Annotated in this window: 54 protein-coding genes (1 of these 54 running past the window's edge); 29 read left to right on the top strand and 25 right to left on the bottom strand. The window is 70.2% G+C overall.

Annotation, left to right across the window (positions count from 1 at the left end):
- From purL to PKE84_RS03440, 9 genes are all read right to left on the bottom strand, one after another.
- A protein-coding gene (gene purL, locus PKE84_RS03480; protein WP_507762989.1) for a phosphoribosylformylglycinamidine synthase subunit PurL crosses the window boundary here: on the bottom strand, positions 1-862 show its 5' portion. It extends 1466 nt beyond the left edge of the window; only the first 862 of its 2328 coding nucleotides appear in the window; its start codon is at positions 860-862; the stop codon falls past the left edge of the window.
- Positions 863-1147: 285 nt separating this feature from the next.
- Positions 1148-1846: a phosphoribosylformylglycinamidine synthase subunit PurQ gene (gene purQ, locus PKE84_RS03475; RefSeq protein WP_271175819.1), complete on the bottom strand. Its 699-nt coding sequence runs from the start codon at positions 1844-1846 to the stop codon at positions 1148-1150.
- Positions 1846-2106: a phosphoribosylformylglycinamidine synthase subunit PurS gene (gene purS / locus PKE84_RS03470; RefSeq protein WP_271175818.1), complete on the bottom strand. Its 261-nt coding sequence runs from the start codon at positions 2104-2106 to the stop codon at positions 1846-1848. The genes purQ and purS overlap by 1 nt, the downstream gene beginning before the upstream one ends.
- A gap of 161 nt (positions 2107-2267) precedes the next feature.
- On the bottom strand, positions 2268-2744 hold the full coding sequence (locus PKE84_RS03465) for a PIN domain-containing protein (protein ID WP_271175817.1): 477 nt from the start codon (positions 2742-2744) through the stop codon (positions 2268-2270).
- Positions 2745-2880: 136 nt separating this feature from the next.
- A complete protein-coding gene (locus PKE84_RS03460; RefSeq protein WP_271175816.1) occupies positions 2881-3693 on the bottom strand; it encodes a PaaX family transcriptional regulator in 813 nt (270 codons plus the stop codon).
- Between the two features lie 26 nt (positions 3694-3719).
- On the bottom strand, positions 3720-4994 hold the full coding sequence (locus PKE84_RS03455; RefSeq protein WP_271175815.1) for a kynureninase: 1275 nt from the start codon (positions 4992-4994) through the stop codon (positions 3720-3722).
- Positions 4991-6073 (bottom strand): amidohydrolase family protein, encoded by a 1083-nt coding sequence (locus PKE84_RS03450; protein WP_271175814.1) that lies wholly within the window; start codon positions 6071-6073, stop codon positions 4991-4993. The genes PKE84_RS03455 and PKE84_RS03450 overlap by 4 nt, the downstream gene beginning before the upstream one ends.
- Positions 6070-6930, bottom strand: a complete 861-nt coding sequence (gene kynA, locus PKE84_RS03445; protein ID WP_271175813.1) for a tryptophan 2,3-dioxygenase — start codon at positions 6928-6930, stop codon at positions 6070-6072. Before kynA ends, PKE84_RS03450 begins: the two co-directional genes overlap by 4 nt.
- A 100-nt stretch (positions 6931-7030) precedes the next feature.
- Positions 7031-7750: an MBL fold metallo-hydrolase gene (locus PKE84_RS03440; protein WP_271175812.1), complete on the bottom strand. Its 720-nt coding sequence runs from the start codon at positions 7748-7750 to the stop codon at positions 7031-7033.
- 38 nt (positions 7751-7788) lie between these two features.
- On the opposite strand from PKE84_RS03440, the gene PKE84_RS03435 reads away from it, so the two are divergent.
- The 6 genes from PKE84_RS03435 (at position 7789) to PKE84_RS03410 (ending at position 14113) form a co-directional block, all read left to right on the top strand.
- Positions 7789-8349 carry a TetR/AcrR family transcriptional regulator gene (locus PKE84_RS03435; RefSeq protein ID WP_271175811.1) on the top strand — a complete coding sequence of 187 codons (561 nt, stop codon included), beginning with the start codon at positions 7789-7791 and terminating at the stop codon, positions 8347-8349.
- A 163-nt stretch (positions 8350-8512) separates the two neighbouring features.
- Complete coding sequence (locus tag PKE84_RS03430) at positions 8513-9460, top strand: HAD family hydrolase (protein ID WP_271175810.1); 948 nt, start codon at positions 8513-8515, stop codon at positions 9458-9460.
- A 59-nt stretch (positions 9461-9519) separates the two neighbouring features.
- Positions 9520-10629 (top strand): zinc-binding dehydrogenase, encoded by a 1110-nt coding sequence (locus PKE84_RS03425; protein ID WP_271175809.1) that lies wholly within the window; start codon positions 9520-9522, stop codon positions 10627-10629.
- A 134-nt stretch (positions 10630-10763) separates the two neighbouring features.
- On the top strand, positions 10764-11402 hold the full coding sequence (locus PKE84_RS03420) for a uracil-DNA glycosylase (RefSeq protein ID WP_271175808.1): 639 nt from the start codon (positions 10764-10766) through the stop codon (positions 11400-11402).
- 348 nt (positions 11403-11750) lie between these two features.
- Positions 11751-12332, top strand: coding sequence for a PadR family transcriptional regulator (locus tag PKE84_RS03415; protein WP_271175807.1), 582 nt, complete (start codon positions 11751-11753; stop codon positions 12330-12332).
- 14 nt (positions 12333-12346) lie between these two features.
- Positions 12347-14113 carry a DHA2 family efflux MFS transporter permease subunit gene (locus PKE84_RS03410; protein ID WP_271175806.1) on the top strand — a complete coding sequence of 589 codons (1767 nt, stop codon included), beginning with the start codon at positions 12347-12349 and terminating at the stop codon, positions 14111-14113.
- 115 nt (positions 14114-14228) lie between these two features.
- Here the strand turns inward: PKE84_RS03410 and PKE84_RS03405 are convergent, their stop codons facing one another.
- Positions 14229-15119, bottom strand: a complete 891-nt coding sequence (locus tag PKE84_RS03405; protein ID WP_271175805.1) for a VOC family protein — start codon at positions 15117-15119, stop codon at positions 14229-14231.
- A gap of 154 nt (positions 15120-15273) precedes the next feature.
- Here PKE84_RS03405 and PKE84_RS03400 point away from each other — a divergent pair, with 154 nt between their 5' ends.
- Positions 15274-16683, top strand: a complete 1410-nt coding sequence (locus tag PKE84_RS03400) for an LCP family protein (protein WP_271175804.1) — start codon at positions 15274-15276, stop codon at positions 16681-16683.
- On the opposite strand, the gene PKE84_RS03395 is transcribed toward PKE84_RS03400, so the two are convergent.
- Positions 16673-17266: a TetR/AcrR family transcriptional regulator gene (locus PKE84_RS03395; protein WP_271175803.1), complete on the bottom strand. Its 594-nt coding sequence runs from the start codon at positions 17264-17266 to the stop codon at positions 16673-16675. The two genes, PKE84_RS03400 and PKE84_RS03395, sit on opposite strands and share 11 nt — an antisense overlap.
- Positions 17267-17420: 154 nt before the next feature.
- Here PKE84_RS03395 and PKE84_RS03390 point away from each other — a divergent pair, with 154 nt between their 5' ends.
- A complete protein-coding gene (locus PKE84_RS03390; protein ID WP_271175802.1) occupies positions 17421-19331 on the top strand; it encodes a heavy metal translocating P-type ATPase in 1911 nt (636 codons plus the stop codon).
- Here the strand turns inward: PKE84_RS03390 and PKE84_RS03385 are convergent.
- Genes PKE84_RS03385 through PKE84_RS03375 form a run of 3 tightly spaced genes read right to left on the bottom strand, consistent with a single transcriptional unit; the run spans position 19295 to position 21740 of the window.
- On the bottom strand, positions 19295-20206 hold the full coding sequence (locus PKE84_RS03385; protein WP_271175801.1) for a phosphoribosylaminoimidazolesuccinocarboxamide synthase: 912 nt from the start codon (positions 20204-20206) through the stop codon (positions 19295-19297). The genes PKE84_RS03390 and PKE84_RS03385 overlap by 37 nt on opposite strands.
- 23 nt (positions 20207-20229) lie before the next feature.
- On the bottom strand, positions 20230-20985 hold the full coding sequence (locus tag PKE84_RS03380) for an SDR family NAD(P)-dependent oxidoreductase (protein ID WP_271175800.1): 756 nt from the start codon (positions 20983-20985) through the stop codon (positions 20230-20232).
- Entirely contained in the window at positions 20982-21740 is a 759-nt protein-coding gene (locus tag PKE84_RS03375; RefSeq protein WP_271175799.1) for a hypothetical protein, read from the bottom strand. The genes PKE84_RS03380 and PKE84_RS03375 overlap by 4 nt, the downstream gene beginning before the upstream one ends.
- 53 nt (positions 21741-21793) lie before the next feature.
- On the opposite strand from PKE84_RS03375, the gene PKE84_RS03370 reads away from it, so the two are divergent.
- Positions 21794-22315, top strand: a complete 522-nt coding sequence (locus PKE84_RS03370; RefSeq protein ID WP_271175798.1) for a MarR family winged helix-turn-helix transcriptional regulator — start codon at positions 21794-21796, stop codon at positions 22313-22315.
- On the opposite strand, the gene PKE84_RS03365 is transcribed toward PKE84_RS03370, so the two are convergent.
- Entirely contained in the window at positions 22284-22658 is a 375-nt protein-coding gene (locus tag PKE84_RS03365; protein WP_271175797.1) for an SHOCT domain-containing protein, read from the bottom strand. The genes PKE84_RS03370 and PKE84_RS03365 overlap by 32 nt on opposite strands.
- Positions 22659-22729: 71 nt before the next feature.
- The gene (locus PKE84_RS03360; RefSeq protein WP_271175796.1) at positions 22730-23155 is read right to left on the bottom strand and encodes a DUF6325 family protein; all 426 of its coding nucleotides are present in this window, start codon (positions 23153-23155) and stop codon (positions 22730-22732) included.
- A 208-nt stretch (positions 23156-23363) separates the two neighbouring features.
- On the opposite strand from PKE84_RS03360, the gene PKE84_RS03355 reads away from it, so the two are divergent.
- Positions 23364-24668: an FAD-binding protein gene (locus PKE84_RS03355; protein ID WP_373877108.1), complete on the top strand. Its 1305-nt coding sequence runs from the start codon at positions 23364-23366 to the stop codon at positions 24666-24668.
- A 98-nt stretch (positions 24669-24766) separates the two neighbouring features.
- Here PKE84_RS03355 and purD read toward each other — a convergent pair whose 3' ends face one another.
- On the bottom strand, positions 24767-26026 hold the full coding sequence (purD, locus tag PKE84_RS03350) for a phosphoribosylamine--glycine ligase (protein WP_271175795.1): 1260 nt from the start codon (positions 26024-26026) through the stop codon (positions 24767-24769).
- An 85-nt stretch (positions 26027-26111) separates the two neighbouring features.
- Here purD and PKE84_RS03345 point away from each other — a divergent pair, with 85 nt between their 5' ends.
- From PKE84_RS03345 to PKE84_RS03300, 10 genes are all read left to right on the top strand, one after another.
- Positions 26112-26480: a sterol carrier family protein gene (locus PKE84_RS03345; protein ID WP_271175794.1), complete on the top strand. Its 369-nt coding sequence runs from the start codon at positions 26112-26114 to the stop codon at positions 26478-26480.
- Between the two features lie 101 nt (positions 26481-26581).
- Positions 26582-26965, top strand: a complete 384-nt coding sequence (locus PKE84_RS03340; protein WP_271175793.1) for a hypothetical protein — start codon at positions 26582-26584, stop codon at positions 26963-26965.
- A gap of 26 nt (positions 26966-26991) precedes the next feature.
- The gene (gene purF / locus PKE84_RS03335) at positions 26992-28575 is read left to right on the top strand and encodes an amidophosphoribosyltransferase (protein WP_271175792.1); all 1584 of its coding nucleotides are present in this window, start codon (positions 26992-26994) and stop codon (positions 28573-28575) included.
- A gap of 30 nt (positions 28576-28605) precedes the next feature.
- Entirely contained in the window at positions 28606-29727 is a 1122-nt protein-coding gene (gene purM, locus PKE84_RS03330) for a phosphoribosylformylglycinamidine cyclo-ligase (protein ID WP_271175791.1), read from the top strand.
- 111 nt (positions 29728-29838) lie between these two features.
- On the top strand, positions 29839-32040 hold the full coding sequence (locus PKE84_RS03325; protein WP_271175790.1) for a TPM domain-containing protein: 2202 nt from the start codon (positions 29839-29841) through the stop codon (positions 32038-32040).
- A gap of 75 nt (positions 32041-32115) precedes the next feature.
- The gene (locus tag PKE84_RS03320; protein ID WP_271175789.1) at positions 32116-33474 is read left to right on the top strand and encodes a Calx-beta domain-containing protein; all 1359 of its coding nucleotides are present in this window, start codon (positions 32116-32118) and stop codon (positions 33472-33474) included.
- Between the two features lie 155 nt (positions 33475-33629).
- Positions 33630-34649 carry an ABC transporter ATP-binding protein gene (locus PKE84_RS03315; RefSeq protein ID WP_271175788.1) on the top strand — a complete coding sequence of 340 codons (1020 nt, stop codon included), beginning with the start codon at positions 33630-33632 and terminating at the stop codon, positions 34647-34649.
- On the top strand, positions 34646-35389 hold the full coding sequence (locus PKE84_RS03310) for an ABC transporter permease (RefSeq protein WP_271175787.1): 744 nt from the start codon (positions 34646-34648) through the stop codon (positions 35387-35389). Before PKE84_RS03315 ends, PKE84_RS03310 begins: the two co-directional genes overlap by 4 nt.
- A 59-nt stretch (positions 35390-35448) precedes the next feature.
- Positions 35449-36636, top strand: coding sequence for a sensor histidine kinase (locus tag PKE84_RS03305; RefSeq protein ID WP_271175786.1), 1188 nt, complete (start codon positions 35449-35451; stop codon positions 36634-36636).
- Complete coding sequence (locus tag PKE84_RS03300) at positions 36633-37247, top strand: response regulator transcription factor (RefSeq protein ID WP_271175785.1); 615 nt, start codon at positions 36633-36635, stop codon at positions 37245-37247. The genes PKE84_RS03305 and PKE84_RS03300 overlap by 4 nt, the downstream gene beginning before the upstream one ends.
- 10 nt (positions 37248-37257) lie before the next feature.
- Here the strand turns inward: PKE84_RS03300 and PKE84_RS03295 are convergent, their stop codons facing one another.
- Entirely contained in the window at positions 37258-37464 is a 207-nt protein-coding gene (locus PKE84_RS03295; RefSeq protein ID WP_271175784.1) for a DUF3073 domain-containing protein, read from the bottom strand.
- A gap of 146 nt (positions 37465-37610) precedes the next feature.
- On the opposite strand from PKE84_RS03295, the gene PKE84_RS03290 reads away from it, so the two are divergent.
- Entirely contained in the window at positions 37611-38684 is a 1074-nt protein-coding gene (locus PKE84_RS03290; RefSeq protein ID WP_271175783.1) for an NAD(P)-binding domain-containing protein, read from the top strand.
- Between the two features lie 40 nt (positions 38685-38724).
- Here PKE84_RS03290 and PKE84_RS03285 read toward each other — a convergent pair whose 3' ends face one another.
- Genes PKE84_RS03285 through PKE84_RS03260 form a run of 6 tightly spaced genes read right to left on the bottom strand, consistent with a single transcriptional unit; the run spans position 38725 to position 45827 of the window.
- On the bottom strand, positions 38725-39621 hold the full coding sequence (locus tag PKE84_RS03285; protein ID WP_271175782.1) for an alpha/beta fold hydrolase: 897 nt from the start codon (positions 39619-39621) through the stop codon (positions 38725-38727).
- Between the two features lie 38 nt (positions 39622-39659).
- Complete coding sequence (locus tag PKE84_RS03280) at positions 39660-41681, bottom strand: glycogen debranching N-terminal domain-containing protein (RefSeq protein WP_271175781.1); 2022 nt, start codon at positions 41679-41681, stop codon at positions 39660-39662.
- A gap of 8 nt (positions 41682-41689) precedes the next feature.
- Entirely contained in the window at positions 41690-42469 is a 780-nt protein-coding gene (locus PKE84_RS03275) for a Type 1 glutamine amidotransferase-like domain-containing protein (protein WP_271175780.1), read from the bottom strand.
- Positions 42466-43383, bottom strand: coding sequence for a carbohydrate ABC transporter permease (locus PKE84_RS03270; protein ID WP_271175779.1), 918 nt, complete (start codon positions 43381-43383; stop codon positions 42466-42468). The genes PKE84_RS03275 and PKE84_RS03270 overlap by 4 nt, the downstream gene beginning before the upstream one ends.
- The gene (locus PKE84_RS03265) at positions 43380-44558 is read right to left on the bottom strand and encodes a carbohydrate ABC transporter permease (protein ID WP_271175778.1); all 1179 of its coding nucleotides are present in this window, start codon (positions 44556-44558) and stop codon (positions 43380-43382) included. The genes PKE84_RS03270 and PKE84_RS03265 overlap by 4 nt, the downstream gene beginning before the upstream one ends.
- A gap of 18 nt (positions 44559-44576) precedes the next feature.
- Complete coding sequence (locus PKE84_RS03260) at positions 44577-45827, bottom strand: sugar ABC transporter substrate-binding protein (protein ID WP_271175862.1); 1251 nt, start codon at positions 45825-45827, stop codon at positions 44577-44579.
- 484 nt (positions 45828-46311) lie between these two features.
- On the opposite strand from PKE84_RS03260, the gene PKE84_RS03255 reads away from it, so the two are divergent.
- From PKE84_RS03255 to PKE84_RS03225, 7 genes are all read left to right on the top strand, one after another.
- A complete protein-coding gene (locus PKE84_RS03255) occupies positions 46312-47361 on the top strand; it encodes a LacI family DNA-binding transcriptional regulator (protein ID WP_271175777.1) in 1050 nt (349 codons plus the stop codon).
- A 54-nt stretch (positions 47362-47415) separates the two neighbouring features.
- Positions 47416-48012 carry an antibiotic biosynthesis monooxygenase gene (locus PKE84_RS03250; protein ID WP_271175776.1) on the top strand — a complete coding sequence of 199 codons (597 nt, stop codon included), beginning with the start codon at positions 47416-47418 and terminating at the stop codon, positions 48010-48012.
- A 340-nt stretch (positions 48013-48352) separates the two neighbouring features.
- Positions 48353-49219 carry a DUF4097 family beta strand repeat-containing protein gene (locus PKE84_RS03245; protein WP_271175775.1) on the top strand — a complete coding sequence of 289 codons (867 nt, stop codon included), beginning with the start codon at positions 48353-48355 and terminating at the stop codon, positions 49217-49219.
- Positions 49216-49848, top strand: a complete 633-nt coding sequence (locus PKE84_RS03240) for a PadR family transcriptional regulator (RefSeq protein WP_271175774.1) — start codon at positions 49216-49218, stop codon at positions 49846-49848. Before PKE84_RS03245 ends, PKE84_RS03240 begins: the two co-directional genes overlap by 4 nt.
- A 258-nt stretch (positions 49849-50106) precedes the next feature.
- A complete protein-coding gene (locus tag PKE84_RS03235) occupies positions 50107-52290 on the top strand; it encodes an APC family permease (RefSeq protein WP_271175861.1) in 2184 nt (727 codons plus the stop codon).
- A gap of 35 nt (positions 52291-52325) precedes the next feature.
- Entirely contained in the window at positions 52326-53126 is an 801-nt protein-coding gene (locus tag PKE84_RS03230; RefSeq protein WP_271175773.1) for an SDR family NAD(P)-dependent oxidoreductase, read from the top strand.
- Positions 53127-53206: 80 nt separating this feature from the next.
- Positions 53207-53965 carry a MerR family transcriptional regulator gene (locus tag PKE84_RS03225; protein ID WP_271175772.1) on the top strand — a complete coding sequence of 253 codons (759 nt, stop codon included), beginning with the start codon at positions 53207-53209 and terminating at the stop codon, positions 53963-53965.
- A 145-nt stretch (positions 53966-54110) separates the two neighbouring features.
- Here PKE84_RS03225 and yczE read toward each other — a convergent pair whose 3' ends face one another.
- Entirely contained in the window at positions 54111-55037 is a 927-nt protein-coding gene (yczE, locus tag PKE84_RS03220) for a membrane protein YczE (protein WP_271175771.1), read from the bottom strand.
- Between the two features lie 61 nt (positions 55038-55098).
- Here yczE and yczR point away from each other — a divergent pair.
- A partial coding sequence (gene yczR / locus PKE84_RS03215) for a MocR-like transcription factor YczR (RefSeq protein WP_271175770.1) occupies positions 55099-56669 on the top strand: 1571 nt, incomplete at its 3' end.

The following is a 56669-nucleotide window of genomic DNA, read 5'->3' as shown; positions in this document are numbered from 1 at the left end:
TGCCCTCGACCAGCTTGTCGCGGAACAGCTCGAGGCAGCACTCGATGAGCACCTTCTCGGCGAACGGGTCGCCGACCTGCACGGCAGGACGCTTCGTGGGCCCGCCGGCCGAGAACGTGTCGGACGCCAGGATGCTCGCGCCGCCGATGCCGTCGCCGCCGGTGCGCGCACCGAACAGCACGACCTTGTTGCCGAGGCCGGAGGCGTTCGCGAGGTGCAGGTCTTCGTGGCGGAGGACGCCGACCGAGAGGGCGTTGACCAGCGGGTTGCCCTGGTAGATCGGGTCGAAGTAGGTCTCGCCGCCGATGTTCGGCAGGCCGAGGCAGTTGCCGTAGAACGAGATGCCGGACACGACGCCGTGCACGACGCGGGCGGTGTCGGGGTTGTCGATGGCGCCGAAGCGCAGCTGGTCCATCACGGCGACGGGGCGGGCGCCCATCGAGATGATGTCGCGCACGATGCCGCCGACGCCGGTCGCAGCACCCTGGAACGGCTCGATGTAGGAGGGGTGGTTGTGCGACTCGACCTTGAAGGTCACCGCCCAGCCCTCGCCGACGTCCACGACGCCGGCGTTCTCGCCCATGCCGACCATGAGGTTCTTCTTCATGGCTGGGGTGACCTTCTGGCCGAACTGGCGCAGGTACATCTTCGACGACTTGTAGGAGCAGTGCTCCGACCACATCACCGAGTACATCGCCAGCTCGCCGCTGGTCGGGCGGCGGCCCAGGATCTCGCGGATGCTCGCGTACTCGTCGTCTTTGAGACCGAGCGCCGCGTACGGCTGCTCCCGCTCGGGCGTGGCCGCTGCGTTGGCGACGGTGTCGACGACGTGCGCGGGCGAGGTGGTGGGGGCTTCGGTCACGCTGGCACTCTCCAAGGGTTTTCGGATGCCGGGGGAGGTCTTCATTCTACCGGCGAAGCTGGCGCACCTTCTCCGGGTGGGAGGCACTGCTTGTTCGTCTGGGACGGCGCTGGTTGCTCGTCTGGGCGGCGCTGCTTGTTCATCCGGGTCGACCCTGGTCGTTCATCCGGAACCTGCTTTCGACACGCCGCGCGAGGGCGCATGGTTCCGAAGGATGGCGCCCGTGGGGCCGGGTGTTCCGGAGTTCTGAACCGACGGTCGCTGGACGAACGCGGCCACCGACTGCTACGCCGCGAGAACCGTCGCCTGCAGCACCGAGCTGAAGAACGTGAGGCCGTCGGTGCCCGAGCGCATCGCGGCGGCGGTGTCGGGGCCGAAGCCCGGTTCGACCGCGTGCTCGGGGTGCGGCATGAGGCCCACCACGTTGCCGCGATCGTTGCGCACACCGGCGATGTCGTTGAGCGAGCCGTTCGGGTTGACGCCCTCGTAGCGGAACGCCACCAGGCCCTCGCCCTCGAGGCGTGCGAGCTCGTCGGCGGAGGCGATGAAGCCGCCCTCGCCGTTCTTGAGCGGGATCACGATCTCCTGGCCCTGCTCGAAGCCGCTGGTCCAGGGGGTGTCGGTGTTCTCGACGCGCAGCGCCTGGTCGCGGCGGATGAAGTTGCCGTGGTCGTTGCGGATCAGACCGCCCGAGACGAGGTGGGCCTCGGCGAGCATCTGGAATCCGTTGCAGATGCCGAGCACGGGCATGCCCTTGCCGGCCGCGTCGATGACCTCGGTCATGATCGGGGAGAGGCTGGCGATGGCCCCGGCGCGCAGGTAGTCGCCATAGCTGAAGCCCCCGGGGAGGACGAGGGCGTCGACACCCTGGAGGTCGTGCTCGCCGTGCCAGAGGGCGACGGCTTCTGCGCCCGCGAGGCGGATGGCGCGGAGGGCGTCGCGGTCGTCGAGCGAGCCGGGGAAGGTGACGACGCCGACGCGCATCAGGCCTGCACCTCGGCGGGATAGTGGATGCCGACGACGTCTTCGATCACGGAGTTCGAGAGGATGTCGGCGGCGATCTGCTCGACGGTCGCGCGAACGGCGTCGTCGATCGGCCCGTCGACGGTCAGCTCGAAGCGCTTGCCGAGACGGACTCCGCTGAACTGGGTGTGACCGGTGCGGGCGAGGGCGCCGGCGACGGCCTTCCCCTGGGGATCGAGCAGCTCGGCCTTCGGCATGACTTCGACAACGATCGTTGGCAACGTTCACTCACCTTCACAGGGGTCGGGGATGCACTGATTCTACCGGAGAGCTGGAGGCGCGCCGTCGGGGTGCTGTGCGTTGACAGTCACCAAGCGAAATGCGAAAATCGACATACACCGCTTGGTGCATCGTCGCCAGGTCTAGGGCCTCTCCGGAGGCCCTATTTTCGTTTCCGGACGAGCGCTCTATCGAGGTCCGGGAGCCACTCCGCCGGTCGGAACAAGGGTATGCGGCCAGCCGATACCGGATTCGGCAAGTGGCTCTGGGCGAGATTGACATCGGAGCCCTTCTCCTCCGGGCGCCACACGTCAACCATCTCCGGTTCGTCGTCGCCTCGATGTCGGCGTCGGTAACGCGTGGCTCGAACCTCGAAGTGGCCGCGATGAATCTCGAGTCGATCGAGCGTGGCAAGTGCTCGCAGGTATGTTTGCTGGCGAGTGACCACCCCGGGATCATGGGGGCTGGCCTTTCCCTTCAGATTCGCAGTGAAGTATCGAACACGACAGACGTCGAAAGACGGAAACAGATTGTCGAACAGGGCGACGAGATCCAGCCAACGGTGGTCGCTGCCCCTGAGGAGACCGTTGTACAGATTGAAGCCGTCGACGTAGACGTTCATTGTCGGCCGGGCGCTCATGGCGTCAGCGTATTGGTGAGCGCAGAGCCACTACATCGTGGGTGGCTGGATTGCCCTTGCGATCGGAGTCACGTGCGCTCCAGACCGTTGTCCGGTGAGTGGGCCGATGCGGCTGCCGCGGCGACGCCGTGCGGGGTCAGAGCGCGACGCGCCTCGCGTAGGCCAGCGCCCGCGGCTCCAGGGCGGCGCGCAGCTCGGCGAAGCGGGCGGCACTGGCGGCGGCGGGCCAGTCGTCGGGGAGGGCGGCCGCCGGAAGCCCGGGGTCGAGGTACGGGATCACCCGCCACTCGTCGAGCACGCGCATCCACTGGGCGAACGCGGCCGGATCGTCGACCGGATGCGCGGCCGAGGCGAAGCGTTCCAGGAACGTCTCGTGGGCGGCCCGGATGCGGTCGAGGTCGTACCAGAGCGCCAGACCGCTGCCGAGCGGACCGCGTGCGCGGGCGTCGGCGAAGAGCACGCACTCCTGCTGCAGAGCGAGCTCGGTGAGCATCCGGTCGATCTCAGACTCGAGGTGTTGCGGGGCGATCCAGAGTCCGTCGGCCACGGTGCCGCAGCCCAGGGCGGCGAGCCGGCGGCGCAGCTGATGGCGCTGGTCGCGGCGGTGCTCCGGGATCGAGAACGAGAGGAGGCACCAGCCGTCGTCGCCGGAGGGCCGGGTGTCGAAGATCCGGCGGTCGCCGCGCTCGAGCATCGGGACCGCGGCCGGGTCGAGCGCGTACCCGGCGACCGCTCCGCGCGGCTCGCGCACGAGCACCCCGCGGGCGCACAGCCGGGTGAGGCTTGAGCGCGCCGTGCTGGCCGGCACGTCGAGGGCGTCGAGCAGGGCGACGGCACCGGATGCGGTCATCCAGCCGCCGAGCGGACGCAGAACGCTCCCGACGACGGTGCGCAGCAGCGCGGTCGAGCTGCCGGTGCGCGCCTCGAGGTCTTCGCGGCCCTCACTCATTCGTGAGGTCGCATTCGTGCGGTCGCTCACTCATTCGTGAGGTCGCCGAGGGCGTCGCGGATCGCGGCCACGCCCAGATACGTCTCCTCGAAGCTCGTGCTCAGCGGTGAGAGACCGATGCGCAGGCCGTTCGGGTCGCGGAAGTCGGGGATGACGTCGCGCTCCCACAACAGCGCGGTCACCTCGCGCATCGCCGGATGGTTCACGGTCACGTGGCCGCCGCGACGCTCCGCATCCCGCGGGCTCGCGACCGTGACGCCCAGGGGACGCAGCCAGTCGTCGGTGAGGGCGATGGCGAACTCGGTGAGCGCGATGGACTTGGCGCGCACGGCATCCATCCCGCACTCGGCGATCATCGCGACCGTGTCCTGCATCGCGAGCATCCCGACGATCGCGGGGGTGCCGCTGAGGTAGCGGCGGGCGCCCGTGGCCGGCTGGAACTCGGGACCCATCAGGAACACGTCGGCGGCGCTCATCCAGCCCTGGATCGGCTGCGTCAGCTCGCCCTGCAGGTCAGCGCGCACGTAGCCGAAGGCGGGCGAGCCAGGCCCGCCGTTGAGGTACTTGTAGGTGCAGCCGACCGCGACGTCCACGCCCCACGCGTCGAGTTCGAGAGGGACGGAGCCGACGGAATGGCAGAGATCCCAGAGCACGAGCGCGCCCGCGTCGTGGGCGATGCGCGTGATCGCGGGCACGTCGGCGAGGAAACCGGAGCGGTACGCGACGTGGCTCAGCACGACGAGCGCGGTCTCCGGGCCCACCACCTCGGCGACCTGCTCGGGCGTGACGCCGGCTTCGGTGTCGGCCTGGATCCAGCGCAGGGTCAGGCCGCGCTCGCGCGCGATGCCGTCGAGGACGTAGCGGTCGGTGGGGAAGTTGTCGGTGTCGACGACGATCTCGGTGCGGCCCGGGCGGGCGTCGACGGCCGCGCGTGCCAGCTTGTAGAGGAGCACGGTCGTCGAGTCGCCGATGAAGGTCTGGCCGTGTGCGGCGCCGAGCACGGTGTCGGCGATCGCGTCGCCGATCGTGAACGGCAGCTCCATCCACTCCTCGTCCCATCCCCGGATGAGCCGGTTCCCCCAGCCCTCGACGAGGAAGCGCTGGATGCGGTCGATACTCGCCCGGGTCGGACGGCCGAGGGAGTTGCCGTCGAGGTACGCGACGACGTCGCTTGAGCCGTCGTCGATGCCGGCGAAACGCGTGCGGTAGCCGGCGAGCGGGTCGGAGGCGTCGGCGGCGCGGGCGGCGGCCAGATGGTCCGTGAGGTCGGCGAGGTCGGTGGGGTCGGTGCGGTCGGTCATGCGTCTCCTCCGGGGATGGTGGTGATCGTCGAGGCGGTGGCGCCGCGGGCGGTGGCCAGCCAGGCGGGCAGGTCGGCCTCGTCGGCGGGCGGGGTGGTGGGCAGCCAGGCGAAGCGGGGCCCGAACGGTGCGCGAGTGAGCGGATCGGGCCCGGCGATGGTGCGTACGAGAGCGGTGCCGTCGAGGCCGGCGGCGGCGAGATCGGCGAGCTCGCGCGCGTTCACTCCGGTCGCAAGCGGACCGTTACCGAGGTCCGTGCCGTACAGGATGCGTCCGCCCGCGTCGGCGAAACGGCGCAGGTTCTCGATCGCGGTCGCGAGTTCGGTGGTTGGCCGTCCCCAGCCGTGGATGTCGAGGGTCGAGACCCAGCTCACGCCGGCGTCGACGCATCGCCGGATGATCGTGTCGTCGACCCGCTCGGTGAACGGGGTGTGGGCCAGCTGGTCGGCGCCGGCGGCGATCGCACGAGCGGTCTGCCCATCGCCCTGCGCATGGACGGTCACCGGGAGGCCGTGCGCGTGAGCCTCCTCTACAATCGCGGCGAGGGTCGCGTCGTCCACGGTTGGTCCCGACTGGGTGTTGAGCGTGACCTTGATCCGCGAGGCTCCCCACATGACCTGTTCACGAACCGCAGCCACCGCATCATCCGCGTTCCTCAGCTCGGCCGACGACCCGGGAGGTCCCCAGCCGGCATTGACCGGATACCCGCCGGGAGCGGTGAGCAGCGCCCCGGCGATCGCGACGGCCGGATGCCCGGGACCGGCGTCGAGCCACACTGCGGCGACCTCGGGGATCCAGCCGAGGTCGACGGCGTCGGTGATGCCGTTGGCGAACATCACGGCGGGATCGGTGAGTCCGAGATGCGTGTGGTGGTCGGTCAGGTGCGGGATGAGAGCGCCGCCGAGTTCGTGATCGGCGCGCCGAGCAGGGCCGGCCGGGTCGGTAGTGTCGGCCGGATCCGCTTCGGCGAGCTGGAGCATGCCGCCGCTGATCGTGAAGACGGTGCGGCCACGGAAGCCGTCGCCGTCCCACGCTGCGTCGACGCCGATGGTGCGGCCGTCGGCGGTCGCGTCCGTCATCGTGGCGCGCCGATCTCCGTTCGCACGGCGAACAGCTCGGGGAAGAACGTGAGCTCGAGCGCCTTCTGCAAGAACGAGACGCCGGTCGATCCGCCCGTGCCCGTCTTCATGCCGATCGTGCGCTGCACCGTCTTGAGGTGCCGGAACCGCCAGAGCTGGAAGTTGTCCTCCAGGTCGACGAGTTCCTCGCATGCCTCGTACTCGGCCCAGTGGTCGGCGGCGTTCTCGTAGATGTCGCGGAAGACGGGGACGAGCTCGGGGTGGAACGTGTACGCCTCGGTCACGTCGCGGTCGAGCACGCTCGGCGGGATGTCGAAGCCGGCCCGATCGAGGTAACGGAGGAACTCGTCGTAGATGCTCGGCGCCTCGAGCAGCTGGGCGAGGAGCGCCTGGGCGACCGGATCGCTCTCGAACACGCTCAGCATGCGGCGGTTCTTGTTGCCGAGCACGAACTCGACGGCCCGGTACTGGTACGACTGGAAGCCGGACGAGTTGCCGAGGAAGCCGCGGAACTCGGCGTACTCGGTCGGTGTGAGCGTGGCGAGCACCGACCACTGCTCGGTCAGCGTCTTCTGAATGTGCTTGACCCGTGCGATCCGCTTGAGTGCCGGGGCCAGTTCGTCGGCGCGGAGCAGGTCGCGCGCCGACTCCAGTTCGTGCAGCACGAGCTTGAGCCAGAGCTCGGTCGTCTGGTGCTGGATGATGAACAGCAGCTCGTCGTGATGCTCGGGGACGCTCACGGGCTTCTGAGCGCTCAGCAGGGTGGGGAGGTCGAGGTACGAACCGTACGACATCCGCTCACGGAAGTCGGTGACGATGTCGGGATCGAACGCGCGCGTGTTGTCATCGGCGGTCATGTTGCAATTCTGCGTCGATCGTCACAAAACTGCAACAGGCACAATTCGCGCCCAGGCGCGGAGTCGAGCACGTGACGCGGGTGCGGGCAGGGATCGGCCCCTAGCGCCGCTTCTCGGCCTCGCGGTACGCGGCGACGAGTGCGGGCGCACCCTGGGTCCACACCGGTCCGTGACCCGGGACCACGAAGTCGACGTCGAGTCCGGCCAGCCGCTCGAGCGAAGCGGAGGATGCGGCCTGATCGTCGGTGAAGGGCGCCGGCTGCGGTCCTGTCTCGCCGGTCAGCACGCTTCGCGTCGTGAGCTCGTCGCCGACGAACACTGCGCGCACCGCGGGCACGTGGATCGCCACGCTGCCGGGCGAGTGGCCGGGCATCCCGATGATCACGGGAGCGCCGGGCAAGGCGAGGACCTCGCCGTCGTCGACCGGCACGACCTCCTTCACCGCAGGCATCCGCACCCCGCCCTTGCTGATCGCGTACGCGAAGAAGCCGAGCATGGGTCCCAGCCGGCGGGGGTCCTTCGGCGGCGACGGCGGTTTCTCGCCCATCGCCCGCGCCGCGTCGCCGGCACCGACATAGACCGGGATGCCGAGCTCAGCACGGAGCCGCTCGGCGAAGCCGGTGTGATCGCTGTCCCCGTGCGTCAGGACGATCCCCTTGATGTCGGAGAGCGGGCGGCCCAGAGTGGCGAGTTCCTTCTTCAGGTCGCCGTAATGCCCGGGCAGTCCGGTGTCGATGAGAGTCATCCCCTCGTCGGTCACGACGAGATGGATCGCGACGATGTCAGTGCCGATGCGGTGGAGGCCGGGTGCGAGTTCCATGATGGCTATGATAGTTAGCTATCGAGAGGAGATGCAAGATGCCGACTCCGGACAAGACGTCGCGCGCTGCGATCGTCGCTGCGGGCCGTGAGCTCGTCGAGCGCGCCGGCCCGGACGGCCTCACCATGCAGGCCGTCGCGGAACGGGTCGGCGTGCGTGCGCCGTCGCTGTACAAGCGGGTCCGCGACCGGCGCGAGCTGTTGGCGCTCGTCGTCGCGGCGACCCTGGGCGACCTCACCGCCCGCCTCGAGGCGCTGGATGAACACGCCGATCCCACCCGTCGTCTCGCGGAGCAGGCGGACGCCCTGCGGAGGTTCGCGCACGAGCATCCCGTCGGCTTCGGACTCGTGTTCGCGGCACACGGCGCGCCCCGGCCGGAGCAGGCGGCGGTGGTGCGCAGTGTCGCCCCGCTCCTCGACGCCGTCGCGGCGCTGACCGGCCCCGATCACGCTCTGGACGGGGCGCGCCTCGTGACGGCCTGGGCGAACGGGTTCATCACGATGGAGCTCGGCGGGCTGTTCGGACTCGGCGGCGACGTCGAATCGGCCTGGCGATGGGGGCTCGACCGGATCGTCGCATCGCTCGCCGCCGAGACCTGAGCCGAGCGAACTGCCCTGAGCCCGGAGCGGGATGCCGTGCGCCGTTCACCTGCGCGTAACCCGGCGTTGCTGCTACGGACCGACCGCGCTTCTAACGTCACAGGCAACGTTTGCGGCAGAGCATCGGCAGGGGACGATGCCTCCCGCTCAGAAAGGCAGCACCATGACGACGCGCGATGGACTGATCACTTCCGAGTTCGACGATGCGGCGACGTTCGACGATGACGTCCCGCTCGACGAATTCGGCGATCTCGACGCCGACGACCTCGACGACCGGCGGGCTGACGACGCCGATGACGACGACTGGGACGACGACGAGGAAGAAGCCGACGAGCTGGACGTCGACCTCGAACTCGTCGTGTTCGGCCTGGCCGGCACGACCGTGATCGACGACGACGTGCTGAACGGGGCGTTCGAGCTGGCACTCGCCGCAGCGGGGATCGGCGAGACCCCGGATGCTCGAGCCGACGCGCTCGACTACCTGCGCGAGACGGCGGGACAGCCGACCCTGGCGGTCTTCCGCTCGGTCGCACGCGATGACGAGCAGGCGCAGCACGCCAACGCGGAGTTCGAGGGTGCCTACGCCGCGCTGGCCGCGGAGATCGGGCTGCGTCCCGTCCAGGGCGCGGAAGATCTGATCCACCGTCTGAAGGAGAGCGGCGTGCGCGTCGCGTTCACCAGTGAGTTCTCGCGGTCGACCCACGACGCAGTGCTCGACGAGCTCGGCTGGCAGGATCTGGCGGATGTGTCGCTGACTCCGGCCGAGGCGGGGCGCGGTCGGCCGTACCCCGATCTGCCGCTCACGGCGCTGCTGCGCACGGGCGCGAGCAGCGTCGAAGGCATGGTCGTCGTGGGTGACACCGCGAACGACATCGTGGCCGGGATCGCGGCCGGCGCCGGGCTCGTGGTCGGGGTGCTCACCGGCGCCGACGACGAGGACACTCTGTTCGCCGCCGGGGCCGATGCCGTCATCCCGAGTGTCGCGGACCTTCCCGAGCTGCTCGGCTTCGAGGCGCACCAGGCGCCCGAGGCGCACGACGAGCACCAGACGCACGACGCGTACCAGGCGCACCAGGCGCACCAGGCGCCCCCAGTGAACGTCCTCCGGTGACCGTCAGGGCGGTTACGCCGCGCATCGTCGAGCCTCCGGCGCGCGGCAAAGGGGTCAGCGTGTACCCATCCGCTACTGCGATGGTGTGGCCGGGCGCCGGTCACCGCCACGAGGCAGTCGCCGTGCCGGGAGTGCGGCTCTCACCGGGCGATGCCCTGGTCGAGATCGAGCTGGCGACGATCTGCGGGTCGGACCTGCACACGGTGGCCGGTGATCGTGAGGCGCCCGCTCCTCTCGTGCTCGGGCACGAGCAGGTCGGCCGTGTCGTGGCGCTCGGGCGAGGCGGGGCGACCTCCACCGACGGACACCGGATCTCCCTCGGGGAGCGCATCGTGTGGTCGGTCGCGGTGCCGTGCGGCCGCTGCACCCGCTGCCGCCGAGGTCTCCCGCAGAAGTGCGCCAACCTGCAGAAGTACGGGCACGAGCGGATGCGCCGCGGCTGGGAGCTCTCCGGCGGCTTCGCCACCCACGCGCACATCCTCGCGGGAACACCGATGGTGCCCGCGCCCGACGACCTGGCCGCCGCGGTGCTCGCCCCGGCCTCCTGCGCGACCGCCACCGTCGCGGCCGCGCTCGAAGCCGCATCCGCGATCACGCCGCTCGACGGGGCCGTCGTGCTCATCGCCGGCGCCGGGATGCTCGGTCTCACGGCCGTCGCGATGGCCACGGACTCCGGGGCGCGCGTCGTCGTGAGCGACCCCGATCCGGCACGGCGTGATGCGGCGCTCACGTTCGGGGCGGCCGCCGTCTCGGACCCGCGGGTCGCCCTGGACTCCGCTCTCGGGCTGGCCGCCGCGATCGTGCGCGCCGGCGGCAGGGGCGCGGTTCCGACCGTCGCACTCGAGTTGTCGGGCACCGCGAGCGCGAGGAGCACGCTGTTGTCGGCGATCGACGTGGGCGGGGTGCTGGTGCTCGTCGGGTCGGTCTCTCCCGGTCCCGAGCTCCTGGTGGATCCGGACCAGCTGGTGCGCCGGCTGCTGACCGTGCGCGGCGTGCACAACTATGCGCCGCGGCACCTGGAGCAGGCGGTGCGCTTCCTCGCTCAGAGCGGGACGCGCTATCCGTTCGCTGAGCAGGTCGGGCAGACCTTCCCGCTCTCCGAGGTGGATGCCGCGCTCGCCGCAGCCTCGACCGGCGCCTCGCCCCGCGTCGCGCTGCGCCCGCGCTGACGCCGCTTCTCCGCTCGTCCGTCCGTCCGGGCGGCCGGCGTCGAGTCCGGTAGAAATCAGGTCTACCGACTCGCGAGCATGATTTCTCCCGGACTCGATGGCGGCGGCATCCGGTCGTGGGGGATGCTGGGAGTGTGGGTGACACGGCGGACGACACGTTGGACGAGTTCTTCGCGCGCCTCGCCACCGTGCCCGCGCCGTCGGATGCCGAGTTCCTGTACGCCGACGACGACGCCGGCCGGATGCGCGCGCGGAACCTGCGGCGCTACCTCGACGGCGTCGGGCGCAGTGCGTCGATCATGCTGCTGGGCGAGGCGCCGGGCTGGCGCGGGATGACGGTCACCGGCGTCCCGTTCGTGTCGGCACGCGAGGCAGCGCCCGACGGCCCGGCCACGCGCGCGATCGGTCCGCTGGAGCTGCCGGAGCACCCGCAGGCTCCGTGGGAGGCGTCGAGCCGTGTCGTCTGGGCGGCGCTCGCGTCGTGGGAGGGGCCGCTCCCCGTCACCTGGCCGATCTACCCGCATCATCCGTTCGTCGCCGGCGATGCCCTCACCAACCGCACGCCGCGCCCGCCGGAAGTCCGCGCGGGCACGGCGGTCGCGCTGGAGCTCGTGCGAGCGCTCGGCATCGAGACCGTGGTCGCGGTGGGGCGCAAGGCGCAGGGTGCGCTCGCGGCGGAGGGTGTCGCTGCGCAGGCGATCCGGCATCCGGCGCAGGGCGGCGCCCGCCTCTTCACCGAGCAGCTCGCCGAACTGGGGCGCAGCCGCCGCTGACCCGTCGCGCCGTCGCCCGGCGTCGCCGGCCGCCGCCGCCCCGCGCCCGCCCCCGCGCCGCCTGCGGGCGGCGACTTGCGTCGAATGTGCGGATGCGCACCCGCCCGACCGCACATCTGACGCAACTCGATGGCGGCCGGCGGACGGCGGGCGGCCGGCGGCGGCCGGCACGGGTGTCGGTGGCGGGTGGCAGGCTCGGAAACAAGCAGGTCGGAGGGTTGACAACGAACTAGTCCGCGCCGTATATTCCATGTGGAATAATCAAGCGGGAGCAGTTCAGCTCCCGCCAGCCGCCGGCCGCCGTCGCCCCGTGCTCCTCTCCCTCCTCGAAAAAGGACTCCCCTCCGCATGCCTCCCGCTACGTCTCTCACGCCCCTCGGCGTCGCCGCGCTCGCGCTGCTCGCCGAACGCGCGATGCACCCGTACGAGATGTACCAGACGCTGATCCAGCGTTCGGAGGACCGCTGGGTCAAGGTGCGCCCGGGTTCGCTCTATCACACGGTCGACCGGCTCGCCGGGCAGGAGCTGGTCCGGGCGATCAGCACCGAGCGCGAGGGCAACCGCCCGGAGCGCACCACCTACGAGATCACCGAACAGGGGAGCCTGGCGCTGAGCGAGCGGGTCGCCGGCATCCTCGGCACTCCGATCAACGAGTACCCCGAGTTCCCGCTCGGACTCGGCGAGGCGCACAACCTGCCGATCGAGACGGTCGTGCAGCTGCTGCGCACCCGCGTCGCCCATCTGCAGGCCGACCGCGACCTCATCGAGAAGGGCATCCAGGATCTCGAGGCGAGGCGACTGCCGCGCAAGTACTGGATCAACGCCCAATACATCCGGGCCATCCGCGAGGTCGAACTGACCTGGCTGGAGGCCCTCATCGACGACCTCGAATCAGGCGTACTGTCCTGGTCCGAGGAGAAGCCCCACTGAGAGAGACAACACACATGCAAAAAGAACTGAAGCCGTGGCCGGCCCTCTGGGCCCTGGTCATCGGGTTCTTCATGATCCTCATCGACACGACCATCGTGTCGGTCGCGAACCCCGCGATCATGAAGGGCCTGGATCTCGGCACCGACTACAACGCCGTCATCTGGGTGACGAGCGCCTATCTCCTCGCCTACGCCGTTCCGCTGCTGATCACCGGACGCCTCGGTGACCGCTTCGGCCCGAAGAACCTCTACCTCATCGGTCTCGTGATCTTCACGATCGCTTCTGCCTGGTGCGGATTCTCCGGCGTGCTGCCGGGCGGCGGCATCGGGATGCTCATCGCAGCCCGCGTCGTGCAGGGTCTCGGCGCCGCGCTCATGACGCCGCAGACGATGGCGGTCATCACCCGCATCTTCCCGCCCGACCGCCGCGGTGCGGCCATGGGCCTTTGGGGTGCCGTCGCCGGTGTCGCGACGCTGGTCGGCCCGCTGCTCGGCGGCGTGCTCGTCGATGCCCTCGGCTGGGAGTGGATCTTCTTCATCAACGTGCCCGTCGGAATCGTGGCGTTCGTGCTCGCGATGCGTCTCGTGCCGAAGCTCCCGACGCACTCGCACAGCTTCGACATCCTCGGCGTCGTGCTGAGCGCCGTCGGCATGTTCCTGCTGGTGTTCGGCATCCAGGAGGGAAGCACGTACGACTGGGGCGTCATCGCCGGGCCGATCACCGTCTGGGGACTCATCATCTCCGGCATCGTCGTGCTCATCGGGTTCGTCGTCTGGCAGGCCTACAACAAGAAGGAGCCGCTGCTTCCGCTGAAGCTCTTCCGCGACCGCAACTTCTCCCTGTCGAACGGTGCCATCACCACGGTCGGCTTCGCCGTGACCTGCATGTCGCTGCCCCTGGTGTTCTACTTCCAGACGGTCCGCGGCCTCACCCCGACCGAGTCGGCGCTGATGCTCGCTCCGACCGCCGTGTTCTCCGGCGTGCTCGCTCCGTTCGTCGGAAAGATGATCGACCGGGTGAACCCGCGCTACTTCGCGACGACGGGCCTCGTGCTCTTCGCCGTCGCGCTGTTCTGGTTCTCGCGTCTCCTGACCCCGGATGTGTCGATCTGGTGGCTGCTCGCTCCGAGCGCCCTGCTCGGCATCGCGATGTCCGGAGTGTGGGGTCCGATTTCGACGACAGCCACGCGCAACCTTCCGATCAACCAGGCCGGGGCCGGCTCCGGCGTGTTCAACACGACGCGCCAGGTCGGTGCGGTGCTCGGTTCGGCGTCGATCGCGGCCCTCATCTCGGGCCGCCTCGCGGTCGACCTGCCCAAGGCGCCCGGTGGCGCATCCGGTAGTGCGGGGTCCGTCGTCGGCGGTACCGAGCTGCCCGAGTTCCTGCATGCGGGCTTCACGCAGGCGATGTCGGAATCGCTGCTCCTGCCGGCGGCCGTCGCCTTCCTCGGCGCGATCATCGTGGCGTTCTGGCAGAAGCCGAAGCCGCCCGCGTGGGGTCCGAACGCAGCGAAGGCGCAGGATGCTCCTGCCGGAGCCGGTGCGCCGGTCGCCGGGTCGGAGCCCGTGCCGGTGGGCGCTGGTGCGCCGGTCGAGTCGGTCGCGACCGAGGCCGGGACCGCTGCGGCGACGCACGGTTCGCATGCGGCTCCGGTGCCGGTGGATGCGGTGCCGCACGGCTCGCACGCCGCCGACGTTCCCCCCGTCACCGACCTCGCTCCCGACCAGGAGCCGCCGCACGGGCTGCACGCCGCTCCTGCCCCGACGACGGCAACCGACTAGCGCCGACGTCACGCCTTGACCACGGAAGCCCCGGCCGACTCGGCCGGGGCTTCCGTCGTTCCCGCACGCACGCACACCCGCACGCGCCGAGTCGATGCGACTTAGGGGCCTGCGGTCAGGAGGTCGCGACCACGGCGCGCACGACGTTCGCCCACGGGTCGTCGAAGGTGACCGAGCGGCCGTCGTCGCGCGCCTCGATGCCGTAGTGCCGCATCCGCTCGCTGAGCTCGCCGAGATCGTCCGCCTGCGGGACGTGGATCTCCACCTGGCCGAGACCCAGGGCGAGCTGCCGGCGGCCGGCGCCGCGGCTGTTCCAGGTGTTCATCGCCATGTGGTGGTGGTAGCCGCCGGCGCTCACAAACAGCGCCTGGTCGCCGAGCGCGGCCGTCGTTGCGAACCCGAGCCGGTCCACGTAGAACTCGCGGGCGGATGCGACATCGCCGACGGAGAGGTGCACGTGCCCGACCACGGCCGAGCCGAAGGGCGAACCGCCGCCGGGAGCGCCCGCCGTCGCCAGCGCGGCGCCACGATCGGTGAGGTGCTCGCGCAGGAAGTCGTTCGGGTCGAGGTACAGCGTGCCCATCTCGACCTGGCCGTGCGTCCAGCTCCACGTCGTGCGGTCGCGATCCCAGTAGAGCTCGACGCCGTTGCCTTCGGGGTCGGTGAAGTAGAACGCTTTGCTCACCAGGTGGTCGGCGCTGCCGGTGAACGTGCCCGGTGCTCGCGTCGCCACCGAATACACCGCTGCCGCGAGCGCCTCCTCGGAATCGAAGAGCACCGCGGTGTGGAACAGACCCGCCTCGTGCGGCGCTGCATGACGCAGTTCTGGCGCGTGCTCGAGGATCACCACCGGCGTCGAACCGCGGCCGAGGATCGTGCTGCCGCCGGCCTGGGCCAGCACATCGAGGGTCACGGCATCGCGGTAGTACGCGGTCATCCCGTCGAGGTCGGCGACGCGCAAGGTCACGGCGCCCATGGCGGAGTCGGCGGGGAGGAGCTCGGTCATACCTTCACCAACGCCCATGCGAACGCATATATTTCGGATGCGCGACCCGGACACGCGAACCGGATGCGCCCCCATGACGGTGCGGAAGAGGCCGGTGCCGCTACTGTGATCTGGCTGGCGTCTGACGCAGCCGGAAACCCGTGATGGAGGGGGAGTGGTGGAAGCAGGATCGACGCCTGAGGGACGCGTGACGTCCGGGGACCGTCCGACGATGGGCGGCACCGCGTCTCCCGACAAGGGTGGGTCTCCCGACGAGGGTGCGTTGACGGACGAGCGCGCGCTGGCCGACGTGCGCCCGCGGAACACCGGCGCCCCAGGAATCGCACGGCATGGCCGGCTGCGGAAGCGACGCGCTCTGCCGTTCGTGCTCTCGATCATCGGATCCCTCGCCGCCGTAGCGGTCGTCTCCAGCGTCTCGCTCTCCGCCTACGCCTTGTGGAACGTCACCTCCAGCGTGAAGCCGGCCGTCAAGCTCGTGGACGCCAAGGGAAACGTCATCCCCCCGATTCCGGAGGTCGGTGCGATCAGCGGCGGGTTCAACGTGCTGCTCGCCGGCAGCGACAGTGGCGGAGGCAACAAGGCCTACGGCTCGCGCGGCGAAGTGCTCAACGACGTGACGATGCTCTTGCATGTCTCCGCGGACCACAAGAACGCGACCGTCGTCAGCTTCCCGCGCGACATGTTCGTGCCCATCCCGTCCTGCCCGACTGAGGACGGCAAAGGAAGCTACAGCGCGATGAGCCGGCAGAAGATCAACAACACGCTCAGCTACGGCGGGCTCGCGTGCACCGTCCTCACGGTCGAGAAGCTGACCGGTCTGACCATCCCGTATGCCGGGGTGATCGAGTTCGACGGCGTCATCGAGATGTCGAACGCGGTGGGCGGCGTGCCCGTCTGCGCCGGGGGCGACATCTCGGACGACATGACGGGCCTGAACATCAAAGCCGGTCAGAACACGTTGCAGGGCGCGCAGGCGCTGGCGTTCCTCCGCACGCGGCACGGTGTCGGCGACGGGTCGGACCTCGGCCGGATCAGCAACCAGCAGGTGTTCCTGTCGTCGCTGGTGCGCACGATCAAGAGTTCGGACACGCTGACCAATCCGGTGAAGGTCTACGGGTTGGCGCGCGCTGCGGTGAAGAACATCAAGCTCTCCGAGAGCCTCAGCAATCTCACGACGATCGTCTCGATCGCCGCGGCCCTGCGCAACATCGACCTGAACAAGGTCGTCTTCGTGCAGTATCCGAACCATTACGTGAAGGGCGGCGGCGGCGTCGAGCCGACCGAGGATGCGGCGGAGACCCTGATGACGGCGCTCGCCGCCGACAAGCCGATCGCGTTGACCGGCGACACCGGCGTCGGATCCGAGACCGCGCCCGACTCCCCGGCAACGCAGCCCCCGGCGACGCAGCCCCCGGCCACGCAGCCGCCAGCGACGCAGCCCCCGGCGACGCAGCCGCCAGCGACACAGCCCCCGGCGACGCAAGCGCAGTCTGTCGAGCTCCCGTCGGATGTGCACGGCCAGACCGCCGGTCAGGTCACCTGCTCGAAGCCGTTCACCGGCTAGCGCCGAGCCGCGCGAGTTCGTCGGCGACGATCGCGCGGGCGCGCCCGCCGTCGAGTGCCGGATGCCTGCCGACGAGGTGGGCGGCGAGCCCATCGATCAGCGCGCGGAGCCGGTCGGCGGCGAGATCGAGCGCGGCGCTCGACGTGCCGGGACGCGAGACGGAAGCGACCACCTGCCGAACGACGGCGAGCATCCCGTCGTCCCACGCTCGTTTTGCGGGCTCCAGCTCTTCATCGGCGAGGGTGGCCCCGACGAACGCGAGCCACACCTCCATCTCCTCCCGGCGCTCGTCGTCGAGCGGCAGGTACTGCTCGAGCACGAGTTGCGCATCCGGTGCACCGTCACGCGCGGTCGCGGTGAGGTGCTCGATGCGGCGCGCGGTGCGATCGACCACGAGCTGCATCGCGAACGCCAGCACGTCGGACTGGCGCGGAAAATAGTGGCGCAGTGAGCCGAGCGCCATGTCGGCCTCGGCCGCGACCGCGCGGGTGCTGACCGCCGAGATGCCGTCACGCCGGATGATGCGCCACACCGCTTCTCCGATGTGCCGTCGGCGGGCATCCGGGGTCTCGCTCGTGCGCATAGCCGCACCCTACCTGCTGGTCGAATCGAGTCCGGGAGAAGTACCGATTTCGACCCGTTCAGCGTGATTCTTCCCGGACTCGATGTGGGCGGCCGTCAGCGGAGGGAGCGGCGCGCCCCGTTGCTACCGCGGCGGCATCCGTAAGACTGGCCGGATGACCCGCATCCTCGGTCTCGCCCGCCGCTACTGGATGGTCACGCTGACCATCCTGGTGGGACTGCTCGGCATCGTGCTCGCGCTCAGCGGGGTGGGCTGGCTCGTGCAGTGGACCTTCAGCGCGTACGCCCTCGCCGTCGCGGCCTGGCAGGCGGTCGGCATGGTCAGGGCGATGCTGCATCGCGAGTTCGGCCTCGACATCCTGGCCGTGACCGCGATCGTCGCCACGGTTCTCGTCGGCGAATACGTGGCGGCCCTGCTGGTCGTCCTGATGCTGACCGGCGGAGAAGCGCTCGAGGACTACGCGAACCAGCGGGCGAAACGCGAGCTGGATGCGCTGCTCACGCGCTCCCCGCAGGTCGCACATCACGCGGTCGGCGGCGGCTACCGCGACATCCCGATCGGCGAGGTCAAGACGGGCGACGTGCTGCTGGTGCGGCCGTCGGAGATCGTCCCCGTGGACGGCACGCTGCTCTCGCCCGAGACGACACTCGACGAGTCGTCCATCACGGGGGAGAGCGTTCCGGTGGAGCGCGTCGTAGGCGACGTCCTGCTGAGCGGTGCCGTGAACGGGCGCCAGGCCGTCGAGATCCGCGCCACGAAGACCGCGGGCGACAGTCAGTTCCAGCAGATCGTCGTCCTTGTCGAGCATGCCGCGCAGAGCAAGGCCCCGGTCGTGCGACTGGCCGACCGGTATGCGGTCCCCTTCACCGTCTTCTCCCTCGCGCTCGGTGCTCTCGCCTGGTGGCTGAGCGGCGACCCCGTTCGGTTCGCGGAGGTTCTCGTTCTCGCGACGCCGTGCCCGCTGCTGATCGCCGCGCCGGTCGCGTTCATCGGCGGCATGAGCCGAGCCGCCCGCAACGGGATCATCGTGAAGAGCGGCGGCGTGCTCGAGCAGCTCGCCCGCGCCAAGACGGCGGTGTTCGACAAAACGGGAACCCTGACCTACGGCGCCCCCGCCCTGACCGAGCTGCGGCCGGTCAAGCCGCTCAGTCCCGAGCAGCTGCTGGTCGCGGTCGCCAGCGCCGAGCAGTACTCGTCGCACGTACTGGCCGCATCGATGATCGCGGCGGCCCGGGAACGCGGGCTCACCCTGCACGAGGCCGACTCGGCGGAGGAGGCGGCGACCAACGGCGTGGTCGCGCACTTCGGCGGCAGCGACGTGGTGGTGGGCAAGTTCGCGTTCGTCGCCGAGCACGCGCCGGATGCCCGCAGAACCGCCATCGCACCCGGAGAACTCGCGATCTACGTGGCCATGAACGGGCGCTACGCGGGAGCGGTGCTCGCTAGCGACCACCTGCGCGCCAACGCGAAGGCGACCCTCGATCGCCTCGGATCACTCGGCGTCACCCGGACCATGATGCTGACCGGCGACGCGCACGAGACGGCCGAGCACATCGCCGCCGAACTGGGCATCGGGCGCGTGCGAGCCGAATGCCTTCCCGCCGACAAGGTCGCGGAGGTGGCCGCGATCACGGAACGGCCGGTGATCATGGTCGGCGACGGGGTCAACGACGCTCCGGTGCTGGCGGCGGCGGATGTCGGAATCGCGATGGGAGCGAAGGGCGCGACGGCCGCGAGCGAGTCGGCGGACGCCGTGATCCTGGTGGATGACATCGCTCGCACGGCGAAGGCCGTCGAGTTCGGGCGTGACACGGTGCGGATCGCGCTGCAGAGCATCTGGCTGGGCATCGGCGTGTCGGTCGTGCTGATGGTGATCGCGGCGTTCGGCGTGATCCCGGCCACGGCAGGGGCGATCATCCAGGAGCTGGTGGATCTGGTGACGATCCTCGCGGCGCTCCGGGCGATCGGCGGGCGCCTGGATGCCAGGGCGGCGGCGGTCGGCGTGACTCCCGACGCCCCCGGCGCGCTTCAGTCGCCGGTCAGGCGCTCCAGCAGCTCCCGGTAGCGGGCGGCCGTGCGCTCGACGATGTCGGCCGGCAGCGCGGGCGGGGTCCCCGTCTTGTCCCAGTTGGCCGCCAGCCAGTCGCGGACGATCTGCTTGTCGAAGCTGGCCATCCGCTCGCCCGGGCTCGTGGCCGTGGCGTGGACCCGCGCATCCCAGTAGCGGCTCGAATCGCTCGTCAGCACCTCGTCGGCCAGTGTGATCTCGCCCGACGAGCGGTCGGCGCCGAACTCGAACTTGGTGTCGGCGATGATCACGCCATGCTTCTCGGCGATGGCCGCGCCGCGCTCGTAGACCAGCAGCGACAGTCGGCGGAGTTCCTCGGCGACGTCGGCGCCGACGAGCTCGACCGTGCGCTCGAAACTGATGTTCTCGTCGTGCTCGCCGAGCGGTGCCTTCCACGCCGGCGTGTAGATCGCCTCCGGCAGACGGTCGCCGTTCTGCAGCCCGGCAGGAAGCGCGACCCCGCACACGCTCTGGGTCTGCTGGTACTCGGCCCAGCCGCTGCCGGTGAGGTAGCCGCGCACCACGCACTCGATCGGGAACATGTCGAGCGGCTTCACCAGCATCGAGCGGCCGGCCACGGCATCCGGGATGTCTTCGACCACGCGGTCGCCGACGAGACGGTGATCCGGGATCAGGTGGTTCGGCACCTCGGTCAGCTGGTCGAACCACCAGAGGCTGAGGGTGGTCAGCAACTCGCCCTTGGCCGGGATGCCCGGCTCGAGCACATGGTCGAACGCGCTCACCCGGTCGCTCGCCACCACGAGCACGGCGTCGGTGTCGTCCAGCCCGGTGGCGGAGGACGGCACGTAGAGGTCGCGCACCTTGCCGGAGTACACGTGCGACCAGTCGGGCAGAGCGGGAGAGGTAGTCACGCGTCCATCGTACGGGCAGGCGCTCAGGCGGCCTTGCCTCCGTCGACCGCCAGCACCGTCCCCGTCACGTACGACGACGCGGGCGAGGCCATCCACCGCACGGCCTCGGCGACCTCGTCGGCGCGGCCCATCCGGCCCATCGGCATGTATTGGCCGACCTGCTCGCGCACCGCCGCATCCTGCGCCATGATCGGGCCGGACTCGATCGGGCCGGGAGCGACCGCGTTGACCCGGATGCCGTGGCGCGCCTCGTCGATGGCCGCCGTTCTGGTCAGCCCGATGACCGCATGCTTGGCCGCCGCGTACGCCGACATGCCGGGCGCCCCGCTGGTGCCGGCACTCGACGCGACGTTCACGATCGCGCGGGGTCCGTCGACCTCCGTCATCGCCCGGAGCTCGGCCCGCAATGCGACGGCGACGGCCCGGAACGTCACGGCCACCACGGCGTCGAACTCGTCGAACGCCATCGCCGTCAACGGGGACGGTCGGTGACCGCGGCCGATGTTGTTGACGGCGACGGTGAGGTCGGCGATGCCGGCGGCACGCGCGACCGCGTGCTCGACGGCGTCGTCGTCAGTCGCGTCGACGGTCAGCACCTCGGGGCATCGGATGCCCGCTGCGCGGAGGTCATCGGCTAGCCGTTCGAGAGCGGCGGTATCGCGGCCGGCGGGGATCAGGGTGAGCCCGTCGGCGCCCAGCAGCCGGCAGATCGCGTTGCCGATCAGCCCGTTGGCGCCGAGGACGAGGGCGCCGCCGAGCACGACGGCGCTGCCGTTCATGAGGGGTCGCCTGCCTGCGCGACACTCGCGTTCGGTGCGCCGTCGCGATCCCGGACCTCGCGGCGATCGGTGGGCAGCAGGAAGCCGGCGGCGATCAGCCAGAGCAGTCCGCCGAAGCGTCCGATCGGGAGCAGGAACTGCAGCGGCTCGATCGCGAGCGACAGGAAGCTGAGCTCGGCGAGCGCGGCGATGACGAGCCCCGTCCAGCTCAGCCAGCGCGGCAGCAGGTGCAGGATCAGCGACGGCACCGCGATTCCGGCGAGCAGGAGCCCGAGTCCCGTGGCGTAGCCGACACCGCCCGTCACGAACGCCAGGAACGACAATGCCAGCGCGACCGAGGGGTCGGAGCTGACTTCCGGCCGGCTGAGCACGTAGCTCGCGAATGCCGAGACCATGAGCAGCAGCGAGGCGGTGATGCCGCCGAAGAATCCGATGCCGGGGCCGGGGACACGGACCCCCAGGCGCTGCAGGCGGGCCCACGCGGTGGCGGCGAGGATGCCGAGCGGCACGGCCGAGCCGAATTGGATCATGGCGCTGATCCGGATGCTCAGCCAGTCGCTCTGAGCGTAGGCGGCGACCGCCTCGCTTCCCGCGAAGGGCGAGACGAAACCGGTGCCGCCGGAGAGGACGACGCCGAGGATCAGCCCGAGGGCGACGAGGCCGGCGGTGACGATGGCGAGGGCTCCCAGGTGAGGGCCGCCCGAGCGCCGCCGAGTCTTTTCGGGCGTGACGCCGGAGGATGTCATAGCGTTCATGGAAGTAATGATTACACATTGTAATCATTCTTCGCAACGGGTATTCTGGACCCGTGACCGACGCCAGCGCCTCCCGACCCGATCGGCCCAGCCCGCGCACCGCCTTTCTGCTCACGCAGCTCGGCGCCGACGCAGCCGATCGCTTCGCGCAGCGGGTCGCCGAGCTGGGGCTGACGCCTCGCGACGCGGGCGCCATCCGGGTGCTGGGCCGTGACCCCGGCATCAGCCAGCGCGAGCTCGCGACCAGACTCGGAACGGTGCCGAGCCGCCTCGTCGCGCTGGTCGATGAGCTCGAACGGCGAGGATTCGTCGAGCGCTCACGCAGCCCGCACGATCGTCGCAACTACCAGTTGCAGCTCACGGCGGCAGGCACCGAACTACTCGGCCGGCTGCGCGTGATCGCGGAGGCGCATCAGGCGGAGGTGCTCGCGCCTCTCGACCAGGACGAGAGCGTCGTGCTGTCGCGGCTGCTCGCCAAACTCGCCGGGGGTGCGACGATCGGCCCGGACGGGCATCCCGGCTACCGCGAGGCGGCGGAGGGACTCAGGCCAGAAGCTTCGTCTTCGCGGCGCTGAACTCGGCGTCGGTCAGGATGCCCTGCGCATGCAGGGCGGCCAGCTGCTCGATCTGCGCCATGAGATCCGAGCCGCTCCCGGCTGCAGCGGGTGACGGTGCGGGCGCGGCCGCGGGCACCTGCGGGAACGCTGCCTGCTGAGCGGCTGCCTGCTGGGCGGCCGCCTGCATCTGCGCCTGCTGCTGCTGAGCCTGGTACTGCTCGGCCTCGTACTGCTCCTCGGCCTTCTGCTGCTGGTGGGCTCGCATCCCACCGCTGACCGCAGTGGCGGTTCCGGCGACGACGGCGGTGCGCGCGGCGAGCCCGAGAAGTCCCGGACGGCCGAACCGGCGGATGAACGGCATAGTGTGCTCCTCGAGTTGACGGGCCTGGGCCCCGATTGACGGGCCTCGGCGCCGGTGGTGGGTGGGCTGATTCAGTCGGCGGCTTCGGCAAGCACGGCGTTGACGACCGGAGCGGGAATGCGCTCGGCGTGCACGACGCTGCCGCCGGCCGCGAAGAAACGGTTGGCGAGGTCCTTTGCCCAGATGTGCTCGAGCACCAGGATGGCGCCGGAGGTTCCGGGTTCGATGAGTTCGGTGATGTCGTCGACGTCTTCGGCGCCGGCGAGACCGCTGGCCTCGAGCGTGATGCTCGCGAAGCCGAACTCGTCGCCGACGTCTTCGAACTCGGAGACCTGCACTTCTCCGCTCGGCGCACGGGACACGAACAGCAGATCGAGCAGGCGCACCGTGCCCGTATCCACCAGGTCGAGGATCGCCTGGACGACCCCGGGCGACGGCCGGTCTCCCGCGAACTGCGCCACGATGAATTCGGCCGGACCGTACTCGAAATCGGTCATCTGGGCCCCCCTCTCCCCATGCGGCCACGATGCCGCACGCGCCACGCTATCAGCGGCATCACGCACCGTATAGAGAGGTGGCGGGGGTGTGCGGGCACCCGTCGCGAGCATCCGGGCCGCCGGCCCGACGCACTGCGAGACATCCGGCAGCACGGCTATGTGCACGTTCACATCATCTGCGAGACTTGTCAGACGAGAGGCGATCCGGATGCTCGGTGACGACGGTCCCGGCGCCTCGGCAGGCAGCACAGGTTCGAAGGAGACCGCGGTGGGCGAGCGCAACTGGGCAGGCAACTACGAGTACCGCGCGGCGCGTATCGCGCAGCCGTCGTCGATCGATGAGCTGCGGGAGCTGATCGCCGGCTCGCCTTCCGTCCGCGCCCTCGGCAGCCGCCACTCCTTTAACGACCTCGCGGACGACGACCGGCTGCTCGTGAGCACGGCGTCCCTCCCGTCCACCGTGCAGATCGACGCGGATGCCCGCACGGTGACCGTCGGCGGTGGCACCCGCTACGGCGACCTCGCCCGGCAACTGCAGGAGTCGGGCTGGGCCCTGCACAACCTCGCGTCCCTTCCGCACATCTCGGTCGCCGGTGCGATCGCAACGGCGACGCACGGTTCGGGCGACCGCAACGGCAACCTCGCCACCGCCGTTCGCGCGCTGCGCATCCTCCGTGCCGACAGCGAACTCGTCGACATCGCCCGCGGCGACGCCGGGTTCGACGGAGCCGTCGTCTCGCTCGGTGCGCTCGGCGTGGTGGTCGAAGTCACGCTCGACATCGTGCCGACGTTCGATGCGTCTCAGCGCCTGTTCGAGAACCTCCCGTGGGATGCCGTGACCGGCCGCTTCGACGACGTCACCTCTGCGGCGTACAGCGTCTCGCTCTTCACCACCTGGGACGAGCCGACGGTCGGTCTCGCGTGGCTCAAAGAGCGCGCGGACGTCTCGAGCACGATCGGCGACGACTTCTTCGGTGCGAGGGCGCTGACCGCTCCACGGCACATGATCCCGACGATGGATGTCCGCAACACCACCGAGCAGCTCGGTGTCGCCGGCCCGTGGAACGAACGCCTGCCGCACTTCCGGTTCGAATTCACGCCCTCGAACGGCGAGGAGATCCAGTCGGAGTACCTGGTGCCGCGGGCGCGCGCGGTCGAAGCGATCGAGGCTGTCCGTCGTCTCGCTCCGCTCATCGCTCCGGTGCTGCAGATCAGCGAGATCCGCACGGTGGCGGCGGACGAGCTGTGGTTGTCGTCCGCCCAGGGAACGGATGCGGTCGGCCTGCACTTCACGTGGTTCCGCGACCAGCCGGCCGTCGAGGCGGTGCTGCCCGCGCTCGAAGGGGCGCTGCTGCCGCTCGGCGCCCGCCCGCACTGGGGCAAGCTCTATCTCGACCGCGACCACGTGGTGCCCGGCCTGTATCCGAGGCTGGCGGAGTTCCGCGATCTCGTGCACGCGTACGATCCGGATGGCCGCTTCCGCAATGCGTTCGTGGAGCGGCTGCTCGGCTGATCCCGGCTCATCCTGGCTGATCCGGCCGATCGAGCCATGCGCCAGGCGTAGGCGGCACGCCCCACTCGGCCGGGTGCGCCGGGCGACGGAGGCGCGCCTCAGTCGGCGACGCGCGCCGCGATGTCGGTGCGGTACTGAGCGCCCTCGAGCTCGATCGCGTCGACCGCCTGGTAGGCGCGGGACCGCGCCTCGGCGAAGGTCGTTCCGCGGGCGACGACACTGAGCACGCGGCCGCCGGTGGCGAGTAGCGCCCCCGTCTGCTCGTCGAGCGCGGTCGCGGCGTGCGCGATGGTGACCTCGGGAACGGCCTCGGCCGCCTCGAGCCCCACGATCGGGCGGCCGGTCTCCGGTGCCTCCGGGTAGCCCTCGCTCGCGAGCACGACCGTGACGGCGACATCGAGGGCGAACTCGGGGCGCTTGACGCCCGCGAGAGCGCCGGTCGCGGCGCCGAAGAGCAGTTCGGAGAGCGGGGTGACGAGCCGCGGGAGCACGACCTGCGTCTCGGGGTCGCCGAAGCGGGCGTTGAACTCGATGACCCGGATGCCCCGGCTCGTCAGGATGAGGCCGCAGTAGAGCAGCCCGATGAACGGGTTCTGCTCTTTGGCGAGCTGCCGTACGGTCGGCAGCGCGATCGTGTCGATCACCTCGTCGATGAAGGTCTCGGGCAGCCAGGGGAGCGGGGAGTATGCGCCCATGCCGCCGGTGTTGGGGCCCGCGTCGCCGTCGAGCAGGCGCTTGTAATCCTGCGCAGGCGCGAGGGGGAGCACGTTGTGCCCGTCGCTCACTAGGAAGAGCGAGACCTCCTGGCCGTCGAGGAACTCCTCGACGAGCACGTGCCCGTGCGAGAGCCAGTGGGTGGCGTGCTCGACGGCGGCCTCGCGGTCTTCTGTGACGAGCACACCCTTGCCGGCGGCGAGGCCGTCGGCCTTCACGACGTAGGGGGCGCCGAAGGTGTCGAGCGCCTCCTCGGCCTCGACCAGCGTCGCCGCGCGGACGGCGCGGCCGGTCGGAACGCCGGCGGCGTCCATCACGCGCTTGGCGAACGTCTTGGAGCCCTCGAGCTGGGCGGCGACCTTGCCGGGGCCGAACACCGGTATGCCGCGGGTGCGCAGCGGGTCGGCGACGCCGGCGACCAGCGGTGCCTCCGGCCCGATGACGACCAGCTCGATGCCGTTCTCGATGGCGTACGCGGTGACCGCCTCGCCGTTCAGCGGGTCGAGATCGGTCTCGACCGCGACGTCGCGCGCGATTCCGGCGTTGCCCGGCGCGGCCACGATCTCGTGCTGAACCTCTTCGCTCAGCAGCGACGTGATGATGGCGTGCTCACGCGCGCCCGAACCCAGCACCAGAATCTTCACGCGACCAATGCTAGAGGACCGCCCGGTGTCGGTCCCGCTCGTCCCAGAACCGGTGGAGAACGGCAGCCGATGCCAGAATGTGGAGATGGCCAAGGCGAAGATTCAGGATGCCGAGGGCGAGCCGGCCGTGCGGGGGGCGCTCGCCGGCGGGGCCGACCGCAATACCACCGCGATGGCCGTGCGCTATCTGCTGCAGCTGCTGGCCGAGCGTGCCCCGGGCAACACGGTCGAGGTGCGCGTGCCACCGTTCGGCGCCGTGCAGTGCATCCCGGGCCCGCGGCACACGCGCGGCACCCCGCCCAACGTCGTCGAGATGGATGCGGCGACCTGGCTCGGCCTCGCGACCGGCGGCCTGACCTGGCGGGAGGCGATGGCGGGAGGCGCCGTGCACGCGTCGGGCCAGCGCGCCGATCTCGAGGGACTGCTCCCGCTGCGCGTCGGCGGCCTCTCCTGACCCGCGGTCCCTCCGGACCCGCGGTCCCTCCTGGCCCGAGGTCGCGCCTGACCTGCGGCCCGCGGGATCGCTCACAGCTTGATTAAGGGACAATGGACTCCATGAGCGACAACCCCGACGAGAACGCAACGGTCACCGAGAGCTCGGTGGTCGTGCAGCGGTCGCCGCGGTACTTCCGCTTCATGCTGGCCGGCGCCATCCTGTTCGCGATCGTCGCCCTCATCCTCACGTTCGCCTTCCCGGAGAACCCCACCTACGACCGCGGCGCCGTCTTCGGCTTCCTGCTGGCGATCGGGGTGGCCGTGGGAGTGACGATCGGGGCGGTCGTCGCCCTGCTCGTCGACCGTTCGACGACGCGCCGAGCGCGCACCGTCACGGCCGATAGACTGACGGTGCATCCCGAGGATCCGGAGGAGGCCGTCGCAGACGGTGATCCTTCCGAGATCGACGGAGCATCCGATACCCGCAAATCCATCGAGGAATAATCTTCCCGAATAAAGGGGGTTCCGGTTTGTCCGGAGGCGACGGTCTTCTCAGTCACGATCTACTTCCGGGCGAGAAGGGGCCACAGGATGCCTGTGGTGTCTTCGGCGTCTGGGCTCCCGGCGAAGAGGTCGCCAAGCTCAGCTACTTCGGGCTCTACGCGCTGCAGCACCGCGGCCAGGAGTCCGCGGGCATCGCCACCAGCGACGGCTCGAAGATCCTCATCTACAAAGACATGGGTCTCGTCTCGCAGGTCTTCAACGAGAACGCGCTCAACTCCCTGCCCGGCCACATCGCCGTCGGGCACACGCGCTACTCCACCACCGGCGCCTCCAGCTGGCAGAACGCGCAGCCCACTCTCGGCCGCACGTCGAGCGGCACCGTCGCCCTCGGCCACAACGGCAACCTGACCAACACGGCCGAGCTCATGCAGCTCGTGCACGAGCGCTATCCCGAGCTCGACGGCGAGCTCTCGCGCGGCAACACCACCGACACGGCCGTCGTCACCGCGCTGCTCACCGGCGATCTCGACCACACCCTCGAAGCGACGTCGCTCGAGGTGCTGCCCCGGCTGCGCGGCGCATACTGCCTCGTCTACATGGACGAGCACACCCTCTACGCCGCCCGGGATCCGCAGGGCGTGCGTCCGCTGGTACTCGGCCGGCTCGAGCGCGGCTGGGTCGTCGCATCGGAGACCGCAGCGCTCGACATCGTCGGCGCCAGCTTCGTGCGCGAGGTCGAGCCCGGCGAGCTGATCGCGATCGATGAGAACGGCCTCCGCAGCCAGAAGTTCGCTCCGGAGAAGCGCGCCGGCTGCGTCTTCGAGTACGTCTACCTCGCCCGTCCCGACACCACCATCGCGGGCCGCGGCGTGTACGAGGCCCGCGTCGAGATGGGGCGTCAGCTGGCCGGCGAGCACCCGGTGGAAGCCGACCTCGTCATCCCGACCCCCGAATCCGGAACCCCGGCGGCCATCGGCTACGCGCAGGCCTCCGGCATCCCGTTCGGTCAGGGTCTCGTCAAGAACTCCTATGTCGGCCGCACGTTCATCCAGCCGTCGCAGACCATCCGCCAGCGCGGAATCAAGCTCAAGCTGAACCCGCTGAAAGAGGTCATCAAGGGCAAGCGCCTCATCGTGGTCGACGACTCGATCGTGCGCGGCAACACCCAGCGCGCGCTCGTGTCGATGCTGCGTGAGGCCGGCGCCGCCGAGGTGCACGTGCGGATCTCGAGCCCGCCCATCACGTGGCCGTGCTTCTACGGCATCGACTTCGCCTCGCGCGCCGAGCTCATCGCCACCGGACTCGGCGTCGACGAGGTGCGCCAGTCGATCGGCGCCGACAGCCTCGGCTACCTCTCCGAAGAGGGCATGATCGTCTCGACCGAGCAGCCGCGCGAGCGTCTGTGCACGGCGTGCTTCACCGGCGTGTACCCGATCGAGCTGCCGGATGCGCATCACCTGGGCAAGAATCTGCTCGAGCGCCCGGGTGGCGCGGAATCGCCGGCCGAGGGTGTCGCCGCGGCCGACGGATGCGACCCAGGGCCGGATTCGGAGTTCGAAGTGCTGGTGCAGGGTCAGGCCGGCTTCGGGGACGCAGGCCGCGCGGAGTAGCGCGCTCGCCGCGCCCGGTACTCTTAACCGGTGACCGAACAGCACGCATCCTCCTCCGCCTCCTATGCCGAGGCCGGTGTCGACACGGCTGCCGGCGACCTCGCCGTCGAGCTGATGAAATCGGCCGTCTCCCGCACCCACGGCGCCGAGGTGCTCGGCGGGGTCGGTGGATTCGCCGGCCTGTTCGACGTCTCGTTCCTGAAGTCCTTCGAGCGCCCGCTGCTCGCCACCAGCACCGACGGCGTCGGCACCAAGGTCGCGATCGCCCAGGCCATCGACAAGCACGACACGATCGGCCAGGACCTGGTCGGGATGGTCGTCGACGACATCGTCGTGGTGGGCGCCAAGCCCCTGTTCATGACCGACTACATCGCGTGCGGCAAGGTCGTCCCCAACCGCATCGCCGACATCGTCGCCGGCATCGCCCGTGCGTGCGAGGCGACCGGCACGGCGCTCGTCGGCGGCGAGACCGCCGAGCACCCCGGGCTCCTCGGTCCCGACGACTACGACGTGGCCGGTGCGGCCGTCGGAGCCGTCGAAGCGGATGCGGTGCTCGGCGCCGACCGCGTGCGCGACGGAGACGTCGTCATCGCCCTCGCCTCCTCGGGCCTGCACTCGAACGGGTTCTCGCTCGTGCGCCACATCCTGGCGAAGAACGACATCGCGTTCACCGACCGGCTCGACGACTTCGGCGGCCAGGTGGGCGAGACGCTGCTCGAGCCGACCCGCCTCTACACGACCCCCCTGCTCAATGTGCTCGGCGATCCGTCGCTCGGCGGCGCCATCCACTCCCTCAGCCACGTGACCGGTGGCGGCATCGCAGCCAACCTCGCGCGCGTGCTCCCGGTCGGCTCGTGGGTCGAGGTCGATCGCGGCTCCTGGTCGCCGAGCCCGGTGTTCCGGGTTCTGAGCGACCTGGCCGGTTCGACGCTCGAGTCGAGCGAGGGGACCTGGAACCTCGGCATCGGGATGTTCGCCGTCGTCGCTCCCGAAGCGGCCGCCGGCGTGATCGCGGCCATCGCCGCCGACGGAATCCCCGCATGGAGCGTCGGCACGGTCTCGCTGTCGTCCCGCGACCTCGCCGGGTTCGAGCAGGGCGCGAAGGGGGTCGACGGCGGCGCCGTGCGGCTCATCGGGTCGTACGCCTCCTGACGCCGGCCGGGAACTGCTGCCGCTCTCTGTGAACTGACCTCCTCTCCCTCATCCAGCCTGTCGCGCTCCTTACAATGAGAGCCTGACGGACCAGCTGAGGGTGGCGGAACGATGCACATACGAAAGGCGATCGTCGCGGGGGTCATTGCGGCGGGCCTGGCCATCACGGCCATCGGGGGAGCGACTGCCGCGTACGCGCAGTCGCCGGTAACCTTTGGATCGACGCATGTCGTCGACGACGCGGGCGCACTGAAGGGCGACACGTCCGCGGTCGAGAACGCTGCGAAGGCTCTGGCCGACCAGCACGGCGTCAACCTGTACGTCGTCTACGTCGACACGTTCACCTCGCCATCGGATGCCCGTTCCTGGGCGCTCACCACCGCGGAGCAGAACCACCTGACGTCGAACGACTACCTGCTCTCCGTCGCGATCGAGAGCCGGTACTACTACTTCTCGGGTGACACCGCGGGACCGCTCGACAACGCACAGCTGACGAGCATCGAGAAGAACCAGATCGAGCCGAAGCTGAAGGCCGACGACTGGGCCGGGGCCGGCGTCGCTGCGGCATCCGGCATCAGCGACGCCCTTACGTCGAACGGCGGTGGGAGCGACAACGGTTCCGGGGGCTCCGGCACCGGAGGGACGGCCGGGGACGGATCGTCCGGATCGTCAGGGTTCCTCACCGGTCTCGGGATCGCACTGGTCGTCATCCTGCTCGTCATCGTCGGGGTGATCGTGCTGGTCTTCGTGCGCGCGGGGCGGCGACGGAAGGCCGAGGCCGAGGCGGCGCGTGCAGCGGCCCCGCCACCGCCGCCGGTCGACGAGCTGCAGACGCTCCCGCTCGACGAGCTCGAGCGCCGCGCGGGCAGCGCGCTCGTCCGCACGGATGACGCGCTGCAGTCGAGTGCTCAGGAACTCGACTTCGCGGTCGCCCAATACGGTGAGGAGGCCGCCCGGCCGTTCGCCGTGGCTCTCGAGGCGGCCAAGGCGAAGCTGAAGGACGCCTTCGGCCTCAAGCAGAAGCTCGACGACGCCGTTCCCGACACCGACCAGGAGCGCCGGGACTGGAACAGCGCGATCATCCACGGGTCGGCGGAGGCGAGCAAGCTCCTCGACGAGCAGGCCGCGGCGTTCGCCGAGCTGCGATCGCTGGCCGCCGACATCCCCGGCCGGGTCTCAGCGCTGCGTTCGGGAATCGCCGCCGTGCGGGTGCGCCTCGACCAGACCCGCACGACGCTGGCGCGCCTCACCTCCGACTATTCGGATGCTCCTCTGGCCACCGTGCGCGACAACGCGACCCAGGCCGAGGAGCGGCTGACGTTCGCGGAGACGGCGCTCGCCGACGCGGAGGCGAAGGCCGCGGCCGGTTCCACGAGCCAGGCCGCGGTGAGCGTGCGCGCGGCCGAAGCGGCGATCAGTCAGTCCGGGCTCCTTCTCGACGCGGTCGACCGCGTCGGCACCGATCTGGCGGCGGCGCGCGCCCGGGTGGACGAACTCGTCGCCGACCTGCAGCGCGACATCGCGGATGCCAGGGCGCTCGCGGCGGCGGGCGACCCGAGCGGTGCCATCATGACCGCGCAGGGCACCGCTCAGAGTGCCGTCACCGATGTGCAGTCCCGCTTGAGCGGTCCGCAGGTGAATCCGCGGGAACTGCTGCAGAAGCTCGAACTCGCCAATCGGGAGATCGACGGCGTGCTGAACGCGGTGCGCACGAAGCAGGCGCAGGACCAGCGCGCGGCCGCCTCCCTGGGGCAGACGCTCGCCTCGGCTCAGAGCCGCATCGCGGCCGCCACCGACTTCATCGCGGCTCGCAGGGGCGCCGTCGGCGCGGAGGCGCGGACGCGTCTCGCCGAGGCGTCGCGCCTGCTGGCGCTCGCGCAGTCCACCGCGACGAGCGATCCGGGCGCTGCTCTCCCGAATGCCCAGCGCGCCGACCAGCTCGCGGCCGAGGCCATCCAGCTCGCCGACTCGGACGTGAACGGGTTCTCGTCTGGCGCGGGCGGAATGTTCGGCGGCCGTGGCGGCTACGGCCGCGGCGGTGGTGGCAACGGCAGCGGCATCTTCGGAGCCGTGCTCGGCGGCATCCTGATCGACTCCGTGCTGCGGGGCGGTGGCGGTGGTGGCGGCTTCTTCGGCGGCGGCGGTGGCGGCGACTGGGGTGGCGGCGGTGGCGGAGGTGACGCCAGCGGCGGAGACGCCGGTGGTGGCGGTTTCTTCTCCGGCGGCTTCGGTGGCGGCGGCGACATCGGCGGCGGCGGCTTCTTCGGCGGCGACGGAGGCGGTGGCGGCGACGGCGGAGGCGGCTCCTTCTGACCAGCGCGGGCCGCGCGGCGCGTCACCCTAACGGGTAGACGCGCCCGTCGGCCCCCAGCGGCTAGAGTTGCCGCTGTGACACGTCCGAACGCCAGCCTCCGCGCGGCCTTCGGGATCGCCGGTGCGAGCATCGTCCTCGCCGTGTCCGGCGTGTCGATCCTCGGTCAGGCGGTCGCTGCGGCGGCCATGCCGAGCTCGCCGTCCTCGTCGTCCGCATCTTCGCCAGCTCCCGCGACTACCGCGCCCGTGACCACTCCGAGCGCGTCGCCGACCTCCGCCCCGCCGGTGACGCCCTTCGTCGACTGCCGCGCCGACGCCGCGATCGACGGCGCGGGCGGCACCGGTGGTGACCCGTTCACCGCACGGACGCTGATCCTCGGCTACCGCAGCACAGCCACCTCGCCCGTGAAGCTGACCGCCGGCGGAACCACGAACGCGCTCGTGCCGGGCGTCGCCGACCGCGGCCAGCCGGAGACCTTCGCCCCCGGCGAGCATCACGGCGTGTGGTCACTGACGCTGGACGCGGGAGCGCCGCCCGCGACCTGGCAGCTCGGCGGCGCGAGCGCACTCCTCGACGGCTCGGCGCCCGCGTGCTCGACGGTCACCACCGTCGCCCTGTCAGCACCGTCGACGGTCGCCCCCGGCGGGCTCGTCAGCGTGACGGCCGCGGTCTCCCGGATGCAGCTGAGCGCACCATCGACCGGACACGTCGAGTTCCGTGTCGATGCCGGCCGTGCGGTCGAGGTGGAGGTCGACGAGCAGGGGATCACGCGCACCGAGCTCGCTGCGCCGACGGCTGGAAACCACACCATCGAGGCGACGTTCGTGCCGCCCGCGGGCTCTGACCTGCGTCCATCGCACGCCGCCGGCGACCTCACCGTGACCGGGGCGGCGGGCCCATTGTCGGTCTCGGCTGCGCCGGTCGCTTCGGATGCACGTCGCGCGACGATCACCGTGAACCGGGCGAGCGCCGCCGGCACCGCCTCCGTCGACGTCGTCACCGCAGACGGGACGGCTCGCGCCGGAAAGGAGTATACGGCGACCCGCGTGACCGCGACGCTGGCGGACGGGCAGCGCTCCGCGACCGTCACCGTCCCCCTGGCGACGCGCCCCGCCGGAGCACCGGCTGCTTCGTTCTTCGTACTGCTGCAGCGGGCGACGACGGACGTGGCGACGGCGGGCGCGACGGTGTCGCTCCCCGGCGTCGCCGCTGCGACCGCGCCGTCGGCGACCCTTCCGGGCGCATCCGTCGGCGGTTCGGGAACGGGCCACGACTCCGTGCTGCCGGCAGCCGACCCGACGGGCAGCGCGCCGGCCGCGAACGTCGGCAACGACTTCATCCTGATGCTCGGTGCCGCGCTGCTCACGGCGGGCGGCATCCTCGGCGTCGTCGGCCTCGTGCGGTTCGGCGGCTCGCGCAACGCCGCGACCTAGCGCCACCGTTCGAACCGTGCGCATTCGCACGACCCACCGGGCGCGTCGTGCGAAAAGGCACGATCCTCCCAGGCGGCCCGGCCATGACAAATGTCACCCCGGAAACCTGACGGACGCTCTGAGTGCCGGGCGGCGCATCCGGGCACGCTGAGAAGGTGAATCAGACACCTGCCATCCAGCTCACCGACCTGCGGAAGTCCTTCGGCTCGCTGCAGGCCGTCAACGGGGTGAGCCTCACCATCCAGCCCGGCGAGGTCGTCGCCCTGCTCGGCCCCAACGGCGCCGGCAAGTCCACGACCATCGACCTTGCGCTCGGGCTCGCGCATCCGACGGCCGGCACCGCCGCGCTCTTCGGGGAGCAGCCGCGTTCCGCCATCGAGGCCGGACGGGTGGGGGCGATGCTCCAGGGCGGCGCCCTGTTGCCCACTCTGACCGTCGCGCAGTCCGTCGCGCTCGTCGCCTCGGCACACCGGCATCCGCTGAGCGTCGCCGAGGCGCTCGAGCGCGCGCGCTGCACCGAGATCGCGCGCCAGAAGGTGAGCAAGCTCTCGGGCGGCCAGATGCAGCGGGCCCGCTTCGCGGTCGCCGTGGTCTCCAACCCCGACCTGCTCTTCCTCGACGAGCCGACCGCCGCGATGGACGTGGAGGCCCGCCGCACGTTCTGGCAGTCGATGCGGGAGTTCACCGACGAGGGGCGCACCGTGGTGTTCGCCACGCACTACCTCGACGAGGCCGACGCCTACGCCGACCGGATCGTGATGCTCAGCAAGGGGCGGATCGTCGCCGACGGCACCCCGAACGAGGTCAAAGCCGTCGTCTCGGGGCGCCGCATCCGGGCGAGCGCCGAGTTCGCCTGGTCGGCTGCCGTCGAGGAGTCCCTGCTGCGGCTGCCGGGGGTGCGTTCCCTCGATCACCGCGGCGACCAGTTCACGATCGTCAGCGACGATTCGGATGCCACCCTCCGGTCGCTGCTCGCGACGCACGACGACATCCACGACATCGAGGTGACCGCCCACACCATGGACGACGCGTTCCTCGCGCTCACCGAGGGATCCGCCGCTCTGGCGACCTCGGACGACCAGACGGCGGCACTCGCCGCCGCCGCCGACGACACCCCGGCCCCCGCGACCACCGCGGTCCCGGAGACCACCCTTGCGAACGGAGCCACGCGATGAGCATCGCCTACCTCGGACTCGAGTCCCTGCGCCAGATCAAGAACGCCAGAGCGATGATCTTCACGCTCGCCGTCCCCCTCGTGATGCTGTTCGCATTCGGCGGCACCTTCGGTGGCAACGGGCAGTTCGACAGCGTGACCAAGCTGCCGTGGATCGTCGTCACGACCATCCAGGTGGCCGGCTACGGCGGGATGATGGCGGCGCTCTCGCAGGCCTTCAACATCGTCACCGAACGGTCGATCGGCTGGAATCGTCAGCTGCGCATCACCCCGCTGAGCGGGACCGGCTACCTGCTGTCGAAGCTCATCACCGCCATGCTGATGGGGCTGGTGTCGATCCTGGTGATCTTCAGCGTCTCTGGCATCCTTTACCACTCGGACCTGCCGTTCATGAACTGGCTGATGGCCGGCCTCGGGCTGTGGTGCGGTGTCATCCCGTTCGCGTTGATCGGCATCCTGATCGGTCAGTTTGCCAAGCCGGAGTACGCCCAGCCGCTCTTCATGGCGGTGTTCATGGGGATGGCGGTGCTCGGCGGACTCTGGATCCCGCTGCAGATCTTCCCGGCCTGGGTGGCGGACGTGGCGCAGGTGGTGCCGTCGTACTGGCTGAACCGCATCGGGCAGATGGGCGCGCACGTGAGTGGCGACATCCTCACCCCGGCCGTGGTGCTGCTCGGCTGGACGCTCGTGCTCGGGCTGTTCATCGTGTGGCGCTACCGCCGGGATGCGGCCCGCAGCTGACCGGATCGCCACCGATGCGCGCCCCGTCCGCCTCCGCCCGGCGGTCTACAGTTGAAGCCATGGATGTGGTCGCCACCGAGCAGCCTCGGCGGCCCTCGGTTCTGGAGAGCCGCTGGGAGACCGCCCGCGCGAGGATTCTCAACCCGCAGGCCAGAGGATGGTACATCGGAGCGTCGTTCGGCCTGCTGTACCAGGTGCTGACGTTCATCGCGGTGTGGAGTTCAGCGGTTTCGCCGGCCATGAAGATCGTCACCAGTGTGCTGCTGCTCGTGTTCTACGCGGCGTTCATCGTGATGGCGCCGCTGTGCTGGGGCGCACCCCGGCGCACGCGCATCCTGGCCGTCGTGCTGCTCTGGGCCGGATCGCTGGTGTTCTTCTTCCTGATGGGGAGCACTGCGTTCTGGCTCTCGGCACTGGTGGCCGTTGCCGCGGGCGCCGTCTTCGACGAGTTCGCCCTGATGGCCGTGGCGACGCTGGTGCTGGTGCTGCCCCCGATCGCCTATGGGATCGTCACCGGATTCAGCGATTCCGCCGCCTTTTCGGCGATCGTGACCTTCTCGGTCGCCTCGATGATGTTCGGCCTCAACCGGCAGTTGTCGACCGTGCGGGAGCTGCGCGCCGCGCAGGTCGAAGTGGCCAGGCTGGCGGTCGTCGAGGAGCGCGCCCGGTTCTCCCGCGACATGCATGACGTGCTGGGGCACTCACTGACGGTGGTGACGGTCAAGTCGGAGCTCGCCGGGCGGCTGGTGCCCATCGACCCAGCGCGCGCGGAGGCGGAGCTCGCGGACATCGAGCGTCTCTCCCGTGCGGCGCTCGCCGATCTGCGCGGCGCGGTGGCCGGCTACCGCGAGATGAGCCTCTCGACCGAGCTCGCGGCGGCGCAGGCCGGGCTCGCCGCCGCCGACATCGCCGCCCACCTGCCCCGCAACGGTGACTCCGTCGACCAGGGGCTGCGCGAGCTGTTCGGCTGGGTGCTCCGCGAAGGGGTGACCAACGTCATCCGGCATTCGGGGGCGCGCAACTGCTGGGTCACGGTGACCGCCGACAGCCTCGAGATCGACGACGACGGGCACGGGATGGCCGCGGTCGGCGCCGTCGGAGCAGAGCGGGCGCCGCTCGTGGCCGCCGTCTCCGGCAGCGGGCTCGACGGACTGACGGCGCGTGCCCGCGAGGTGGGCGCGCGCGTGCTGGTGGGGCCGAGCGATCGCGGGGGCGTTCGGCTGACCGTACGGAAGGGAAAGGCGTGACGGAGACCATCCGGCTGCTGCTGGCCGACGATCAGGCGCTGGTGCGCGGCGCGCTCGCTGCGCTGCTCGACCTGGAGCCGGACCTCGAGGTGGTCGCGCAGGTCGGCCGGGGCGACGACGTGGTGGATGCCGCCCGCGCCTCGGCCGCGGATGTCGCGCTGCTCGACGTGGAGATGCCGGGACTCGACGGCATCCAGGCGGCGGCCGCTCTGCGCGCGGCGGTGCCGTCGTGCCGATCGCTCATCGTCACGACGTTCGGCCGGCCGGGCTACCTGCGACGGGCGATGGAGGCGGGAGCATCCGGATTCGTGGTCAAGGACACGCCGTCGGACCGGCTGGCCGACGCCGTGCGGAGGGTCGCCGCGGGGCTGCGCGTCGTGGATCCGACGCTCGCGGCGGAGTCGCTCGCCTCGGGCAGCTCCCCGCTCACTCCGCGCGAGACGGAGGTCCTCGTGGTCGCCGGGCGCGGAGGGACGATCACCGATATCGCGCACTCGCTGCACCTCAGCGAGGGGACGGTGCGCAACCACCTCTCGAGCGCGATCGGCAAGACGGGCGCGCGCAATCGCTCGGAGGCGGCGGGGGTCGCCGCAGAGAAAGGCTGGCTGTGATCAGCGAGCGCTACGCGCGCTTCGGCTGGTCTTCGTCTTCGTACGTGTCGCCTTTATAGCCCTCGGGCTCGTAGTCGGCCCACGCAGCGTACTGGTCGTCGTGATGAGAATGTCCGGTGAGCTCCCGTTCGAGCGCGTCGTAGTTCACATCTGGGCTGAACGACTTCAGCTCGCGCGCGATTTTGGTGTGCTTTGCCTTTTGACGGCCGCGCCCCATGCGTGACCCCCTTACGGTGCCAGGCCGGGTGGGCAATGAGCCACCCGGGAATCCGAACAGGAACAATGAAAACTAGGGGCTAGTTTAGCATGTGGTGCCTGGGGAACCCCGGGTTCACGCACAGCGAGAAGTGATGGGATGAGCGCGTGACCACGACGAGGACCGACACCCAGGTGGTGATCGTCGGAGCAGGCCAGGCGGGCCTCGCTGTCGCGTACTACCTGCGGCGGTTCGAACTCACTCCCGGCGCCGATTTCATCATCTACGACAGGGGTCCGTCGACGGGTGGCGCCTGGCAGCATCGCTGGGACGCCCTCAAGCTCGGCAGCGCCCACCACGTGAATGATCTTCCGGGAATGTCCGAGCTCGGCTTGAGCTTCGAGACGGCCGATCGCTCGCTGCCCGCGCGCGACATCGTGGCCGGATACTACCGGCGGTATGAAGAACACTTCGGCCTCGACGTGCAGCGCCCCGTCACCGTCACGAGCATCTTCGACCGCGGGGCCGACCTGATCGTGGAGCACACCCGCGGCGAGACGGGGGCCCGGATGGTCGTCAACGCGACCGGCACCTGGGGCGCCCCGTTCGTGCCGTACTACCCGGGGATGAACACATTCAGGGGCAGGCATGTGCATACCTCCTCCTATCTCTCCGCCGAGGAGTTCGCCGGGCAGTCGGTCGTCGTGGTCGGCGGTGGCACCTCTGCGATCGGCTTCCTCCTCGAACTCGAGAACGTCGCCGCGCGCGTCACCTGGGCCGCGCGGCGTCCGGTCGAGTTCAAAGACGAGTCGGAGCTCACGATCGAGGGCGGTGTCGCCGCGGTGGCGGCGCAGGATGCGGCGGCTCGCGCCGGAGCGGCGCTCCCGTCGATCGTCAGCGGCACCGGCGTACCGAAGACCCGGCGCATCGCGGCCGGCATCGAGCGCGGGGTGCTGGTGGAACGGCCGATGTTCACGGCGATCGAGGAGGACGGCGTGCGCTGGCCCGACGGCTCGTTCACCGAGGCCGACGCGATCATCTGGGCGACGGGCTTCCGCCCCGAGCTGCGCCACCTCGCACCGCTCAGGCTGCGCGAGAAGTCCGGAGGGCTGACGGTCGCCTCCGGCGCCTCGTGGCAGGACCCGCGGATATTCCTGGCCGGGTATGGCCCGCAGGCCAGCACGATCGGCGCGAATCGCGCGGGCCGCGTGATCGCCCGCCAGATCATGGCGCAGCTCTAGCGCCGTCCGGCGCCGTCCGGCGCCGTTCGTCGTCGCTTGATCACTCGCGCAGGAACGCCACCAGCGCATCCGTGAGCTCGGCCGGGGCGTCCTCTGCCATGTGGTGACCCGACCGGATGCCGCGTCCGCGCACATCCGTCGCCCAGTCGCGCCAGATCGGGAGCGGGTCGCCGAACAGGTCCTCCAGGTCGTCGTCGAGCGACCACAGCACCAGCAGCGGTGCCTCGACCTTCCTGCCCGCGGCACGGTCGGCCTCCTCGGCGGCGCGGTCGACCGTGAGTCCCGCGCGATAGTCCTCGAGCATGGCGCGCACGACCTGGGGTCTGTTGACGGCCGCCCGCCACTCGTCGTAGTTCTCCTGCCCCATCCGGTCGGGATCACCGTGGTACCAGCTGTCGGGATCCGCCAGGATGACGCGCTCCGGCGTCGCGGGCTGGGCGAAGAAGAACCAGTGCCACCAGGCAGTCGCGAACTCCGGCGTGATGCGCTCGAGGTGCTCGACGATCGGCAGGCAGTCGAGCAGCGCGACCCGCTCCAGTGACTCCGGATGGTCGAGCGCGAGCCGCAGGGCCACGTAGCTGCCGCGGTCGTGCCCGACGACGGCGAACCGCTCGTGGCCGAGCCGGTGCATCAGCGTGCGCAGGTCGCCGGCCATCGCGCGCTTGGAGTAGGCCGTGTGGTCGGGCGTCGGCTCGGGCCCGAGGGAGGCGCCGTAACCGCGGAGGTCGGGGACGACGACGGAGTAACCCTGCTCGACGAGGGCGGGAGCGACGCGGTGCCAGGTCGAACCCGTACGCGGATGCCCGTGCAGCAGCAGCACGGGCGGGCCGTCGCCCGCGTGCCGCACGTGGATGACCGCGTCCCCCACGTCGATGTCGGCGACCTCGAATCCCTCGAACATCGCCCCAGCATCCGCCTGTCCGTCGCGCTCCGCCACCCCGGAATCCCGGAGCCGCCACATACGACGAACCCGGTTCAGCTGCGCGTGACCACGCCGTCCTCGTCGACAGCGAGGTTCACGACCTCGCCGCCGAACCGCAGCCCCTCGACCTCGATTGTGCCGACGCCGGGGATGGGGTCGACCGTCAGTGTGCCTGCTTGCGCATCGCCGACGAGACCCAGGCGCGCCGTGAGCACCGCGACCGCCGCCGCGGCCGACCAGGCCTGCGGTCGGCACGCGGCAGGGTACGGGATGGGCGACGCCGTGTCCGACGTCGAATCACCCGAGTGCAGCTCCGGCATGCGGTAGTGGAAGCCCTCGGCCGCGCGCAGCAGCCCGTCGGCCAGTTGCTCGGCCTCCGCGCCGAACCCGTCCCGCGCCAGCCCGGTGATCGCGATCGCCGTGTCGTGCGCCCAGACCGAGCCGCCGTGGTAGCTGAGCGGCCAGAATCCGGCGGAGTCGCTGGACATCGTGCGCAGACCGTAGCCGGAGTCGAGCTGCGGCGAGACCAGGCGCTGCGCGACCAGCGCCGCGTGCTCATCGTCCAGGATGCCCGTTCCGAGCAGGTGCCCGAGGTTGCTGGTGACCGTGTCGACCTTGCGCTTCGAGGCGTCGAGGGCGATCGCCGGATACGGGCCGGCCGGGTCGGCGATCCAGAACGACGCCGCGAACCGCTCCTTCATGCCGGCGGCCCATGCGCGCCACTCGTCGGCTCCCGGGCGACCGAACGCCTCGAGCAGCGCCGCGCCGCCGACAGCGGCCTCGTAGGCGTACGCCTGCACCTCGCAGAGCGCGATCGGGCCGTCCGCGAGCGTGCCGTCGCGCCACTGGATCGAGTCGCCCGAGTCCTTCCAGCCCTGGTTCGCCAGGCCGTGCCCCGTCGTGTCGACGTATTCGAGGAAGCCGTCGCCGTCGCTGTCGCCGTAGTCGCGCATCCAGGCGAGGGCTGCTTCGAGATTCGGCAGCATGGACTCGACCTCGGACGCGGGCATGCCCCACTTCCACGCGTCGTGCAGCAGCACGACCCACAGCGCGGTCGCGTCGACCGTGCCGTAGTAAAGCGGGGGAAGCACCACGCCCTCGCCGGGGATCGTGAGGGCCGCCGGTCGCAGCTCGTGCATGATCTTGCCGGGCTGCTCGGCTGTCTCGTTCACGACCTTCGTGCCCTGCAGCGCGGCCAGGATGCGCAGAGTCGACACAGCGATGTCGGTGCCGAGCGGCAGCAGCATCCGGGCCGCCCAGATGGAGTCGCGGCCGAAGAGGGTGAAGAACCAGGGGGCTCCGGCGGCGAGGAAGACGTCATCGGGCCGCTGGGTGGTCGACATCCGGAGACCCTGCAGGTCGCCGAGCGCCTGCTGCAGCCAGGCCGCCAGGCGGGAGTCGCCCGTGGAGGCGCTGACCGCTTTCCAGGCCGGCGATGGCGCGGCGCCGGCGACGACCGCCGACGGGTCGTCGACCTCGAGCTGCCAGACGAGGGTCGCAGACGAATGCGCTGCCACCTCGACGGACCAGCTCACCGTCGCATCCGCGTCGCCGACGGTCACCCCGGCGTCGGAGGCCGTGAGCGTGGCGGTCACCGCGCCCGACGTGAAGGTGACGCCATCCGGCCCGGCGACGGCGCGCACCGGATGCTCGCTGCCGGTGAGTCCCGCCTTGACGGATTGCATCGGCGTGAAGTCGGCGCGGAGCGCGATCCCGACCTGGGTGCGGACGGCGGTGCCCAGCGCGTTGCGCAGCACAATGGTCTCGGTGATCCGGCCGGCGCGCACCTCGCGGCGGCGGTCGATGCGCACGCGCGGGTCGGCGGAGGCGTCGTCGATCGCCCGCGCGAGCGACGTGAAGACCGCGGTGGCGGCATCCGGCGTCGCGGTGGCGATGTGCTCGGTGCGCCTGCCGCCGACGGTCAGCTCGATGCCGTCGAGCACGCGCAGGTCCGAGTGGTAGAACCCGTGGATGCCGTGTCCGTCGACGGTTCCGTCAGCCGTCGACCAGGCCTGGCTGGGAGCCGTGAGCACCACCACGCTGTCGTGGAGCAGGGGTTGGAGCGGGGTGGTCATCGTGGCGTTCACGCCTCCTGATAGCTGGGCTGGTCGGTGGGGGATGGGGAAGGGACTGCGTCGGCCAGGAGGCGGGGCGTGACCCGCGTCTCGTCGACGACGCCGTCGGCCGCGTCGACGCGCCAGGCGTACTGTCCGGCGCGCTCGGCCACGACATCGACGAGGCTCGCGTCTTCGTAGACGAGCCCGACGCCTTCGTCGAGCGCGTAGCCCGAGGGGATGGTGCCCGCGGCGATGGCGGCCTGATGTGCGATGCGGCGGTTCGGGTCGGAGTCGTAGTGCACGCCCAGCGAGCCGGGCAGCAATCGCAGCCCGTCGGCGACGGCACTGATCTGCGGGCCGAACGATGCGGTCGTGCCGCCGCTGTGCCAGCAGAGCGCGCCGGCGGAGCCTCCGGCCAGCACGACGCCCGCGCGCCACGCCTCCGCGAGGATCGCGTCGAGACCGTGCGCGCGCCAGACGGCGAGGAGGTTCACCAGGCTGCCGCCGCTCACCCAGATCACGTCCTGACTCAGCACATGCTCGCGCAGGTGCTCGATGTTCGGGTGCGGGAAGAACCGGATGTGCGACGCGTCCACGCCGGCCGCACGCGCGGCTTCGAGCTCCGTGCCTTCGATCGAGCGCTGGTCGCCGCCGGCGGTGTTGAGGTGCGCCACACGGGGAGCACGCCCTTCGACGCGCGCCAGCTCGATCGCGTGCAGCAGGAGCGGACCGTAGACGGCGTCGGTCCAGGAGCCCGGATTCAGGCCGCCGCAGGTGGCCACGATGGTCGGTCGTGCGGCAGTCACTCCTTCACCGCCCCCTCGCTCGAGTTCATGATGCGGCGCTGGAAGATGAAGAAGAGCACGGCCACCGGGATCGTCATGATCGCGGCCGCGGCCAGCTTGATCGGGTACTGGTTCCCCTGGCTGAGCTGCCCGCTCGCGAGACCGGCGACGCCCTTGGTCAGGGTGGTGAGGGCCGGATCCTGCGTCGAGATGATGAAGTGCGCCAGCTCGTTCCACGAACCCTGGAACGACAGGATCACGATGGTGATGAGGGCCGGGCGCGCCATCGGCAGCACGATCGACCAGAACACGCGGAAGGTGCCGGCGCCGTCGATGCGCGCCTGCTCCTCGACACTGGGCGGGATCGACTCGAAGAAGTTCTTCATGATGAAGACCCCCGCCGCATCCGTGAGCAACGGGATGATCATGCCGGCGTAGGAGTCGTAGATGCCGAGCTGGTTGATCACCAGGAACTTCGGGATGAGCAGGGTCACCATCGGCACCGACATCACGGCGACCAGGGCGGCGAAGATGACGCCGCGCCCGCGGAAGTGGAGGCGCGCGAGGGCGTAACCGGCGAGGGAGTTGAAGAACACGCGGCCGAGTGTGACGACGATGGTCACGATGACGGAGTTCTTGAACCAGGTCGGGAAGTCCGAGTTCAGGAACAGCTTGGTGTACGCGGCGGTGGTCCAGGTCTGCGGGATGAGCGAGACCGGGTTCGCCGTCGCATCCGCGTCGGTCTTGAAGGAGGTCGCGATCTGGATCAGGAACGGCATGATGTAGACGATCGCGATGACGATGAGGATCGCGTAGGTGATCGACGTCGCCACCACCGTGCCGGTGGAGCGCTGGCGCTTCTGCGGGCCGCCGCGGTAGGTCAGGGCCGGGTCGCTCGTGGTGCGGGCATCCGCCGGCTTGGCTGCGATGGTCATCCGATCGTCCCTCGTCCGTTGAGTGCCTGTTCGGTGGCGACGCCTGCAGCGACCTTCATTCCCGGACCGTCGCCGCCGCGGCCACCACGGGAGCCGCCGTCGGTCGGGATGCCGTAGCGGCGCATCCGGCGCTTGGACACCGGGCGCTCACGCAGCGCCCAGCGCTGGAAGAGCGTGAAGACCACGATGATCACGAACAGGATGAACGCGATCGCGGCGCCCTGGCCCCACTCCTGATTCGTGAAGGCCGTCGTGTACGACAGGTAGGCCGGCGTGAGGGTCGTTTTGCTCGGTGCGCCCTTGGTGCCCGTGTAGATCTGGTCGAACACCTGCCAGCAGCCGATGAGACCGAGTGTCAGCACCGTGAAGAGGGTCGGGCGCAGCTGCGGAAGCGTGATGCGCCAGAAGCGCTGCCAGCCGTTGGCGCCATCCATCATCGCTGCCTCGGTGATGTCGCCGCCGAGGTTCTGCAGGGCGGCGATGAAGAGCAGCATGAAGGTTCCGCCGGTGGTGAAGACGGCCAGCAGCACGAAGGCGCTCATCGCGACGGACGGGCCGCCCAGCCAGTCCCACCACGAGACCCCGAGGAAGGTGTTCTGCGTCAGTGCAGCCGGCCCGGAGGTCACCCCGAAGATCTCGAGGAAGTTGTGGAAGATGCCGTCGGGGTCGTTGAACCAGTTGGGGCCGTTGATGCCCAACCAGGAGAGCACCTCGTTGACGGCGCCGGTCGCGCCGAACAGGAACAGCCAGAGCACCGTGATGGCGACCGAGCTCGTGACCGACGGGAAGTAGAAGGCGGTGCGGAAGAAGCCGCGTCCGCGGAGGATCGCGCGGTTCACCATGACGGCGAGGCCGAGGGCGACCGCGGTCTGGATCGGGACGACCAGCACGACGTACCAGGCGTTGTTCTTCAGCGACAAGCCGAAGTCCTGCTCGGCGAGCCCGCCGCCGGCGAGGAGGGTCTGGTAGTTCTTCAGCCCGACGAAGTCGACGTCGGAGGAGAAGGGGCTGCCCCGGCCGCCCCAGTCGGAGAAGCTCACCCAGAGCGCCATGAGCACGGGGATGAGGAGGAAGACGCCGAGCAGGATGATGACCGGGGCGGTGAACAACCACCCCGAGGCGGCCTCGCCGCGCCGGATTCCGGAGCGACGAGACCGACTCGTGGTTTTCGACATGGTTGCGGTGACCGTTCCTTACTTGAGGAGCGCTTCGAGGTTCTTCTGCGTCGTGTCCAGGATCGCCTTCGGGTCACCCGTCTTCAACGTCTCGAGCTTGCTGTTGAGGTCGGTCACGACGTCGGCCGAGCCCTTCGCGGTCGGCACGCCCTTGGCGTAGTCGGCGGCGGTCAGGAACGGGACGAGCGCCGGGTTGGCCGACTTCCAGTCGTCAGCAGCCGACTTGATCGACGGCATCGGGCCGAACGCCTTCGAGAAGGCGAGCTGGTCGTCTTTGCTGGTCAGCTTCTCGACCAGCTTGAGCGCGGCGGCCTGGTTGGGGCTGTCTGCTGCGATACCCCAGCAGTTGGTGAACTGCAGCGTGCCGTTGCCGGCCGGGCCCTTGGGGAGCTCGACGACCTTGTACTTGATGTTGGGGTAGTCCGCCTGCATGGCACCGGTGATCCAGTTGCCCTCGATGGTCATCGCGGCCAGACCCTTGCCGAATGCCTCGCCACCCCATCCGGCGCCGAGGTCCTTGGCGTACTTGAGGTCGCCGTCGTTGAGCATCTTCTTGACCTCGGTGAGCGCCTGCACGTTGGCGTCGCTGTTCGCCGTGGCCTTGGTGCTGTCGTCGTTCATCAGGTTGCCGCCGGCCTGGGTCATGAACGAGCCGATGCGGGCGTACTCACCCGAGATGCCGAGACCGACGGTCTTGGCGGTGGTGAGCTTCTTCGAGACGGACTCGAGGTCGGCCCAGGTCTTGGGGTAGTCGGCGTCGGTGAGCCCGGCGGCCTTCCACAGGTCGGTGTTCACGACGAGCTGCAGCGTCGAGAAGTCCTTGGGCGCGCAATAGAACTTGCCGTCGTACGTGAAGGACTTCACGAGGCTGGGGTAGAAGTCGTCTTTGTTGGTGAGCTGGTCACCGTACGCGAGCAGCGAGCCGTTGGACGCGTAGCCGGCCAGCGCATCCGTCGACAGGTAGAAGACGTCGGCGGGCTTCTTCGCTGCGAACCCCTGGGAGAGCTGCTGGTTGAGGTCGCTGGCGGCGACGACGGACGCCTTGGTGCCCGAGCTCGACGCCCAGTCGGAGACGGCCGACTTGACCGCCGCGGTCTCGGCATCGCCGCTGGAGCCGATCATGACCGTGAGGGCCTTGCTCGACGAGGTGAGCTTGCCGGTGGAGTCGCTGCTGCTTCCGCTGAATCCGGAGCCGCAGGCGGTGAGGGCGAGCGCAGCGGCGACGGCGACGGCGCCTCCCGCGAACCAGCGATGGGTGCTTCGTTGCATTGTTGTTCTCTCCTTGGTGTGAGTGCGCCGGGTGAGCGGGCGCACGAGGGGGTGGGTCGACGAGGTCGGGAGGGCGCTGCCGTTGCCGGTGGGCGTGCCGCTGCCGGTGGGGGTGCCGCTGCCGGAGGGCGTGCCGGTGCCGGTGGGCGTGCCGCTGCCGCGGGGGGTGCCGGTGCCGCCGAGGAGCCGGGGGGACGGGCTGCTCTCGGGGGCGGAGGACCGGGCGGGGAGGGACGCTGCGCGCGTGGCGTGCATCAGACCTCCTCTGGTCGCGGTACGGGGTTTGATCGATCAAATCAGCCAGTGCTACGGTGCTTTTGAACGATCAAATTGGGGCGCTGCCACCATAGTCACGCTTTTCGGAAGGTGTCAAGCGGTGCCGGATGTATCGTTCTACTCAGCTTTGAACGATCAAAGCCGCCCGCCGGAGCGCGAGCGGTGCAGGATGGCCCGGACGATGGGCGGAAACCGCGGAGGGAGGCGCATGGGAGCCCAGCCGACGATCAGCGATGTCGCCGACGCCGCCGGCGTCTCACGGCAGACCGTCTCCAACGTACTCAACGCGCCCGATGTGGTGCGGCCGGAGACCCGTGAGCGCGTGCAGCACGCCATCACGCACCTCGGCTACCGCCCGCACGCCTCGGCCCGCCGGCTGCGCACGCAGAAGAGCTCGACCATCGGCATCCGGCTCGATCCGATCACCACCGACGGCATCTCGGGCAGCATCCTCGACCGGTTCCTGCACGCGCTCACCGAGCAGGCCGACCGCAAGAACCTCCGGATGCTCCTCTTCACGGCCACAGGACCCGAAGACGAGATCGCGCAGTTCCAGCGCCTCAGCGAGGGCGCCGACGTGGACGCCTTCGTGCTGACGTCCACGTTCCACGGCGACCCGCGTACGGAGTGGCTGATCGAGCACGGGCAGTCGTTCGTCACGTTCGGACGTCCATGGGGGATCGACGACATGGCCGACCCGGAGCACCTCTGGGTCGACGTCGACGGATGCCACGGCCTGCGGGAGGCGACGACGCATCTGCTGACGACCGGCGCACGACGGGTCGGCTTCATCGGCTGGCCGACCGGGTCGGGCACGGGTGATGACCGCCGCCGCGGCTGGCTCGAAGCCATGCGGGAGGGCAGCGGTCTCGGCGACGCGGGGCTGCGCACCCTCGAGGTGGCGGCCGAAGACGGCGTGAACGACGGAGCGGACGCGATGCGCCGCCTCGAGAAGGCCGCCGGCACGGTCGACGCCGTGGTGTGCGTGAGCGACTCGCTGGCGCTCGGTGCGCTGATGGCCGCGGGAGGGCGCATCCCGGTCGTCGGCTACGACAACACACCAGTTGCGGCGTCCATCGGATTCTCGAGCGTCGAGCAGCCGCTCGACGAGGTGGCGGCCGGTGTGCTCGAGCTGCTCACGGGCGCGCATGGCGGCCGCGTGAGGCCGGGCACCGAGGTGACCGATCCCCGCCACCGTCTGGTTGCGCCGCGGCTGGTCGTGCGCGAAGGTCCGTCGGTGATCGCGGCGGCCCGCTGACGGTCGCCCGCCCCGCGAAATCTGCCGGTAATCCCGATCGGCGACAATTGATGCATGCCTCCACAAGAGACTCTCGAGGACGCGCCACGAGCGCACCGCCTCCCCGTCACCGTATCCATCACCCGTCGCGTCGATGAGTCGCGCCTGCCCGAAGTCACGCACTGGGTTCAGGCGGGCGTCAACCTCGCCAACAGCTACGACGGCTTCCTCGGCTCCGGCTGGGTGCGGGCCCGCCACGACTCCGACGAGTGGCACATGCTCTACCGCTTCGCCGATGCCGCAACGCTCGAGGCCTGGGAGGCCTCCGAGGATCGCGCCGGCTGGCTCTACGACGGCCGCGAACTCGTCGAGGTCGCCCGCGTCGAACGCCGCACGGGCATCGAGGGATGGTTCGACGCTCCCCAGCCGGGCGTGGCTGCTCCGCCGCCCCGCTGGAAGCAGGCCGTCACGATCTGGCTCGGCTTCTTCCCGCTGTCGCTGGCGTTCACCTACCTCACGGTGTACCTGGTCCCGGGCTGGCACCAGCTCTGGCCGCTGGCGACGGTGCTGATCACCACGCTGTGCCTGACGCCGACGATGACCTACCTGCTGCTCCCCTTCGTCACCCGGATGCTGCAGCCCTGGCTGCAGCGCCCCCGCGGCCGCCGCTAGTCCCGCTAGCGTCGCTAGCGCCACGCCGCGCATCCCGTTTCGCTGACCGCCGCGCATCCTCATTTCGTTGAGGGGTGGCAAATCGGGGCTCCTCCGGCGTGTTTAGACGCATTCGCCACCCCTCAACGGAAGCGACCGACGGGGCGGGCCGGGGCCGGTGGTCGGGGGGAACCCTGAGGCGACCCTGAAAAAGGGGCGGGATGGGCGTGTGGGGGTTGCATGCCCGGCATACGCGATATATCGTGACCTTGTCAACAACGCGATATATCGCGAATCACCGAAATCGAATCATCGAGGGTCGCCCAGCGCGGCACCGCAACAGGCAACCAGGAGCACAACAATGGCACAGGACAAATGGCTGATCGAGCCGGGCGACAGCAAGATCATCGACGTCGAGCTGGTACGCCAGCTCAAGGTCGGATTCATCGGCGGTCAGATCGACATCATCGGGCATGACGAGCCCGGCGCGCGCATCGAAGTCCACTCGGTCTCCGGGCGTGACCTCAAGATCACCGTCGAGGGCGACCGGCTCGAGATCGACCACCCGCAGCTCCGCTGGGACAACTTCATCGAGGTCTTCAAGTCGATGCGCAGCAACGCCAAGGCCGATGTCAGCGTGCTCGTGCCGCGCGACGTCGCCCTCAAGTTCGGCATCGTCTCCGCGGACGCCCTCGTCTCCGGCCTTCATACCAACGCCAAGCTGAGCACGGTCTCGGGCGACCTCGTGGTCGATGGACTCACCGGCGACCTCGAGCTCAACAGCGTCAGCGGCGAGCTCTCGGTGCGCAACCACACCGGCCGGATCTCGGCGCACACGGTCTCCGGCGACGTCATCGCCACCGGGGACATCCCTCGGTTCAGCGTCGACGGGGTGTCGGCGGACGTGCTGGTCGACATCAGCGGAACGCCCGACTCCATCTCGACGAACACCGTCTCGGGCGACGTGACCATCCGGATGCCCGACGCCGTCGGCGCCCGCTTCCACGTGAACACCGTCTCCGGCAAGATCCAGCTCGACAACGTCTTCATCAACTGGATGCCCGGCCGCACCTACACCGGCACGGCCGGCTCCCTCGACGGATCGTGGGCCGACGTGAACGTCAACTCCGTCTCCGGCGGCGTCTCCGTGCTGCGCAGCAGCGCGGCCGCCTCCGCCGCCCAGGGCGCGAGAGCGCAGAACGACGACGGCCAGGGAGCGTCGGCATGACCCCGGTCTTCGCCCACGGCAGCCTCCGTCTCTACCTGCTGAGCCTGCTCGCCGAGTCGCCGAAGCACGGGTACGAGCTGATCCAGGCGCTGAGCGACCGCTTCGGCGGAACGTACAGTCCGAGCGCCGGCACCATCTATCCGAGGCTGGCCAAGCTCGAGGAGGAGGGCCTCGTCACCAAGGCGACGGAGGGGCGCAAGACCGTTTACGCCATCACCGACGCCGGCCGTGCCGAGCTCGCGGATCGTGAACACGAACTCGACGCGATCGAAGACGAGGTCACCGACTCGGTGCGCCGTCTGGCCGACGAGGTGCGGGCCGGCGTGAACGAGGCCATGCGCAGCCTGAAGGCCGACCTGGCGTCGGCCGCACGCGAGGCGCGGCGCGGCGGAGGTGTCAGCGGCGACGCCCACCAGGAGTTCCGGCAGGAGTTCCGCGACACCCGTCAGGCGGCGACGGCGTCGATGCGCGAGGCCGAGGCGGTGCTCAACGACTTCCGCCAGCAGCTCCGCACCGACATCCGGTCGCAGGCTGCCAGGGGGTCGCTGCCCGCCGACGTGGTGCCGCAGCTCAAGTTCGAACTGGCCCGGGTGCGCACGAGCATCCTGGAGGCGCTGAACAACCGCTGACGATCACTGAAACGCTGGTGAGGCACCGAAAAGCGCCCCCAGAACGGGGTCTCAGCAACATACGGCAAAAGCGCGTCCGACTCTCAGGGTCGGGCGCGCTTGCGCTGTGCACCGCGCCAGGACGCGGCGCGCGACATCGGCTCCTATCTATTACAGAGCTGCAACGTTCGGGGAGGGCGACGCGCCGACTTGACAGTGGATTGGCAGCGAGTAGTCTCGACCCTCGTGACAAATGAGGGGAGATCCCCGAAGCGGTGGTTGATCGGCGACCCGCTTCCGAGTGAAAAACTCGAAGGACAGCTACTCCCGAAGCACCTCGCCCTACCCATTTTCGCCAGCGACGCACTTTCGTCTGTGGCGTACGCGCCGCAGGAACTGCTGATGATCCTGCTGCTCGGCGGGCTCGCGTTCCTGACCTTCGCGCCCTGGGTGGCCGCGGCGGTCGTCGTACTGCTGGTGACGGTGGTCCTCTCTTACCGGCAGCTGGTGAAGGCGTACCCCTCCGGCGGTGGCGACTACGAGGTCGCCCACAAGAACCTCGGCGAGAAGGCCGGCCTCGTCGTCGCCTCCGCTCTGCTGGTCGACTACGTGCTGACCGTGGCCGTGTCGGTCGCGTCCGGTGTCGACAACATCATCTCCGCGCTCCCCTTCCTCGGCGACTGGCGCGTCGAGCTCGCCGTGCTCTTCGTCATCGTGATCGCCGCGGTCAATCTGCGCGGCGTGCGCGAGTCGAGCAAGGCGTTCGCCATCCCGACCTATCTCTTCATCGGTTCGATCTTCCTGATGATCGTCACCGCGCTGATCCGCACCGCGTTCGGGGACGCGCCGGTCGCCGAGTCGGCGCAGTACAGCGTGAACGCGGCGAACCTCGGGCAGGCGGCGATGATCCTGTTGCTGCTGCGTGCCTTCTCGAGCGGCTGTAGTGCGCTGACCGGCGTCGAAGCGGTCGCCAACGGCGTGCCGGCCTTCCGCACCCCCAAGGTCAAGAACGCGCGCAAGACGCTGGGCCTGATGGGCGGCATCGCGATCGTGCTGTTCGCCGGCCTCACGGCGGTCGCCCTCATCAGCGGCGTGCACTACGCCGAGAACCCGTGCGACCTGCAGGGCTGGGCCGAGTGCGCCACGTCGCCGCAGCGCAGCCTGATCGCGCAGATCGCCGCCGCGACCTTCGGCAACAACTCGATCCTGTTCTTCGTGGTGCAGGCGGCGACCGCGGTCGTGCTGCTCCTCGCGGCCAACACGGCCTTCAACGGATTCCCGCTGCTCGGCTCCGTGCTGGCACGCGACTCGTACGCGCCCAAGTCCCTGAACACGCGCGGCGACCGCCTCGTCTACTCGAACGGGATGATCGTGCTGGCGCTCGCCGCCACCGTGCTGCTGCTCGTGTACCGCGCGAACCTGACCCAGCTCATCCAGCTCTACATCATCGGCGTGTTCGTGTCGTTCACGCTGGGCCAGTCCGGCATGGTCAAGCACTGGATCAGCCTGCTGCGATCCGGAAATGTGCCGTCGGGCGAGCGCTCGAGCATCGTGCGCAGCCTCTGCATCAACGCCTTCGGCGCGTTCCTCACCGCGGTCGTGCTGATCGTCGTGACGATCACCAAGTTCACCCACGGCGCCTACCTGGTGTTCATCTTCATGCCGATCCTGTGGCTGCTCATGCTCGGCGTGAACCGCTACTACCGCGACGTGGAGAAGGAGATCGAGGTCGACCCGGTCACCACCTTCGGCAGCCGCGGCGACCACGCCATCGTGCTCGTCGGCAAGATGCAGAAGCCGGCGCTGAAGGCGCTCGACTATGCGATCGCGGCCAGGCACGACTCCATCGAGGCCGTCCACGTGTCCATCGACGACGAGTCGACCGAGCACTTGCAGAAGCAGTGGATCGAGCAGAACATCCATGTGCCGCTGACGATCATCGAGTCGCCGTACCGCGACTTCGGCATCCCGCTGATCAAGTACCTGAAGCACCGCCGCGAGGAGCACGGCTCCGAGGTCGTCACGGTGTACCTGCCGCAGTACATCGTCGGCCACTGGTGGGAGTCGCTGCTGCACAATCACCGCGCCCACCGCATCCGTCAGCAGCTGATGCTGTGCCACGGCGTGACCGTCGCGCTCGTGCCCTGGCTGCTCGACTCGTCGTCGCTCATCTACGGCCGGCGTTCCCGCCCACTGCCTGGTCAGGACCGCCGCGGCGAGCCGGTGCGGCCGGTCGCGCGCCGACCGCTCGAGCCGGCGTCGAAGACGACGGGTCACACGCACGGTCACGGTGCACGTGGTGCCGGGTCGGCGACGGGTCCCGCGGTCATCCCGGTGGTCACCGGAACGCCGGTGAACGCAGGCCAGACCCCGGCGTCGCCGTCGGGCACCGGCGGCTCGCCGATGCCCGGTGAGAAGCCGCCGACGGAGACGAAGAAGGTTCCGGCGCGCGCCAAGCGCTGAGTGCACGCCATCCGGACATCGCGAGGGAGCAGCTGATGACGACCGATACCGTCCACGAACGCGAGGCACGGGCGGAGTCGCCGTTCAGCCTCGCCGGATCGACCTCCCTCGTAACGGGTGCAACCCGCGGGCTGGGACGTGCGATCGCCGTCGAGCTCGCCCGGGCGGGCGCCGACGTCGCTCTCGGGATGCGCGACACCGACAACGACGGCGGCCTGGTCGCCGAGCTCGAGGCGTTCGGGGTGCGCGTGCTGGCACTCCGGATGGACGTGCTCGACCTCGACGGCAGCATCCACGCCATCCGGGAGGCCGCCGCGGCGTTCGGGCGGCTCGACATCCTCGTGAACAATGCGGGCGGCGGCATCAGCGAGCCGGCGATCGACGTCACCGAGGAGCACTTCGATCGCGTGTGGGCCCTGAACACCCGAGCGCCGTTCTTCCTCTCGCAGGCCGCGGCGCGGCTGATGCGCGAGTCCGGCGGCGGCGCCATCGTGAACATTGCGTCGCAGGCCGGCCTGGTGGCGCTCCCCGACGAGGCGTCGTACTGCATCAGCAAGGCGGCGCTCGTGCACATGACGCGCTGCCTCGCCGTCGAGTGGGGCGAGTACGGCATCCGGGTCAACGCGGTCGCGCCGACGTTCATCGAGACGGACGGCACCAGCGAGGCGCTCTCCGATCCGGCGTTCAAGGCCGACACGATCGAGCGGATCGCCGCGCTGCATCGCATCGGCGTCCCGCGCGAGGTCTCGGGTGCGGTGGCGTTCCTGTGCTCGCCGGCGGCCTCGCTGATCACGGGGCAGACGCTCGCGATCGACGGAGGCTGGACGGCGCGCTGAGCGGGGCTCGCGCCGCGCTTGACCTTGACGTAGCGTCAACCTCTACCGTGGGAATCACGACCACGAGAGAGGAGGCGACGATGGACTGGTCCATCCAGGACATCGCACGGCTGGCCGGAACGACGAGCAGGACGCTGCGTCACTACGATGACATCGGCCTGCTCCCGCCCAGTCGCATCGGCGCCAACGGCTACCGGTACTACGACCGGGGCGCTCTCGTGCGCTTGCAGCGCATCCTGCTGCTCCGCGACCTCGGGCTCGGCCTCCCGGCCGTCGCCGAGGTCCTCGAGAACCAGACGGATGCGGCTCCCGCGCTGCGTAACCACCTCACGTGGTTGCGTGACGAGCGGGAGCGGCTGGCGCGGCAGATCGCGTCGGTCGAATCGACCATCCACGCCATGGAGGGAGGTGAAGAGATCATGGCAGAAGACATGCTCGACGGCTTCGACCACACCCAGTACAAGGATGAGGTCGAGGAGCGCTGGGGCAAGGAGGCATACGCGCGCTCGGACGCGTGGTGGCGCAGCAAGTCACCGGCGGAGAAGAAGGAATGGCAGGAGCTGCAGAAGCGGCTCGCGGCCGACTGGATCGCCGCGGCGACCAGCGGTGCGGCACCCGACGGCGAGGCCGCCCAGGCGCTCGCCCAGCGGCACTTCGACTGGCTCGCGGCCATTCCAAGCACCCCGGGAAGCGACGCGAACGGCCCCACCAAGGGCTACCTCGTCGGCCTCGGCGAGATGTACGTCGCCGATCCGCGCTTCGGCGCGAACTACGGCGGCCAGGCCGGTGCGGAGTTCGTCCGCGACGCGCTCCGCGTCTACGCGGACCGCAACCTCTAGGGTTGCGCGCGCTCAGCCGAGCCCGCCCGCCGACCCCAACCGCAATCGAGTCCGAAGTTGTTGCGTCGAAATCGCGCGATTCGTGTGAACAACTTCGGACTCGATTGCGTTGGCGCTGTGCGTGAGGCTTCGCGCGGCGCGGCGCTCAGGCGCCGGCGCGGCGCACGCGGCTCGCGCGGCGGGTGAGGCGGTCGTCGAGCCAGTACGCGGCGACGGTGGCCGCCGCCCGGCGCGGGGAGACGGTGTCGCCGTCGCGTTCCGAACGCGCGCGGCGCTCGGCCGGCCCGCGGTCGGGCTGGTGCTCGCGGATGACGTTGCCGCGCGCGGCGCTGTCGGCGCGCATCCGGGACCCGGAGTCGGATTCGAGCAGGATGCCGTCGCGCACGTCGAAGCGCTCGGCATCCTGCTCGTCGAGAGCCGCCGACTGCTCGGCCGTGCCCTCGAGTTCGCGCTCCGCCGCATCCGTTGCAGCGTCATGCGGGAGCCGGATCGCGAAGAAGGGGAGGGTCAGGCTGCAGAGCGGCCCGACCAGGAGTGCGAAGGCGAGCGTGCCGACGCCGACGTTGCCGCCGAGGAACCAGCCGACGATCAGCACGGTCACCTCGATGCCGGTGCGAACCGCCCAGATCGGCCATCCGGTTCGGGCGTGCAGGCCGGTCATCAACCCGTCACGCGGGCCGGGCCCCATGCGCGGCCCGATGTAGAGCCCGGTGGCGACGGCGAGCAGCAGCAGCCCGCCGGTGAAGAGCAGCACCTCGGCCCAGAGCTCGCTCTGCTGCGGGATGAGCCACAGCCCGAGTTGCGCGGACGGGCCGACGAGCAGCACGTTCAGCACGGTGCCGAGCCCGGGGCGCTGGCGCAGCGGGATCCAGAACAGCAGCACGACCAGCCCCACGACGTTCGTGATCAGCCCGAACGCCCACCCGGTCTTGATCGACAGCCCCTGTGCGAGCACGTCCCACGGGGAGACGCCGATGCCGGCGCGCACCATCATCGCGATCGCGATTCCGTAGAGGAACAGTCCGAGCAGAAGCTGCACGACGCGGCGGGTGAGGAGGAGTGCGGGATTCACTCTCCTATCCAATTTCAGAATTGGCCTTTGATCAAGATGCCAATTAGCTTAAGGTGGCCTTATGCCGGATGCCCAGCTCACCGCCCGCTCCCTGGAGACCCTGCTCGGCGAATGGCGCGGAAACGGTGCGCACTACCAGGCGCTGGCCGACCGCATCCGGTTGCTCGTGCTCGACGGACGCGTGCCGATCGACACCCGCCTGCCTGCCGAGCGGGACCTCGCCGGCCGCCTCGAGCTGAGCCGCACCACGGTCACCGCCGCGTATCGCGAGCTGCGCGACGCCGGGTTCGTCGACAGCATCCGGGGCTCGGGCAGCGTGACCAGGCTGCCGGGACCGGTGCTCGTGCAGGGCGCGCCGATCGGCGGCGACGGGATGCTCGACTTCACCAAGGCGGCGCTCCCCGCGGCGACCGCGCTGCCCGCCGCCGCCCGCGCCGCGGCGGAGGAGCTGCCACACTTCCTGCCGAGCTCGGGCTACGACCCCGTGGGGCTTCCGCACCTGCGCGAGGCGATCGCGGAGCGGTACCGGTCCCGCGGATTGCCGACCGATCCGGAGGAGATCCTGGTGACGGTCGGTGCGCAGCAGGCGATCGCGCTGATCGCGCGCACCTTCCTCGGGCGCGGCGACCGGGCGCTCATCGAGATGCCGACCTACCCGCACGCGACAGAGTCCCTGCGGCTCGCCGGGGCGCGGCTGGTGCCGATCACGGTGACGCCGCCGGGGTCGGCGGGGCCGGCGGGGCCGGCGGGGCCGGCGGGGCCGGCGGGGCCGCATCCGGTTGTCGGTTCGGGAGCCGCGGGTGGTTCGGGCGAGGCGGACGGCTGGGACATCGAGGCGATCGAGCAGACCATCCAGCGCGCCAACCCGGCCCTCGCCTACCTGATCCCCGACTTCCACAACCCGACCGGTGCATCCATGTCGCCGGAGACACGCGCGCGGGTGGTCGCCGCGGCCGCCGCGCAGGGCACGATCGTGGTCGGTGACGAGACGACCGGCGACCTCGATATCGACCGGATGGGCGAGTTCCCATCGATCGCGTCGTTCCGCACGCGACGGGCGGGCGACGCGCCGCTGCTGCTGATCGGCTCCGCCTCCAAGAGCCTCTGGGGCGGCCTCCGGATCGGCTGGATCCGGGCCGACCGCTCCGTGGTGCGCAAGCTGATCGCCGCCAAGCCGTCGACCGACCTCGGAACGCCCATGATCGAGCAGCTCGTCGTCGCCCGGATGCTGCCGGACTTCCCCGCGATCATGGAGGAGCGGCGCGTCCAGCTGCGTTCCGGCAGGGACACCGTGCGCCGGATGCTCGCCGAGACGTTCCCCGACTGGATCGTGCCCGACCTGCACGGCGGCCTCGCGGCGTGGGTCGGGATCGGCGCCCCGGTCAGTTCCGCGCTCGCCCTCGGCGCGCGCAACCACGGGCTGCTGCTGGCCGCCGGCCCGCGCTTCGGCCTGGACGGCGCCTTCGAGCGCTTTCTGCGCATCCCGATCACGTACAGCGAGGAGGAGACGGGGCGCGCGGTGGCGGCCCTCGCGCGCGCCTGGGCCGGCTCGCTGCGCGGCCCCGTGCCATACGCCGACCCGGTCGCCCTCGCCGACGTCGTGCGCCCGGAATCGGCCGAGGCGGTGCGGTC

Origin of the sequence: Leifsonia poae, from assembly GCF_027921845.1 — a bacterium.
GTDB lineage: Bacteria > Actinomycetota > Actinomycetes > Actinomycetales > Microbacteriaceae > Leifsonia > Leifsonia poae.
This window is presented reverse-complemented; position numbering and strand designations above follow the sequence as displayed.

What these genes read in the sequence shown, in the direction of transcription:
- purQ (WP_271175819.1), bottom strand. Translation starts at nt 1,846, where the DNA reads ATGCGCGTCGGCGTCGTCACCTTCCCCGGCTCGCTCGACGACCGCGAC.
- PKE84_RS03465 (WP_271175817.1), bottom strand. Translation starts at nt 2,744, where the DNA reads ATGAGCGCCCGGCCGACAATGAACGTCTACGTCGACGGCTTCAATCTG.
- PKE84_RS03460 (WP_271175816.1), bottom strand. Translation starts at nt 3,693, where the DNA reads ATGAGTGAGGGCCGCGAAGACCTCGAGGCGCGCACCGGCAGCTCGACC.
- PKE84_RS03455 (WP_271175815.1), bottom strand. Translation starts at nt 4,994, where the DNA reads ATGACCGACCGCACCGACCCCACCGACCTCGCCGACCTCACGGACCAT.
- PKE84_RS03450 (WP_271175814.1), bottom strand. Translation starts at nt 6,073, where the DNA reads ATGACGGACGCGACCGCCGACGGCCGCACCATCGGCGTCGACGCAGCG.
- kynA (WP_271175813.1), bottom strand. Translation starts at nt 6,930, where the DNA reads ATGACCGCCGATGACAACACGCGCGCGTTCGATCCCGACATCGTCACC.
- PKE84_RS03440 (WP_271175812.1), bottom strand. Translation starts at nt 7,750, where the DNA reads ATGGAACTCGCACCCGGCCTCCACCGCATCGGCACTGACATCGTCGCG.
- PKE84_RS03435 (WP_271175811.1), top strand. Translation starts at nt 7,789, where the DNA reads ATGCCGACTCCGGACAAGACGTCGCGCGCTGCGATCGTCGCTGCGGGC.
- PKE84_RS03430 (WP_271175810.1), top strand. Translation starts at nt 8,513, where the DNA reads ATGACGACGCGCGATGGACTGATCACTTCCGAGTTCGACGATGCGGCG.
- PKE84_RS03415 (WP_271175807.1), top strand. Translation starts at nt 11,751, where the DNA reads ATGCCTCCCGCTACGTCTCTCACGCCCCTCGGCGTCGCCGCGCTCGCG.
- PKE84_RS03410 (WP_271175806.1), top strand. Translation starts at nt 12,347, where the DNA reads ATGCAAAAAGAACTGAAGCCGTGGCCGGCCCTCTGGGCCCTGGTCATC.
- PKE84_RS03405 (WP_271175805.1), bottom strand. Translation starts at nt 15,119, where the DNA reads ATGACCGAGCTCCTCCCCGCCGACTCCGCCATGGGCGCCGTGACCTTG.
- PKE84_RS03395 (WP_271175803.1), bottom strand. Translation starts at nt 17,266, where the DNA reads ATGCGCACGAGCGAGACCCCGGATGCCCGCCGACGGCACATCGGAGAA.
- PKE84_RS03390 (WP_271175802.1), top strand. Translation starts at nt 17,421, where the DNA reads ATGACCCGCATCCTCGGTCTCGCCCGCCGCTACTGGATGGTCACGCTG.
- PKE84_RS03380 (WP_271175800.1), bottom strand. Translation starts at nt 20,985, where the DNA reads ATGAACGGCAGCGCCGTCGTGCTCGGCGGCGCCCTCGTCCTCGGCGCC.
- PKE84_RS03375 (WP_271175799.1), bottom strand. Translation starts at nt 21,740, where the DNA reads ATGAACGCTATGACATCCTCCGGCGTCACGCCCGAAAAGACTCGGCGG.
- PKE84_RS03365 (WP_271175797.1), bottom strand. Translation starts at nt 22,658, where the DNA reads ATGCCGTTCATCCGCCGGTTCGGCCGTCCGGGACTTCTCGGGCTCGCC.
- PKE84_RS03360 (WP_271175796.1), bottom strand. Translation starts at nt 23,155, where the DNA reads ATGACCGATTTCGAGTACGGTCCGGCCGAATTCATCGTGGCGCAGTTC.
- PKE84_RS03355 (WP_373877108.1), top strand. Translation starts at nt 23,364, where the DNA reads ATGCTCGGTGACGACGGTCCCGGCGCCTCGGCAGGCAGCACAGGTTCG.
- PKE84_RS03345 (WP_271175794.1), top strand. Translation starts at nt 26,112, where the DNA reads ATGGCCAAGGCGAAGATTCAGGATGCCGAGGGCGAGCCGGCCGTGCGG.
- PKE84_RS03340 (WP_271175793.1), top strand. Translation starts at nt 26,582, where the DNA reads ATGAGCGACAACCCCGACGAGAACGCAACGGTCACCGAGAGCTCGGTG.
- PKE84_RS03325 (WP_271175790.1), top strand. Translation starts at nt 29,839, where the DNA reads ATGCACATACGAAAGGCGATCGTCGCGGGGGTCATTGCGGCGGGCCTG.
- PKE84_RS03310 (WP_271175787.1), top strand. Translation starts at nt 34,646, where the DNA reads ATGAGCATCGCCTACCTCGGACTCGAGTCCCTGCGCCAGATCAAGAAC.
- PKE84_RS03305 (WP_271175786.1), top strand. Translation starts at nt 35,449, where the DNA reads ATGGATGTGGTCGCCACCGAGCAGCCTCGGCGGCCCTCGGTTCTGGAG.
- PKE84_RS03295 (WP_271175784.1), bottom strand. Translation starts at nt 37,464, where the DNA reads ATGGGGCGCGGCCGTCAAAAGGCAAAGCACACCAAAATCGCGCGCGAG.
- PKE84_RS03280 (WP_271175781.1), bottom strand. Translation starts at nt 41,681, where the DNA reads ATGACCACCCCGCTCCAACCCCTGCTCCACGACAGCGTGGTGGTGCTC.
- PKE84_RS03270 (WP_271175779.1), bottom strand. Translation starts at nt 43,383, where the DNA reads ATGACCATCGCAGCCAAGCCGGCGGATGCCCGCACCACGAGCGACCCG.
- PKE84_RS03265 (WP_271175778.1), bottom strand. Translation starts at nt 44,558, where the DNA reads ATGTCGAAAACCACGAGTCGGTCTCGTCGCTCCGGAATCCGGCGCGGC.
- PKE84_RS03260 (WP_271175862.1), bottom strand. Translation starts at nt 45,827, where the DNA reads ATGCAACGAAGCACCCATCGCTGGTTCGCGGGAGGCGCCGTCGCCGTC.
- PKE84_RS03255 (WP_271175777.1), top strand. Translation starts at nt 46,312, where the DNA reads ATGGGAGCCCAGCCGACGATCAGCGATGTCGCCGACGCCGCCGGCGTC.
- PKE84_RS03250 (WP_271175776.1), top strand. Translation starts at nt 47,416, where the DNA reads ATGCCTCCACAAGAGACTCTCGAGGACGCGCCACGAGCGCACCGCCTC.
- PKE84_RS03245 (WP_271175775.1), top strand. Translation starts at nt 48,353, where the DNA reads ATGGCACAGGACAAATGGCTGATCGAGCCGGGCGACAGCAAGATCATC.
- PKE84_RS03240 (WP_271175774.1), top strand. Translation starts at nt 49,216, where the DNA reads ATGACCCCGGTCTTCGCCCACGGCAGCCTCCGTCTCTACCTGCTGAGC.
- PKE84_RS03230 (WP_271175773.1), top strand. Translation starts at nt 52,326, where the DNA reads ATGACGACCGATACCGTCCACGAACGCGAGGCACGGGCGGAGTCGCCG.
- PKE84_RS03225 (WP_271175772.1), top strand. Translation starts at nt 53,207, where the DNA reads ATGGACTGGTCCATCCAGGACATCGCACGGCTGGCCGGAACGACGAGC.